Source organism: Variovorax sp. GW823-FHT02B07 (assembly GCF_058797695.1).
In genome coordinates this window covers 2,284,391-2,340,263 of the sequence record NZ_JBXAJX010000001.1, presented here as the reverse complement: position 1 = coordinate 2,340,263, position 55,873 = coordinate 2,284,391, and the positions used below count along the sequence as shown (strand labels likewise).

At 67.9% G+C, this 55,873-nt stretch carries 55 protein-coding genes (2 of these 55 cut by a window edge); 31 read left to right on the top strand and 24 right to left on the bottom strand.

Features of this window, described 5'->3' with window-relative positions:
- The 10 genes from AC1RGU_RS10960 to AC1RGU_RS10915 form a co-directional block, all read right to left on the bottom strand.
- A protein-coding gene (locus AC1RGU_RS10960; protein WP_492696413.1) for an ABC-F family ATP-binding cassette domain-containing protein crosses the window boundary here: on the bottom strand, positions 1-756 show its 5' portion. Its footprint begins 1,248 nt before the window's first position; only the first 756 of its 2,004 coding nucleotides appear in the window; its start codon is at positions 754-756; the stop codon falls past the left edge of the window.
- A 141-nt stretch (positions 757-897) separates the two neighbouring features.
- On the bottom strand, positions 898-1,779 hold the full coding sequence (gene prmB / locus AC1RGU_RS10955) for a 50S ribosomal protein L3 N(5)-glutamine methyltransferase (RefSeq protein ID WP_492696412.1): 882 nt from the start codon (positions 1,777-1,779) through the stop codon (positions 898-900).
- Entirely contained in the window at positions 1,776-2,963 is a 1,188-nt protein-coding gene (gene dapE / locus AC1RGU_RS10950) for a succinyl-diaminopimelate desuccinylase (RefSeq protein WP_492696411.1), read from the bottom strand. Before dapE ends, prmB begins: the two co-directional genes overlap by 4 nt.
- A gap of 25 nt (positions 2,964-2,988) precedes the next feature.
- Positions 2,989-4,137 carry a PilT/PilU family type 4a pilus ATPase gene (locus tag AC1RGU_RS10945; RefSeq protein ID WP_062470184.1) on the bottom strand — a complete coding sequence of 383 codons (1,149 nt, stop codon included), beginning with the start codon at positions 4,135-4,137 and terminating at the stop codon, positions 2,989-2,991.
- Between the two features lie 88 nt (positions 4,138-4,225).
- Complete coding sequence (gene dapD, locus AC1RGU_RS10940) at positions 4,226-5,059, bottom strand: 2,3,4,5-tetrahydropyridine-2,6-dicarboxylate N-succinyltransferase (protein ID WP_095745420.1); 834 nt, start codon at positions 5,057-5,059, stop codon at positions 4,226-4,228.
- A 49-nt stretch (positions 5,060-5,108) separates the two neighbouring features.
- Positions 5,109-6,320 (bottom strand): succinyldiaminopimelate transaminase, encoded by a 1,212-nt coding sequence (gene dapC, locus AC1RGU_RS10935; RefSeq protein WP_492696410.1) that lies wholly within the window; start codon positions 6,318-6,320, stop codon positions 5,109-5,111.
- A gap of 58 nt (positions 6,321-6,378) precedes the next feature.
- The gene (locus AC1RGU_RS10930) at positions 6,379-7,374 is read right to left on the bottom strand and encodes a DUF3829 domain-containing protein (protein ID WP_095948637.1); all 996 of its coding nucleotides are present in this window, start codon (positions 7,372-7,374) and stop codon (positions 6,379-6,381) included.
- Between the two features lie 120 nt (positions 7,375-7,494).
- On the bottom strand, positions 7,495-8,142 hold the full coding sequence (locus AC1RGU_RS10925; RefSeq protein ID WP_062470196.1) for a LysE family translocator: 648 nt from the start codon (positions 8,140-8,142) through the stop codon (positions 7,495-7,497).
- 31 nt (positions 8,143-8,173) lie between these two features.
- Positions 8,174-9,520 (bottom strand): amino-acid N-acetyltransferase, encoded by a 1,347-nt coding sequence (argA, locus tag AC1RGU_RS10920; protein WP_062470199.1) that lies wholly within the window; start codon positions 9,518-9,520, stop codon positions 8,174-8,176.
- A 43-nt stretch (positions 9,521-9,563) separates the two neighbouring features.
- Positions 9,564-11,585 carry an AAA family ATPase gene (locus AC1RGU_RS10915; RefSeq protein ID WP_492696409.1) on the bottom strand — a complete coding sequence of 674 codons (2,022 nt, stop codon included), beginning with the start codon at positions 11,583-11,585 and terminating at the stop codon, positions 9,564-9,566.
- Positions 11,586-11,934: 349 nt separating this feature from the next.
- Between AC1RGU_RS10915 and hrpA the strand changes: the two genes are divergently transcribed.
- Positions 11,935-15,900: an ATP-dependent RNA helicase HrpA gene (gene hrpA, locus AC1RGU_RS10910; RefSeq protein ID WP_492696408.1), complete on the top strand. Its 3,966-nt coding sequence runs from the start codon at positions 11,935-11,937 to the stop codon at positions 15,898-15,900.
- Between the two features lie 46 nt (positions 15,901-15,946).
- Here hrpA and AC1RGU_RS10905 read toward each other — a convergent pair whose 3' ends face one another.
- From AC1RGU_RS10905 to lptF, 8 genes are all read right to left on the bottom strand, one after another.
- Positions 15,947-16,105 (bottom strand): DUF3309 family protein, encoded by a 159-nt coding sequence (locus tag AC1RGU_RS10905; protein ID WP_070060790.1) that lies wholly within the window; start codon positions 16,103-16,105, stop codon positions 15,947-15,949.
- A 99-nt stretch (positions 16,106-16,204) separates the two neighbouring features.
- Positions 16,205-16,654, bottom strand: coding sequence for a DUF3592 domain-containing protein (locus AC1RGU_RS10900; RefSeq protein ID WP_390343766.1), 450 nt, complete (start codon positions 16,652-16,654; stop codon positions 16,205-16,207).
- 11 nt (positions 16,655-16,665) lie between these two features.
- On the bottom strand, positions 16,666-17,040 hold the full coding sequence (locus AC1RGU_RS10895) for a rard protein (RefSeq protein ID WP_492696407.1): 375 nt from the start codon (positions 17,038-17,040) through the stop codon (positions 16,666-16,668).
- A 28-nt stretch (positions 17,041-17,068) separates the two neighbouring features.
- A complete protein-coding gene (locus AC1RGU_RS10890; protein ID WP_369628971.1) occupies positions 17,069-18,250 on the bottom strand; it encodes a pyridoxal phosphate-dependent aminotransferase in 1,182 nt (393 codons plus the stop codon).
- Between the two features lie 31 nt (positions 18,251-18,281).
- Positions 18,282-19,223: a CysB family HTH-type transcriptional regulator gene (locus AC1RGU_RS10885; protein ID WP_062470216.1), complete on the bottom strand. Its 942-nt coding sequence runs from the start codon at positions 19,221-19,223 to the stop codon at positions 18,282-18,284.
- Between the two features lie 63 nt (positions 19,224-19,286).
- Positions 19,287-19,658: a sirohydrochlorin chelatase gene (locus AC1RGU_RS10880; RefSeq protein WP_492696406.1), complete on the bottom strand. Its 372-nt coding sequence runs from the start codon at positions 19,656-19,658 to the stop codon at positions 19,287-19,289.
- The gene (lptG, locus tag AC1RGU_RS10875; protein ID WP_062470221.1) at positions 19,655-20,761 is read right to left on the bottom strand and encodes an LPS export ABC transporter permease LptG; all 1,107 of its coding nucleotides are present in this window, start codon (positions 20,759-20,761) and stop codon (positions 19,655-19,657) included. The genes AC1RGU_RS10880 and lptG overlap by 4 nt, the downstream gene beginning before the upstream one ends.
- On the bottom strand, positions 20,758-21,903 hold the full coding sequence (gene lptF, locus AC1RGU_RS10870; RefSeq protein WP_062470224.1) for an LPS export ABC transporter permease LptF: 1,146 nt from the start codon (positions 21,901-21,903) through the stop codon (positions 20,758-20,760). Before lptF ends, lptG begins: the two co-directional genes overlap by 4 nt.
- Before the next feature lie 21 nt (positions 21,904-21,924).
- On the opposite strand from lptF, the gene AC1RGU_RS10865 reads away from it, so the two are divergent.
- The 4 genes from AC1RGU_RS10865 to AC1RGU_RS10850 all read left to right on the top strand — a co-directional run bounded on the left by AC1RGU_RS10865 (position 21,925) and on the right by AC1RGU_RS10850 (position 25,694).
- Positions 21,925-23,484, top strand: a complete 1,560-nt coding sequence (locus AC1RGU_RS10865) for a leucyl aminopeptidase (RefSeq protein ID WP_492696405.1) — start codon at positions 21,925-21,927, stop codon at positions 23,482-23,484.
- Positions 23,481-23,924 (top strand): DNA polymerase III subunit chi, encoded by a 444-nt coding sequence (locus tag AC1RGU_RS10860; protein ID WP_062470228.1) that lies wholly within the window; start codon positions 23,481-23,483, stop codon positions 23,922-23,924. Before AC1RGU_RS10865 ends, AC1RGU_RS10860 begins: the two co-directional genes overlap by 4 nt.
- Positions 23,924-24,352, top strand: a complete 429-nt coding sequence (locus AC1RGU_RS10855) for a hypothetical protein (protein WP_062470231.1) — start codon at positions 23,924-23,926, stop codon at positions 24,350-24,352. The genes AC1RGU_RS10860 and AC1RGU_RS10855 overlap by 1 nt, the downstream gene beginning before the upstream one ends.
- A 136-nt stretch (positions 24,353-24,488) precedes the next feature.
- A complete protein-coding gene (locus tag AC1RGU_RS10850; RefSeq protein WP_062470234.1) occupies positions 24,489-25,694 on the top strand; it encodes a branched-chain amino acid ABC transporter substrate-binding protein in 1,206 nt (401 codons plus the stop codon).
- Between the two features lie 104 nt (positions 25,695-25,798).
- Here AC1RGU_RS10850 and AC1RGU_RS10845 read toward each other — a convergent pair whose 3' ends face one another.
- Together AC1RGU_RS10845 and AC1RGU_RS10840 are read right to left on the bottom strand one after the other, a co-directional pair.
- Positions 25,799-26,188 (bottom strand): response regulator, encoded by a 390-nt coding sequence (locus AC1RGU_RS10845; RefSeq protein ID WP_062470237.1) that lies wholly within the window; start codon positions 26,186-26,188, stop codon positions 25,799-25,801.
- Positions 26,189-26,291: 103 nt separating this feature from the next.
- Positions 26,292-26,657: a hypothetical protein gene (locus AC1RGU_RS10840; protein WP_070060782.1), complete on the bottom strand. Its 366-nt coding sequence runs from the start codon at positions 26,655-26,657 to the stop codon at positions 26,292-26,294.
- A gap of 228 nt (positions 26,658-26,885) precedes the next feature.
- Here AC1RGU_RS10840 and AC1RGU_RS10835 point away from each other — a divergent pair, with 228 nt between their 5' ends.
- The gene (locus AC1RGU_RS10835) at positions 26,886-28,124 is read left to right on the top strand and encodes an EAL domain-containing response regulator (protein WP_492696404.1); all 1,239 of its coding nucleotides are present in this window, start codon (positions 26,886-26,888) and stop codon (positions 28,122-28,124) included.
- Between the two features lie 16 nt (positions 28,125-28,140).
- Here the strand turns inward: AC1RGU_RS10835 and AC1RGU_RS10830 are convergent, their stop codons facing one another.
- A complete protein-coding gene (locus AC1RGU_RS10830) occupies positions 28,141-31,164 on the bottom strand; it encodes an ATP-binding protein (protein ID WP_492696403.1) in 3,024 nt (1,007 codons plus the stop codon).
- Between the two features lie 28 nt (positions 31,165-31,192).
- The gene (locus tag AC1RGU_RS10825) at positions 31,193-31,513 is read right to left on the bottom strand and encodes a hypothetical protein (RefSeq protein WP_492696402.1); all 321 of its coding nucleotides are present in this window, start codon (positions 31,511-31,513) and stop codon (positions 31,193-31,195) included.
- Between the two features lie 130 nt (positions 31,514-31,643).
- On the opposite strand from AC1RGU_RS10825, the gene AC1RGU_RS10820 reads away from it, so the two are divergent.
- From AC1RGU_RS10820 to AC1RGU_RS10810, 3 genes are all read left to right on the top strand, one after another.
- The gene (locus AC1RGU_RS10820) at positions 31,644-31,796 is read left to right on the top strand and encodes a hypothetical protein (RefSeq protein ID WP_492696401.1); all 153 of its coding nucleotides are present in this window, start codon (positions 31,644-31,646) and stop codon (positions 31,794-31,796) included.
- A gap of 73 nt (positions 31,797-31,869) precedes the next feature.
- Complete coding sequence (locus AC1RGU_RS10815; protein ID WP_492696400.1) at positions 31,870-32,271, top strand: helix-turn-helix domain-containing protein; 402 nt, start codon at positions 31,870-31,872, stop codon at positions 32,269-32,271.
- 120 nt (positions 32,272-32,391) lie between these two features.
- Complete coding sequence (locus AC1RGU_RS10810; protein ID WP_070060780.1) at positions 32,392-33,069, top strand: response regulator; 678 nt, start codon at positions 32,392-32,394, stop codon at positions 33,067-33,069.
- 13 nt (positions 33,070-33,082) lie between these two features.
- Here the strand turns inward: AC1RGU_RS10810 and AC1RGU_RS10805 are convergent, their stop codons facing one another.
- Positions 33,083-33,790 (bottom strand): response regulator, encoded by a 708-nt coding sequence (locus AC1RGU_RS10805; protein WP_062470253.1) that lies wholly within the window; start codon positions 33,788-33,790, stop codon positions 33,083-33,085.
- Positions 33,791-34,101: 311 nt separating this feature from the next.
- Positions 34,102-37,131 (bottom strand): hybrid sensor histidine kinase/response regulator, encoded by a 3,030-nt coding sequence (locus AC1RGU_RS10800; RefSeq protein ID WP_492696399.1) that lies wholly within the window; start codon positions 37,129-37,131, stop codon positions 34,102-34,104.
- A gap of 252 nt (positions 37,132-37,383) precedes the next feature.
- On the opposite strand from AC1RGU_RS10800, the gene AC1RGU_RS10795 reads away from it, so the two are divergent.
- From AC1RGU_RS10795 to AC1RGU_RS10690, 22 genes are all read left to right on the top strand, one after another.
- On the top strand, positions 37,384-38,211 hold the full coding sequence (locus tag AC1RGU_RS10795; protein ID WP_159271724.1) for an IclR family transcriptional regulator: 828 nt from the start codon (positions 37,384-37,386) through the stop codon (positions 38,209-38,211).
- A 148-nt stretch (positions 38,212-38,359) separates the two neighbouring features.
- Positions 38,360-39,016 carry a TRAP transporter small permease subunit gene (locus AC1RGU_RS10790; protein WP_492696398.1) on the top strand — a complete coding sequence of 219 codons (657 nt, stop codon included), beginning with the start codon at positions 38,360-38,362 and terminating at the stop codon, positions 39,014-39,016.
- A complete protein-coding gene (locus AC1RGU_RS10785) occupies positions 39,013-40,320 on the top strand; it encodes a TRAP transporter large permease (RefSeq protein WP_307588435.1) in 1,308 nt (435 codons plus the stop codon). The genes AC1RGU_RS10790 and AC1RGU_RS10785 overlap by 4 nt, the downstream gene beginning before the upstream one ends.
- Before the next feature lie 55 nt (positions 40,321-40,375).
- The gene (locus AC1RGU_RS10780; RefSeq protein ID WP_492696397.1) at positions 40,376-41,416 is read left to right on the top strand and encodes a TRAP transporter substrate-binding protein; all 1,041 of its coding nucleotides are present in this window, start codon (positions 40,376-40,378) and stop codon (positions 41,414-41,416) included.
- Between the two features lie 6 nt (positions 41,417-41,422).
- Entirely contained in the window at positions 41,423-42,799 is a 1,377-nt protein-coding gene (locus AC1RGU_RS10775) for an amidase (RefSeq protein WP_492696396.1), read from the top strand.
- Complete coding sequence (locus AC1RGU_RS10770; protein WP_492696395.1) at positions 42,775-43,569, top strand: 2-keto-4-pentenoate hydratase; 795 nt, start codon at positions 42,775-42,777, stop codon at positions 43,567-43,569. Before AC1RGU_RS10775 ends, AC1RGU_RS10770 begins: the two co-directional genes overlap by 25 nt.
- 32 nt (positions 43,570-43,601) lie before the next feature.
- A complete protein-coding gene (locus AC1RGU_RS10765) occupies positions 43,602-44,372 on the top strand; it encodes a fumarylacetoacetate hydrolase family protein (RefSeq protein WP_492696394.1) in 771 nt (256 codons plus the stop codon).
- Between the two features lie 37 nt (positions 44,373-44,409).
- Positions 44,410-45,636, top strand: a complete 1,227-nt coding sequence (locus AC1RGU_RS10760; RefSeq protein WP_492696393.1) for a pyridoxal-phosphate-dependent aminotransferase family protein — start codon at positions 44,410-44,412, stop codon at positions 45,634-45,636.
- A 218-nt stretch (positions 45,637-45,854) separates the two neighbouring features.
- Positions 45,855-47,180, top strand: coding sequence for an MFS transporter (locus tag AC1RGU_RS10755; protein ID WP_492696392.1), 1,326 nt, complete (start codon positions 45,855-45,857; stop codon positions 47,178-47,180).
- Positions 47,181-47,205: 25 nt separating this feature from the next.
- Positions 47,206-47,934 (top strand): maleate cis-trans isomerase family protein, encoded by a 729-nt coding sequence (locus AC1RGU_RS10750; RefSeq protein ID WP_489056676.1) that lies wholly within the window; start codon positions 47,206-47,208, stop codon positions 47,932-47,934.
- A 46-nt stretch (positions 47,935-47,980) separates the two neighbouring features.
- Positions 47,981-49,408, top strand: coding sequence for a dihydropyrimidinase (gene hydA / locus AC1RGU_RS10745; RefSeq protein ID WP_492696391.1), 1,428 nt, complete (start codon positions 47,981-47,983; stop codon positions 49,406-49,408).
- Positions 49,409-49,424: 16 nt separating this feature from the next.
- The gene (locus AC1RGU_RS10740; RefSeq protein WP_159271731.1) at positions 49,425-50,186 is read left to right on the top strand and encodes an aspartate/glutamate racemase family protein; all 762 of its coding nucleotides are present in this window, start codon (positions 49,425-49,427) and stop codon (positions 50,184-50,186) included.
- A 58-nt stretch (positions 50,187-50,244) separates the two neighbouring features.
- Entirely contained in the window at positions 50,245-50,988 is a 744-nt protein-coding gene (locus AC1RGU_RS10735) for a GntR family transcriptional regulator (protein WP_307588416.1), read from the top strand.
- Positions 50,989-51,011: 23 nt separating this feature from the next.
- Positions 51,012-51,179 (top strand): hypothetical protein, encoded by a 168-nt coding sequence (locus AC1RGU_RS10730; protein ID WP_492696390.1) that lies wholly within the window; start codon positions 51,012-51,014, stop codon positions 51,177-51,179.
- 87 nt (positions 51,180-51,266) lie between these two features.
- Positions 51,267-52,520: a tyrosine-type recombinase/integrase gene (locus AC1RGU_RS10725; RefSeq protein ID WP_492696389.1), complete on the top strand. Its 1,254-nt coding sequence runs from the start codon at positions 51,267-51,269 to the stop codon at positions 52,518-52,520.
- A gap of 78 nt (positions 52,521-52,598) precedes the next feature.
- Entirely contained in the window at positions 52,599-53,258 is a 660-nt protein-coding gene (locus AC1RGU_RS10720; RefSeq protein ID WP_492696388.1) for a hypothetical protein, read from the top strand.
- A gap of 102 nt (positions 53,259-53,360) precedes the next feature.
- Positions 53,361-53,642: a hypothetical protein gene (locus AC1RGU_RS10715; RefSeq protein WP_492696387.1), complete on the top strand. Its 282-nt coding sequence runs from the start codon at positions 53,361-53,363 to the stop codon at positions 53,640-53,642.
- Between the two features lie 10 nt (positions 53,643-53,652).
- The gene (locus AC1RGU_RS10710) at positions 53,653-54,150 is read left to right on the top strand and encodes a helix-turn-helix domain-containing protein (protein WP_492696386.1); all 498 of its coding nucleotides are present in this window, start codon (positions 53,653-53,655) and stop codon (positions 54,148-54,150) included.
- Positions 54,147-54,419: a hypothetical protein gene (locus AC1RGU_RS10705; protein WP_492696385.1), complete on the top strand. Its 273-nt coding sequence runs from the start codon at positions 54,147-54,149 to the stop codon at positions 54,417-54,419. Before AC1RGU_RS10710 ends, AC1RGU_RS10705 begins: the two co-directional genes overlap by 4 nt.
- Entirely contained in the window at positions 54,416-54,628 is a 213-nt protein-coding gene (locus AC1RGU_RS10700; RefSeq protein ID WP_492696384.1) for a hypothetical protein, read from the top strand. The genes AC1RGU_RS10705 and AC1RGU_RS10700 overlap by 4 nt, the downstream gene beginning before the upstream one ends.
- Positions 54,621-55,640, top strand: coding sequence for a phage replication protein O (locus AC1RGU_RS10695; RefSeq protein ID WP_492696383.1), 1,020 nt, complete (start codon positions 54,621-54,623; stop codon positions 55,638-55,640). The genes AC1RGU_RS10700 and AC1RGU_RS10695 overlap by 8 nt, the downstream gene beginning before the upstream one ends.
- Positions 55,630-55,873, top strand: the start of a protein-coding gene (locus AC1RGU_RS10690; RefSeq protein WP_492696382.1) for a hypothetical protein. Its footprint extends 536 nt past the window's final position; the window shows 244 of its 780 coding nt (coding positions 1-244); the start codon lies at positions 55,630-55,632; its stop codon lies beyond the right edge, outside the window. The genes AC1RGU_RS10695 and AC1RGU_RS10690 overlap by 11 nt, the downstream gene beginning before the upstream one ends.

Here is a 55,873-nt window from a genome sequence, read left to right as displayed (position 1 = left end):
CTGCTCCATCTGCAGCGCGCGCATGTCCTCGAACTTGCTGTAGTTGCCGCCGTAGCGCGTGAGCTGGGCGTTGGCGATGTGCAGGGTGACGTCGGTCACGGCGTCGAGAAACTCGCGGTCGTGGCTGATGACGATCATGGTGCCGGCGTACTTCTGCAGCCAGGCTTCGAGCCAGACGAGCGCGTCCAGGTCCAGGTGGTTGGTCGGTTCGTCGAGCAGCAGCAGGTCGCTCGGGCACATCAGCGCGCGGGCCAGCTGCAGGCGCATGCGCCAGCCGCCCGAGAAGCTGTTGACGGGCTCGTCGAGCTCGTGCGACTTGAAGCCCAGCCCCAGCACCAGCGCCTGCGCGCGCGGCACGGCGTCGTGCTCGCCGGCATCGGCCAGGTCGGTGTAGGCGTGGGCCAGCTCCATGCCGATGTCGGCGTCGTCGGGGTTCTCGGCGTAGGCGGCCTCGATGGCGGCCAGCGTGGCGCGCAGCTCGGTCAGGCGGGTGTCGCCGCCGACCACGAAGTCGGTGGCCGACTCCTCGGTCTCGGGCATGTCCTGTGCCACCTGGGCCATGCGCCACTGCTTGGGAATGTAGAAGTCGCCGCCGTCTTCGTGCAGCGTGCCGTTGAACAGCGCGAACAGCGACGACTTGCCGGCGCCGTTGCGTCCCACCAGGCCGACCTTTTCGCCGGGGTTGAGATTGACGGTGGCGCCGTCCAGCAGTTTCTTGGCGCTGCGGCGAAGAATGACGTTTTTGAGAGTAATCATGAAATAGGAACCGTAGGGGGGATTATCCCGTCCGACCTTCAGCGAGCCGGCGTGAAGGGGCAAAGGCGGACATCGCCCGATGAAAGGGGGCGCAGCCCGGAGGCTGCGTGCAAGGCGGTGAAGCGGGGGCGGCGGGCGTCGCTAACGCACGCCGGCGCCGGCCAGCAGCGCCGTCCGGGTGACCAGCAGCACCTGGTCTTCGCCGGCCGAGGTTTCGAGCCAGACCACCTCGAGCTGCGGAAACGCCGCCTCGAAGTAGTCGCGCTCGTTGCCGATTTCCAGGACCAGCACGGCCTGCTCGCTCATGCGGGCGGGCGCGTCGGCGAACAGTTGCCGCACGAAGTCCATGCCGTCGGTGCCACCGGCCAGCGCCAGTTCGGGCTCGGCGCGGTATTCGGCGGGCAGCGCGGCCATGCTGGCACTGTTCACGTAGGGCGGGTTGCACAGCACGAGGTCGTACATGCCGGGCACGTTCTTCAGGCCGTCCGATTCGATCAGCGTGACGCGGGTGTCGAGCGCGTGGCGCGTGACGTTGATGGCGGCCACTTCGAGCGCTTGCATCGACAGGTCGGCCGCATCCACCGTCACATCCGGGTAGGTGAGCGCCGCGAGCACCGCGAGGCTGCCGTTGCCTGTGCACAGGTCGAGCACGCGCTGCGTGTGTTCGCCCAGCCAGTAGTCGATGCTGCCGTCGGCGATGAGCTCGGCAATGAAGCTGCGCGGCACGATGGCGCGCTCGTCCACGTAGAAGGGCACGCCTTGCAGCCACGCTTCTTTCGTGAGGTAAGCGGCGGGCTTGCGCGTGGCAATGCGCTCGTCGATGAGGGCCACGACCTTGGCTGCATCGGCCGGCGACACGGGGGTGTCGGCCACGGCATCGATGTCGTCCAGCGGCTGCTTCAGGCGCCACAGCACGAGCCAGGCGGCTTCGTCGAAGGCGTTGGCGGTGCCGTGGCCGAAGGCCACGCCGGCGTCTTCGAGCCGCTTCGCGCCGGCTTCGATCAGTTCGATGACCGTGCTCATCGGTCGCCCTGGGCGAGCGCCGCGTCGAGCCCGCGCAGCGTGCGCAGGTAGATGTTCTTCAGCGTCTCGATCTCGGCGACTTCGATGTGCTCGTCGATCTTGTGGATGCTGGCATTCACCGGGCCGCATTCGACCACCTGCTTGCAGATCTTGGCGATGAAGCGCGCGTCGCTGGTGCCGCCGCTGGTCGACAGCTCGGTGTCCAGGCCGGTTTCTTCGCGGATCGCGGCCTGCACGGCCGTGACGAGCTCGCCCGGCGTGGTCAGGAAGGGCAGGCCGCCGACGGTCCAGGTCAGCGTGCAGTCGACGCCGTGTGCGTCGAGCACGGCGTGCACGCGCTGCTGCAGCGATTCGGGCGTCGATTCGGTCGAGAAGCGGAAATTGAAGTCGATCACCGCGCTGCCCGGAATGACATTGCTCGCGCCGGTGCCCGAATGGAAATTGCTGATCTGCCAGCTGGTGGGCTGGAAGTAGGGGTTGCTCTGCGCGTCCCAGCCGCCGACGGCATTGATCGCCACCAGCTCGGCCAGCGCAGGCGCCACCGCGTGCACCGGGTTCTTCGCCAGGTGCGGGTAGGCGATGTGGCCCTGCACGCCGTTCACCGTGAGCTTGCCGCTCATGGTGCCGCGGCGGCCGTTCTTGATCATGTCGCCGCAACGCGCGACCGAGGTGGGCTCGCCGACGATGCAGTAGTCGATGGTTTCACCGCGTGCGGCCAGCGCATTGCAGACGATCACGGTGCCGTCGACGCCGGGGCCTTCCTCGTCGCTGGTCAGCAGCAGGGCCAGCGTGAGTGCCGGGTCGGGCTCGCCCTGCAGGAATTCTTCGATGGAGGTCACGAAGGCCGCGACCGAGGTCTTCATGTCGCAGGCGCCGCGGCCGTAGAGCTTGCCGTCGCGGTGCGTGGGCGTGAACGGGTGGCTGCTCCACTGGTCGAGCGGGCCGGTGGGCACCACGTCGGTGTGGCCGGCGAAGACCAGCGTCTTCGTGGCCTTGCCGTTGGTGGGGCGGCGCACGGCCCAGAGGTTGGTGACCCGGAAATCGGCCGGGCCGCTCTCGATGGTTTCCAGCGTGAAGCCCAGCGCAGCGAGGCGTTCGCCCAGGATCTGTTGGCAACCCGCGTCGTCGGGGGTGACGGAAGGGCGCGAGATCAGTTGTTCGGCGAGCTGGAGCGTACGGGACATCGAGGGAGCGGGGATTAAGGGGCGGTCAGAACTTCACGTCGAGCGTGATGTCGGTGAAAGTCGGTTCGTCGAGCTGGTCGGTCAGGTCGCGATCCTCGGCCTGCTTCTTGGGCGCGTCGCGGTTCTGCAGGCGCCACATCAGGTTGGTGGGCGAGTCGGCGTTGGCCAGGCCTTCTTCGCGGGTCACACGCTCCTCGGTGATGAGGCGGGCGATGTCTTCCTCGAAGGTCTGCGAGCCTTCGGCCATCGACTGCTCCATGGCTTCCTTGACGCCGGAGAAGTCGCCCTTTTCGATCAGGTCGGCCACCAGTGCGGTGTTCAGCATCACTTCGAGCGCGGGCACGCGCCCGCCGGCCGGCGTGCGCAGCAGGCGCTGCGACACCACGGCGCGCAGCGCCGAGCCCAGGTCGCCCAGCAGGGTGGGGCGCACCTCGACCGGGAAGAAGCTCAGGATGCGGTTCAGCGCGCGGTAGCTGTTGTTGGCGTGCAGCGTGGCCACGCACAGGTGGCCCGACTGCGCGTAGGCAATGGCGGCCGTCATGGTGTCGCGGTCGCGGATTTCGCCGATCTGGATCACGTCGGGCGCCTGGCGCAGTGCGTTCTTCAGGGCCACCTGCAGCGAGGTGGTGTCGCTGCCCACGTCGCGCTGGTTCACCAGCGATTTCTTGTTGGTGTAGGTGAACTCGATCGGCTCTTCGACCGTGAGGATGTGGCCGCTGGCGTGCTCGTTGCGGTAGTCGAGCATCGAGGCCAGCGTGGTCGTCTTGCCCGCGCCGGTGGCGCCCACCATCAGGATCAGCCCGCGCTTTTCCATGATGAGCGACTTCAGGATGTCGGGCAGGTTCAGGTCGTCGAAGCTGGGGATGACCGAGGCGATGTGCCGCACCACCACGGCGTAGCTGCCGCGCTGGCGCATGGCGCTGATGCGGTAGTTGCCGGCGCCTTCGAGGGCGACGGCCATGTTGAGCTCGCCCGTGTTTTCCAGTTCCTGGATGCGGGCTTCGGGCACCACTTCCGACAACAGCGCCAGCGGCGCGGTCGGCGGCAGCACCTGCGCATTGATCGGCAGGCAGTTGCCGTTGATGCGGATCATCACCGGGGAGTGGGCCGAGAGGTAGATGTCGGAGGCCTTGCGCTCTGCCATCAAACGAAGAATCCGTTCCATCATGTTCATCGGTCTCTCTCCTCGGTGCTGTTTTTTTCTCAGGGAAGAAGCGAACCGGCCGCGCGCGGTGAAGCTGGCGGCCGGTGGTGGGGGCGTTTTAGTCGCGCAGCAGGTCGTTCAGGCTGGTCTTGGAGCGCGTTTGCGCGTCGACCGTCTTCACGATGACCGCAGCGTAGGTGCTGTAGTCCTGGCCCGACTTGGTCTTCTTGGGCAGGCTGCCGCTGATGACCACGCTGCCGGCGGGCACGCGGCCGTACGAGATCTCGCCGGTGTCGCGGTTGAAGATCGGGGTGCTCTGGCCCAGGTACACGCCCATGCCCAGCACCGAGTTCTCTTCGACGATCACGCCTTCGACGACTTCGGAGCGTGCGCCGATGAAGCAGTTGTCTTCGATGATGGTCGGGTTGGCTTGCAGCGGCTCGAGCACGCCGCCCAGGCCCACGCCGCCCGACAGGTGCACGTTGGCACCGACCTGCGCGCACGAACCGACGGTGGCCCAGGTGTCGACCATGGAGCCTTCGCCCACGTAGGCGCCGATGTTCACGTACGAAGGCATCAGGATCGCGCCCTTGGCGATGAAGCTGCCGCGGCGGGCCACGGCCGGCGGCACGATGCGCACGCCCGATTCCTTCAGCTCGGCGGCCGACAGGTGCGAGAACTTGGTCGGCACCTTGTCGTAGAAGCCCAGCGAGCCGGCCTGGATCTGCTCGTTGTCCTTCAGGCGGAACGACAGCAGCACGGCCTTCTTGATCCACTGGTGCACGGTCCACTGGCCCACGCCCTGGCGGGTGGCGACGCGCAGCTTGCCGTTGTTCAGCTCGGTGATCACGTGCTCGACGGCGTCACGCACTTCGGCGGGGGCGGCGGTGATCGAGATGTTGGCGCGGTCTTCCCACGCGGCGTCGATGATTTGTTGCAGTTGCTGTGTCATGGAGAGAGTCTCGGGTGAAAAAGGGGGCAGGGACGCGGGGCGACGGGGGTCAGCGGCGGCCGTCTTTGACGAACCGGACGATGCGCTGGGCGGCCTCGACGCACTCGGCCGTTTCGGCCACCAGCGCCATGCGGATGCGACCGCGGCCCGGGTTGGCGCTGTGGTCGGTGTCGCGCGCCAGATAGCTCCCCGGCAGAACCGTGACATTGTATTGAGCGTAGAGCGCGCGGGCGAAGGCTTCGTCGTCGCCAGCCCACACTTCGGGCACGCCGGCCCAGAGGTAGAAGCTGGCGTCGGGCAGGCGCACGTCGAGCACGGGTTCGAGCAGCGGCGTGACGGCGGCGAACTTGGCGCGGTACTGGGCGCGGTTGTCGACCACGTGCGACTCGTCGCCCCAGGCCGCGATGCTGGCGGCGGCCACGGCGCCGCTCATGGCGCTGCCGTGGTAGGTGCGGTAGAGCAGAAAGCCCTTGATGAGCGCCGCGTCGCCGGCCACGAAGCCGCTGCGCAGGCCGGGCACGTTGCTGCGCTTCGAAAGCGAGGTCAGCGCGATCAGGTTCTTGAAGTCGGGGCGGCCGAGCTTCATCGAGGCTTCCAGGCCGCTCAGCGGGGGCTCGTCGCGGAAGTAGATCTCGCTGTAGCACTCGTCGGCGGCAATCACGAAGCCGTGGCGGTCGGACAGCGCGAAGAGCTTCTTCCACTCGTCCAGAGACATCACCGCGCCCGTGGGATTGCCCGGTGAGCAGACGAACACGAGCTGGGTGCGGGCCCAGACGTCGTCGGGCACGCTGTCCCAGTCGACCGCGAAGTTGCGCGCGGGCACGCTGGGCACGTAGTACGGCTCGGCGCCCGAGAGCAGCGCCGCGCCCTCGTAGATTTGATAGAACGGGTTGGGCGACATCACCACCGGCTTCGGGTGGGCGCTGGCGTCGACCACGGTCTGGGCGAGCGAGAACAGCGCCTCGCGCGAGCCGTTGACCGGCAGCACCTGGGTGGTCGGGTCGAGCGTCAGGCTGTAGCGGCGATGCAGCCAATGGGTGAAGGCGGTGCGCAGTTTCAGCTCGCCGGCGGTGGCCGGGTAGGCGGCGAGGGCGCCGAGGCCGGCGCTCAAGGCGTCCTTGATGAAGGCCGGCGTGGCGTGCTTGGGCTCGCCGATGCCCAGGCTGATGGGGGCGAATTCGGGGGCGGGCGTGACGCCCGCGAACAGCTGCTTCAGCCGCTCGAACGGGTACGGCTGCAATTTGGCAAGCAAGGGATTCATGCCCCGGATTATCGGCGACGGGCCGGGCGGCCCGCACGCCCCGCGCCCCTTGGCCCGCTCAGCAAAGCGGGCGGTTGAACTGGCCGATCATGTTGGCGAAGTTCTGGTTGTAGCGGTTGGCCGCGTCGACGATGGCCGAGCGGCCCATGCGGGCCATCGCACCGGTTTCCTTGCGCTTGAACACGCCGTCCTTGGTGTCCTTGATCACCGAGCGCGACTGGCCGATGAACTCGTTGATCTGCAGCATGCCGCCGCTGCAGCTCTTGCCGTTCTGGGTCGACTGCTCGCTGGTTTTCTTGCTCCAGCCTGCGGCCGAGTCGGCCACCAGCGCCAGCGAGGCCTCGAAGGCGGCCAGCGCCTGCGGGTCGTTGGGCGCGGCGAACAGCGCCATGGCGTCGGCGTGGTTGAGCTTGCCGTGGTAGATCAGGCCGGCGCGATAGTAGGCGGCGGTGTCCTTGGGCGCCTTCTCGAAGGCTTCCCTGGTGAGCGCCCGGTCGCGGGCGCTCAGGCCCTTGTCGAAGGCCGCTTCGGCCTGGGCGACGGTGGTGAGCGCGGCCAGGTAGTCGGCGCTCATCTGGCGGGCCTTGTCGCCGTTGTCGGCGAGGTAGCCCTTGGAATTGGCGTAGTCATTGAGCTCGCGGCTCAGGGGCGACAGCACCTTGAGCGCGGCCGAGAAGGCCTTGGCCGATTCGTCGATCTCGGGCAGCGGCGCGGCGATGGCGGCGGCGGCATCGAGCTTCTTCGCCGAACGGTCGACCAGGATGTCGTTCTGGATGCGCAGGCTGGTGAGCGGCGCCTTGGCCTGCAGCAGTGGCACCTGGCCGGTCACGTAGCTTTCGCGGGCTTCCTGGAACGAGGTGCGCAGGTTGTTCGAGACGTCGACGTAGAGGTTGTACTTCTCGACGAGTTGCTGCTGGTCGTTGCCGGCCTGGGCGGCGGGCTTGGCTTCGGCGGAAGCGGGCGGGGCGGTCTTGTCCGCCTTGTCGCCGCAGCCCGCGACGAGCGCCGACACGGCGACGAGGGTGGCGCCCAGCAGGGCTTGGTAGTTCTTCATTCTTTCATTTCCTCCGTTGAAAAAAACAGCACGGGCAGGCCGCGGTATGGCGGCTTGCCGGAAAAACATCGTGGGGAGGAGCGCCGCTGCCTGAGGACAGCGGTCGAGGGGGCGGGATGGTCAGACGGCGGTGGCCGCGCTGCGCCGGTAGAAGGCGAGCGAGCCTGCCAGTGCCAGCAGCATGCCGCCGCAGGCGCGGTCGATCCAGCGCGTGGCCGACACCGTGAGCAGCCGGATCGCGCGGGCGCCGACGAAGGCGTAGGCCAGCATCACCGCCATGTCCAGCCCCGCGAAGATCAGCGCAATGATCAGGTACTGTGGCGCCTGCGCGGCGGTCGGGTCGATGAACTGCGGCAGCAGCGCCGAGCAGAAGATGTAGCCCTTGGGGTTGGTCACCGCCACCAGGAACGACTTGAAGAAGATGCGCCGGCTTTCGACCGCCGTGACGGTGGCCGCGGCGTCCGCGCTCGGCAGCTGGAAGCCGCCCTGGGAGCGCAGCATGCGCAGTCCGAGCCAGGCCAGGTAGACCGCGCCGACCCACTTGAGCATCGAGAACCAGAACTCCGAAGCCGCGAGCAGCGCGCCCAGGCCGAGCGCGACGGCGCCGACCAGCACGAAGTCGGACAGCACCGCGCCGAGCATGCCCGGCAGCGCCCGTCGCACGCCGTGGCGCGAGCCGTTGCTCAGGGCCAGCAGCACCGTGGGGCCGGGCGTGGCGATGGCCGCGAAGGCCACGATGGCGAACAGCAGGGCGGTGGCGAGCGTCATCGGGGCGTCTTTCTTCGGATGGGTTTCTTCTTCAGATCTTCTTGACCAGCACCTGGCTCTTGCGGTCCCAGTTGTACTTGCGCTTGCGCGCCTCGGGCAGCCAGTCGGGGTTGACCTGCTGGAAGCCGCGCTTGAGGAACCAGTGCATCGTGACCGTGGTGAGCACGAAGATGCTTTCCAGGCCCATGGCCTTGGCGCGGTGCTCGATGCGCTTGAGGATGCGTTCGCCGTCGCCCTGCGACTGCGACTGCGGCGACACCGTGAGCGCGGCCATTTCGGCGGTCTTCGCCTCGGGGTACGGGTACAGCGCCGCGCAGCCGAAGATCACGCCGTCGTGCTCGATGACCGTGTAGTGGCCCACGTCGCGCTCGATCTCGGTGCGGTCGCGCTTGACCAGCGTGCCGTCGCGCTCGAAGGGCTCGATGAGCTGCAGGATGCCGCCGATGTCGTCCACCGTGGCTTCGCGCAGGCTTTCGAGCTTTTCGTCGATGACCATGGTGCCGACGCCGTCGTGCACGTAGATCTCGAGCAGCAGCGAGCCGTCGAGCGCGAACGGCAGGATGTGGTTGCGTTCCACGCCGCCCTTGCAGGCCTTCACGCAGTGCTGCAGGTAGAAGGCGGTGTCGGTCGGCTTCTGCGCGGGCGGCAGCGAGGCCAGCAGCTTCTCGGCGGCGGCCAGCGGCAGTTCGGTGTCGATCGGGTTGTCCTCGCTCTCGGGCAGCTCGCTGTCCACGCGGATGCCCGGCACTTCGGTCAGGAAGATCAGCTTGTCGGCCTGGATCGAGATGGCCACGCTGGTCGCCACTTCTTCCATCGTCAGGTTGAAGGCCTCGCCGGTGGGCGAGAAGCCGAAGGGCGACATGAGCACCATCGCGCCGAAGTCGAGCGTGCGGCGGATGCCGGCCGCGTCCACCTTGCGCACCAGGCCCGAATGCTTGAAGTCCACCCCGTCGACCACGCCCACCGGGCGCGCGGTGATGAAGTTGCCCGAGATCACGCGCACCGTCGAGCCGGCCATGGGCGTGTTCGGCAGGCCCTGGCTGAAGGCGGCCTCGATCTCGTAGCGCAGCTGGCCCGCGGCCTCCTGCGCCGAGTCGAGCGCCACGGCGTCGGTGATGCGGATGCCGTGCGAGTACTTCGCCTCGTGGCCCTTGGCCGCCAGCTGCTCGTTGACCTGCGGGCGGAAGCCGTGCACCAGCACGATCTTGACGCCCATGCTCTGGATCAGGGCCAGGTCCTGCGCGATGTTCTGCAGCTTGCCCGCCGCGATGGCCTCACCCGCGAGCGCGACCACGAAGGTCTTGCCGCGGTGCGTGTGGATGTAGGGCGCGACCGAGCGGAACCAGGGCACGAAGGTGAAATTGAAGACGGTGGACATGGGGCGTGATTGTGCATTCTTGGCAAGGTTTTGGTGCAGCGCGTCATGCCAGGGCGCGCAGCAGCCGGCCGGCCCCGGCCGCGGCGGGCGTGCCGCGGGCCTTGAAGGCCTCGAGCTGGTCGGCGTAGGCGTCCAGCGGCTCCACCGCCGCCTCGGGCGCCCCCGCCGGCGCGGCCGGTGCCAGCGGCAGGCCGAGCAGTCCGGCGAGCTCGTCCGGCGCGATCGAACCGTGCGCCATCAGCGCATCGACCACCGCCATGAAGGCGGTGGCGTGCGCTTCGAGCAGGCCCAGCGCGCGGGTGTGTTCGCGCGCCAGGATGGCCTCGATCTCGCGGTTGGTGGCGGCCACGTCGGTGTTGAGGTTGTCGTTCGAATCGGTCGTCACGTCGGTGCGGCTCCAGCGGGTGCCGAAGCCCAGGTGGCGCACATGGCGCGCCGCCGTGGCGGTGGCCTGCATCAGGTCGCGCTCGGCGCCGGTGGTGCAGCCCGATTCGCCGAACACCAGCCGCTCGGCCGCGCGGCCGGCCAGGCTCACGCACACGCTGTCGAGCAGGTTGCGCTTGGACCACGCCTTGCGCTTCACGTAGCTGTTGTAGCCACCCTCGAACGAGGCCACGTTGATGCGGATCTCCTGCGGCGCGCGGCCGAAGAGCAGGGCGTACACCAGGCCGTGGCCGGCCTCGTGCACCGCGAGCAGCGCACGGAAGTCGGCGTTGGCGCGCTGCTTGAGCCGGTTCAGCTCCAGCGCCACCGGGAACTCGCGCCGCGCCAGCCGGAAGCGCGCGACCAGGCGCGGGCCGCCGGGCGTGACCTCGCCGGGGTCGAGCATCAGCCACACGGGCTCGCTGCCGTGCGCGCCCTGTTCGAGCGCCCACAGCGCGGCGTTGACCAGCGTCGCGCTCAGGATCGCGTGGATCGACGAGAACAGCGGGCGCGTGCCCTGCGCCGGGAACACGGCGTTGGCGTAGATCTGCTCGTACACGCTCGCGTCGAGCACGAAGCGCACGCCCGAGCTTTCCTGGATCTCGCTCACGTAGCGGTCGCAGATCGACAGGATCAGGCGCACGTAGGTGGCGCGGCTGAACGAGGGGTAGATCACGTGGTTGTTGCCCAGCCGCGCGACCTGCTCCGGCTTGAAGCGCTCGGCCAGCGCCTTCTTCACGTCGATGAGCGAGAGCTTCTTCGTCAGCGCGTGGAAGATGTCGGCGTCGGTGTCGCAGTCTTCCACCCGCTTGGCGGTCTCGGCGTACATCTCGTCGAGGTTGCCCGAGACGAAGACCAGCAGCTTGGAGTAGTCGGTTTCCCAGTTGTCCTGCGAAGCGCGGAAGGCGCGCAGCCGCGCCTGGATCTCGTCGGGCTTCCAGGTCATGATTTCGAGCAGCGACTCGCGCAGCTTCAGGCAGCGCTTGAACTCCTGCGCTTCCCAGGGCGAGAGCTGCAGGCGGCGCTTGCGCTTGGTCTTGCCAGCCTTGGCGCCGTCTTCTTCGTCTTCTTCGTCGTCGTCATCGGTGCGGCGGTCCTGGTCGTACTCGGCCCAGGCCAGCGACGACTCGATCTCGCTGAGCACCGACAGCGACGGCGGCAGGCGGCCGTCCGAGAGCAGCGCCCACACGTCCTGGTAGCGCTCCACGCGCGCCTCCTTGCCGCTGGCGTCCACGGTGCGAAAGCGCTGGAACTCGTCGAGCACGAGGATGCCGGGCGCGCCCTCGGCAATGCCCGACTCGGCCAGCATGGCCGAGATGGAGCCGGCAGTGCGATGGCCCGAGCCGTGGCTGAAGCCGTCCATCTGCACTTCGATGAAGCGGTCGTAGAAGCCCAGGTGCTGCGCCAGGCGCCGCACGAGCTGCGTCTTGCCGGTGCCGGTCAGGCCCCACAGGCAGATGACGACCGGGCGGCTGATGAGCTGCGGCAGCACGTACCAGGCGCGCAGCGAATCGATCACGCGATCGATGATCTCGTCGATGCCGAACAGCTCGGCCTTCAGCGAATGGGCAATGGCCTGCAGGTGGCGCGTGCGCTCGGCCAGCGTGGTGTGCAGGTCGCGGGAAATGTCTGGATGCGACATGAGGTTCTTTTTTCTTCGAATGATTCGGGACACGGAAACAGGAATGCGGCCGCTGCTCCACGCGAGATGCGGGGAGGGCGGTGGTGCAGGCGCTGTGCGGGTCAGGCTGGCGCGCTTCAGTCCGTGAAGCGCGAGCGATGGGCGTTCAGTTCCGCGAAGGAAGCTGAAGCCGGCGCGCGGGCTTCGTCAGGCCGGGCGGGTCGCCTTGACCCCGCCGCGTGCAAGGACGCGGCTTGCGCAGCGGATGCGCATCGAAAGGGGTGCAAGGAAGGAGGTCATGGCCGCGATCGTACCGGTGGCATGCGGTAGAGTAAAGAGTCTTTACGAAATTTTCTGCGCCACCTGCTGCATGCGGCCTCACTGTGGATGCCATGCAACAGCGCCGGGGCCCCGCGATAATTGGCGGTTTGCCCGCCTGCCGCCGCGCGCAACGACCGACGACTGCCTTGCCTTGACGACCCTCACACCTCCCGCCCCCCTGCGCATCGAGTTTCCCGAATCGCTCCCGGTCTCCGGCCGGCGCGAGGAGATCATGGCCGCCATTGCGGCGCACCAGGTCGTGATCGTCTGCGGCGAAACGGGCTCGGGCAAGACCACGCAGCTGCCGAAGATCGCGCTGGCGCTCGGGCGCGGCAAGCTCAACGCGGAGCCCGGCAAGGGCCGCCTCATCGGCCACACGCAGCCGCGCCGCATTGCCGCCAGCTCGGTCGCCAAGCGCATCGCCGAAGAGCTGAAGACGCCGCTGGGCGACGTGGTCGGCTTCAAGGTGCGCTTTCAGGACCGCCTGAGCCGCGATGCCTCGGTCAAGCTGATGACCGACGGCATCCTGCTGGCCGAGACGCAGACCGATCCGCTGCTCAAGGCCTACGACACGCTCATCATCGACGAGGCCCACGAGCGCTCGCTGAACATCGACTTCCTCTTGGGCTACCTGCGCGAGATCCTTCCGCGCCGGCCCGACCTGAAGATCATCGTCACCTCGGCCACCATCGATGCCGACCGCTTCGCGCAGCACTTCGCTTCGGCCAAGGGCCCCGCGCCGACGATCATGGTGTCGGGCCGCACCTTTCCGGTCGAGCAGCGCTACCGCCCGTTCGAGGAGTCGCGCGAGCACGACCTGAACGACGCCATTGCCGATGCGGTGGACGAGCTTTGGCGCGACCCGCACAACGCGGGCGACATCCTGATCTTCCTGCCCGGCGAACGCGAAATCCGCGAGGCGGCCGACCACCTGCGCCGCCACGTCAGCCACCAGCCGCTGTTCCGCAATGCCGAGGTGCTGCCGCTGTTCGCCCGGTTGTCGGGCCCCGAGCAGGACCGCATCTTTGAAAGCCACCACGGCCGGCGCATCGTGCTGGCCACCAACGTGGCCGAGACCTCGCTCACCGTGCCGGGCATCCGCTACGTGATCGACACCGGCACGGCGCGCGTCAAGCGCTACAGCTTCCGCAGCAAGGTCGAGCAGCTGCTGGTCGAGCCGATCAGCCAGGCCGCGGCCAACCAGCGCGCGGGCCGATGCGGGCGCGTGGCGAACGGCATCTGCATCCGCCTGTACGACGAGAAAGACTTTGCGGGCCGCCCGCGCTTCACCGACCCGGAAATCTTGCGTTCGTCGCTCGCGGGCGTGATCCTGCGCATGAAGTCGCTGCGACTGGGCGACGTGGCGCGTTTCCCGTTCCTCGAAGCGCCATCGCCGCGCGCCATTGCCGACGGCTACCAGTTGCTGAACGAGCTGGGCGCGGTCGACGACGCCAACGAGCTCACGGCCACCGGCGCCGAGCTGGCCAAGCTGCCGCTCGATCCGCGCGTGGGCCGCATGATTCTCGAAGCGCGCACGCGCGGTGCGCTCGAAGAAGTGCTCATCATCGCCTCGGCCCTCAGCGTGCAGGACGTGCGCGACCGCCCGATGGACGCGCAGCAGCAGGCCGACCAGGCGCACTCGAAGTTCGACGACGAGAAGAGCGAGTTCAGCGGCTACCTGCGCCTGTGGAAATGGATCGCCGACGCGCGCGGTGGTCACGGTGACACGCACAAGCTCAGCAACCGCCAGTACGAGCAGCTGCTGCGCCAGAACTTCATCAACATCCGCCGCGTGCGCGAATGGCGCGACATCCATTCGCAGCTGCTCACGGTGGTCACCGAGCACAAGTGGCGCATCAACGCCACGCCGGCCGGCTACGAGCCGCTGCACCTGTCGATGCTCGCGGGCCTGCTGGGCAACGTGGGCTGGAAGCTCGAGGACGACGAGGCCTACCTCGGCGCACGCGGCATCAAGTTCTACAAGCACCCCGGCGCGCACCTGAAGAAGAAGCCCGGGCGCTGGATCGTCGCGGCCGAACTGGTCGAGACCACGCGTCTGTTCGGGCGCGGCATCGCCAACATCGAGCCGCAGTGGCTCGAGCAGGTGGCGGGGCACCTGCTGAAGAAGCAGCTGCTCGACCCGCACTGGGAGAAGAAGGGCGCGCAGGTCTCGGCGCTGGAGCGCGCGACGCTGTACGGCCTCGTGGTCTACAGCGGGCGGCGCGTCGATTTCACCAAGGTCGATCCGGTGTCGGCGCGCGAGATCTTCATCCGCGAAGCGCTGGTCGGTGGGCAATGGGAGAGCAAGTTTCCCTTCCTCACCGCCAACCGCAAGCTGGTGCGCGAGGTCGAAGGCCTGGAACACAAGGCGCGCCGGCAGGACGTGCTGGTCGACGACGAACTGATCTTCGCCTTCTACGACGCGCAGCTGCCGGCGGACGTGGCCAGCGGCATCACCTTCGAGAACTGGTACCGCCATGCCTCGAAAGACCAGCCGCGCCTGCTGTACCTCACGCGCGACGAGCTCATGCGCCATCAGGCGGCTGGCATCACGACGCAGTCCTTCCCGCCCACGCTGCGCCTGGGCGGTGTCGATTGCGCCGCGAGCTACCTGCATGAACCGGGCGACGCGAAGGATGGCCTCACGGTCAGCGTGCCGCTGTTCGTGCTCAACCAGGTGAACGAAGAGCGCTGCGAGTGGCTGGTGACCGGCATGCTCAAGGACAAGATCCAGGCGCTGCTCAAGAGCCTGCCGCAGCGCCCGCGCTCGCGGCTGGTGCCGCTGCCCGAGTCGGCCACCAAGCTGGCGGAGGAGCTGTCGGCGCCCGAGCTGTTCGGCACCGGCTCGCTCACCGACGTGCTGCTCAAGCGCGTGCGCGACCTGACCAGCATCGACGTGAAGCGGGCCGACTTCAAGCTCGACATGCTCGCGCCGCACCTGTTCATGAACCTGCGCATCGTCGACGAGCACGGCCGCCAGCTGGGCATGGGCCGCAACCTCGGCGCGCTGAAGGCCGAGCTGGGCGCGCAGGCGCGTGGCGCGTTCCAGGCGCTCGCAGGGCTCAACGTGAAGGCGTCGCCAGCGCCCAAGGCTGCGCCTGCGAACGGGGGCCAGGCCCCGGCGAAGAGCGCCGCGCCCGAGAAGGCCGCACCCACGCTGCCCGCCGGCCAACGCTACACGAGCTGGACCTTCGGCGAGCTGCCCGAGCTGATGGAAGTGCGGCGCGGTTCGCAGTCGCTCATCGGCTTCCCGGCGCTGCGCGACGAGGGCGATGCCGTGACCATCGAGGTGTTCGACGAGCCCGCCGTGGCCGCCGCCAAACACCGCGCCGGCCTGCGCCGCCTGTTTGCGCTGCAGCTGAAGGACGCGCTCAAGTACCTCGAGAAGAACATCCCCGACCTGCAGAAGATGTCGGTCGCCTACATGCCGCTGGGCACGTCGGAAGAACTGCGCACGCAGATCATCGACGTGGCGATCGACCGCGCCTTCCTGCAGGAGCCGCTGCCCACCGACGAGTTCGCCTTCAAGAAGCGGCTCGAAGAGGGGCGCGGGCGGCTCACGCTGATCGCCAACGAGGTGGCGCGGCTCGCGGGCGTCATCCTCGTGGAGTACGCGGCGGCGGCGCGCAAGATCAAGGACACGAAGATCCAGCCCGAGGCGGTGCAGGATGCGGCGCAGCAGCTGCAGAAGCTCGTGGGCAAGCGCTTCATCGCCGACGCGCCGTGGACGCAGCTGCAGCACTTCGCGCGCTACCTCAAGGCCATCGTGCTGCGCCTGGACAAGCTGCGCGCCGACCCCGCGCGCGACACGGCCAAGCTGGCCGAGCTGAAGCCGCAGGAACAGCGCTACTGGCGCCTCGTGGCCGAGCGCAAGGGCGTGGTGGACGAGCGCATGCTCGAATTCCGCTGGCTGCTCGAGGAGCTGCGCGTGAGCTTCTTCGCGCAGGAACTGCGCACGCCGCAACCGGTGAGCGTGAAGCGGCTCGACAAGGCCTGGGCGCAGCTTCAGGCGTAAAAAAAAGCCCGCGGCGACGCGGGCTTTTTTCATGATGGCGCGGGCGCTATATGCGGCCCATGAGCACGAGGATCACCAGGATCAGCACCACGAGCCCGAGGCCGCCGCTGGGCCCGTAGCCCCAGGACCGGCTGTAACCCCAGCTCGGCAGCGCGCCGATCAGCAGCAGGATCAGGACGATCAGCAGAATGAACGAGAGGGACATGTTTTTTCTCCTGGGACGTTGTTGTCACGAGCCTCCATGCTCATCGTCCCGGGGCGCCGCGAGCGCCGGAGAGCCGCCTCTGACGCGGTCAGGACTGTCCTACCGTGGGCGTCGGCGCTTTACCGGTGCGCCTGCCAGCAGGAAGTGCATGGCCACGCCCACCGCCAGGAAGATGGCGCCCAGCCCGCCGACGATGGCGGCGCCGCCCCACAGGTCGAAGAAGCCGTCGAGCCGGGCGTCCTGCGGGTTCGCGGGGTTGAAGAACACGCCCACGACTTCGCCCTTGTCGTACGCAGGCGGGTTGCTGCTGCTCGACGGCGAGAACTCGACGATCGCGCCCGACGGCAGGGTGAAGCGCACCAGCGGGCGCCACGTCGGCGCATTGCTGCGGCTCGAACTTCCCGCGGACTGCAGCGCGATCACCTCGCCCTGCGCCTTGCCGGCCGATGCGATGAACTTCGTGGTGTTCTGGTAGAGCAGCCAGCCGCCGAGGAGCATGAGCGCGCCGACCAGCGTGAAGATGCGCGTGATGAGGCGGGTGGGGTTCATTCGGGCGGCTTTCAGTTGCGCATCCACTCGGCCGACAAGGTGCCCACCGCGGCCAGCACGAGGCTCGACACCAGGAAGGCCGCCGCCCCCAGCGTGGCCAGCAGCGCCCGTCGCCAGGGGCGCGTGCGGAAGAAATAGACCGGGATGCCCAGCAGCGGAAAGATGCCCGCGAGCAGCGCCGAGCGGCCGGGCGCCGGAACGCCGCGGGCGAGGCCGTCGGCCCGGCACCACGTGTAGCACAGCGCCGAGATGAGGAACACATGCGCCACGTCCAGCGCGGTGTAGTCCTTGCCGCGCAGCGGCGGCAGGAACGCGTCGGCGATGCCCGCCACGAGGAACGACAGGGCCAGGGCCAGCAGGATCCAGCGCGGCCGGTTCATCGTCATCGCGGTGCCTGGATAGCGGCCGCCGGCGTCAGAGCTTCGCGAGGCGGTCGAGCGCGGCGAGCAGCGTCTCGTCCTTCTTGGCGAAGCAGAAGCGCACCACGCGCTGGTCGAAGCCGTCGCCGTAGAAGGCCGACAGCGGGATCGCCGCCACGCCGATCTCGCGCGTGAGCCAGAGGCAGAACTCGGCCTCCGACAGGTCGCTCACGGCCGAGATGTCCACGCACTGGAAGTAGCTGCCTTCGCTGCGCAGCAGCTTGAAGCGGGTCTTCTCGGCCAGGCCGGCCGCGAACAGGTCGCGCTTGCGCTGGTAGAAGGCCGGCAGCTCCAGGTAGGGCTCGGGCCGCGCCATGTACTGCGCCAGCGCGTGCTGCATCGGCGTGTTCACCGTGAACACGTTGAACTGGTGCACCTTGCGGAACTCGGCCATCAGCGGCGCGGGCGCGGCCACGAAGCCGACCTTCCAGCCGGTGACGTGGTAGGTCTTGCCGAAGCTGCTGACGATGAAGCTGCGCGCCGCCAGGCCGGGGAAGCGCGCCACGCTTTCATGGCGCGCGTCGTCGAACACCATGTGCTCGTAGACCTCGTCGCTGATCACGAACACGTCGGTGGGCGCGAGCAGGTCTTCGAGCTGGCGCATCTCGGCCTCGGTCCAGACCGTGGCGCTCGGGTTGTGCGGCGTGTTGATGATGATCGCGCGCGTCTTCGGCGTGAGCGCGGCGGCGATCTTGTCGAAGTCGGGGCGGAAGGTGCCCGGCACGAGCGGCACGCGCACGACCTTGCCACCGGCCAGGTCGATGTTGGGCACGTAGCTGTCGTAGCAGGGCTCCAGCACGATCACTTCGTCGCCGGGGCGCACGATAGCCAGAATGGCGGTGATGATCGCCTGCGTGGCGCCGGCCGTGACCGTGATCTCGGTCGCGGCGCTGTAGCTGCGGCCGTAGAGCGCTTCGATCTTGGCGGCGATGGCGTCGCGCAGCGACGGGATGCCCGGCATCGGCGGGTACTGGTTGTGGCCGGCCGCCATGGCGGCGGTCACGTCTTCGAGCAGCTTCGGATCGCAGTGGAAATCGGGGAAGCCCTGGCCGAGGTTCACGGCGTTCTTCTCGGCCGCGAGCGTGGACATCACGGTGAAGATGGTGGTGCCGACAGCCGGCAGCTTGGTGGTGATCTCGGGCGTGCGAGGAGAAGACGAAGGGGTGGCGGTGCTCATGGTCGGTCGTCGCGGGGGAAAAAGCGAAAGGTCAGAGTTCGTAGTCTTGTTGGTGGCCGCTCAGGGCCTTCGCGATCAGGTTGCGGTCGAGGCGGTCGGAGAGCAGCTCGGCGAACTTGAAGACGAAGTTGCGCAGGTAGGCGCTGCGCTTGAAGGCGACGCGCGCGATGTTCTGGCCGAACACATGGCCCATCGGGCGCACCACGAGGTCGGCGTTCGACTCGTCGCGCACCGCCATCTCGGCCACGATGCCCACGCCCAGGCCCAGGCGCACGTAGGTCTTGATCACGTCGGAATCGATGGCTTCGAGCGCGATGCGCGGCGTGAGCTTCTTCTGCGCGAAGGCGTGGTCGATGCGCGTGCGGCCGGTGAACGACGGGTGGTACGTGATGATCGGCTCGCTCGCGAGGTCTTCGAGCGACACGCGCTCCTTGGCCGCCAGCGGGTGGTCCTTGGGCAGCACCAGCACATGCTGCCACTCGTAGCAGGGCAGCGTGACCAGCTCGGCATAGCCGTCGAGCGATTCGGTGGCGATGCCGATCTCGGCGATCTCGTCGATCACCATGCGCGCCACCTGGTCGGGCGAGCCCTGGTGCAGGCTCACGTTGACCTTCGGGTAGGCCTCGCGCAGGTTGGCCACGGGCACCGGCAGCACATAGCGCGCCTGGGTGTGGGTGGTGGCGATGGAGAGGGTGCCGCTGTCCTGCGCACTGAACTGTTCGCCGATGCGCTTGAGGTTGCCCACCTCGCGCATGATGAGTTCGATGCTGGCGATGACGTGCTGGCCGGGTTCGGTGATGCGCTTCAGGCGCTTGCCGTGGCGGGCGAAGATCTCGACGCCGAGCTCTTCCTCGAGTTCGATGATCGCCTTGGAGACGCCGGGCTGCGAGGTGTGGAGCGCCTTGGCCGCCTCGGTGAGGTTCAGGTTGCGCCGCACGGCTTCCTGAACAAACTTGAATTGGTGCAGATTCATATCAAATTCCGTCTTATTGCGGAATTCATTATGCCTTTGAAGTCTATAAAAATGACCGGGACTTCAGGATTTGATGGCAATCCGGGCCAGCAAAGCGACCAGTTCGGGCGATTCGCCCACGATCGGGGCCAGCGAGAAGGCCACGTCGGGCCAGCGCTGGCGCAGGGCGTCCAACTGCAGCGGCAGGTCTTCGCGGGCGTGCTTGCCCATGCCCAGGAACAGCGGCACCACATGCACCGCGGTGGCGCCGTCGGCGATCAGGGCTGCGGCGGCCGTGGGCAGGTCGGGGGCGGCCAGTTCCATGTAGGCGCAGCTGACGCGCACCGTGGGGTCGTCTTCGCGCATGCGGGCGGCGACCGCCTCGATGGGCTCGCGCCAGCGCGCGTCGCGCGAGCCGTGCGCGAGCAGCACCGTGCCCGGCGCCTGCGTGGTCATCGCCTCAGGACCAGCCAGCTGAAGGCTGTGAGAGACAGCACCGAATAGATCAACCCCGGCGCCGCCGCCGTGAGCCAGGGCGACCAGTTGCTCAGGTTGCCCAGGTAGCCGAACACGTTGTTCAGCAGGAAGAAGCTGATGCCGATCATCACGCCGCCGAACACGTAGGTCGTGATGCCGGCCTGGCGGAAGTGCAGGTAGGCGAAGGGCAGGGCGAGCACCACCATCACCAGGCACGACAGCGGGTAGAACACCTTGCGCCAGAACTCGATCTCGTAGCGCTGCGCGGTCTGGCCGTTGGCGTTCAGGTGCCGGATGTAGTCGAACAGGTCGATGGTGCTCATGCGATCGGGCCGCAGCAGGGCGACCGAGACCATTTCGGCGGTGAGCGAGGTGGGCCAGTCCATCTTCTCGACGTGGGTGGTCGTGATGCGGGCCTTGTCGGCGGTGCGGGTTTCGTAGTCCTGCTGCTCGACCTCGGAGAGCACCCACTTCTCGTCGAGGATGCGGGCCGACTTGGCCATGAGCTGCTTGCTCACGTAGCCGTTGCCGTCGAACTCGAAGATGCGCGTGTTCTGCAGCGAGCCGTCGCGCGAAATCGACAGCACGTTGACCGCGTACGACGTGTCGCCGCGCTTTTCCTTCAGCCAGGCGCCGGTGTTGCCCACCAGCGAGTAGGTGCCCTGGTAGCGCGACTTGAGCAGCTGGCCGGTGCGTCCCGACAGCGGCGCGATGTAGTCGCCGATGGCAAAGGTGAGCACCACGAAGCCCAGCCCCAGCAGCAGCAGCGTGCGCAGCGCGCGCCACGGGCCCAGGCCGCTGGTACGCAGGATGGTGTACTCGGAGCTTTGCGCTAGGCGCGCCATCACGAAGATGCAGCCGATCAGCACCGTGATCGGCAGCAGCTCGTACAGGTGGCTGGGCACCAGCAGCAGCACGTAGATCAGCGCCTGCACCGGGCCGTAGGCCAGGCTTTCGGGCTTGCCCACGGACTGCAACTCGTCGACGAAGTCGAAGAAGAAGAACAGGCTCAGAAAGCCGAGCGTCACGAAGGCCACGGCCTTCAGTGCCTCGACGTAGATCAGTCGGCGGATGGTTTTCACGAGGTCGGGTCGATCCGGGAAGGCGGTACGGCCGGCAGGGCGCCGGCCGTGGCGGCGCTGGCGCGGGCCTGGCGGCGCGCCGACCAGTTGTTGTTGCGCAGCGTGAGCCAGGCCGTGGCGAAGAGGAAGACGCCGCCGTGCAGCAGCAGCATGAAGGACCCCATGCCGTAGCGGCCCGAGCTGATCCAGCTCTGGCCGAGGTTCAGCAGGTTGTAGTAGACGACGAAGGCGAACAGCGCGAACACCAGGTTGCCGCTGCGTCCCACGCGCGGGTTGACGCTGGACACCGTCAACGCCAGCAGCACGAAGTTAATGGCGGCCAGCAGCATGCCGAAGCGCCAGCCCAGCTCGCCCAGGCTGGCATCGCTGCGGTCGCGCAGCAGCGAGAGCGTGGAACGGGCGCGCGTGGGCGTGCTGTCGCCGGTGGCGTTCGAGCTGCCGCCGGCGCGCGTGCCGTAGGTCTTGAACTCGCTGATCTTCAGGCCCGATTCTGTGAACAGCGGGCGCTCCAGGCGCTGGCCGTTGCTCAGCAGCAGGAAGCGGTGGTTGTCGATGTCCTCGATGCGGCCGCTGCGCGCCGAGGTGGTGATCTGCAGGCCGCGCTCGACGGCCCAGATGAACACGTTGGTGGCGGTGGCGCCGTCGGGCGTGTCCTTGTCGATGAAGAACACGCGCAGCCGGCCCGAGGACTCGCGGAACTCACCGGGCGTGACGCGCTCGATGTCGCTGCGCTGCTCGTACTGCTGGCGCATGCCGATGGTCTGCGAGTTGGCCCAGGGCCAGCCCACCAGCGCCATGGCCGCGATGAGCAGCAGCACCGGCCAGGCGAATCGGAACAGCGGCTGGACGAAATCGGCCAGGCCGCGCCCGCTGGAGAACCAGATCACCATTTCGCTGTCGCGGTACATGCGCGAGAGCGTGCCGACGATGGCGATGAACAGGCTCAGGCTCAGGATGGTCGGCATGTAGCCGAGCACCGTGTACGCCATCACGAGGAAAACCTCCTGCGGGTTCACGCTGCCCTTGGACGCCAGCCCGAGCGTACGGATGAGCATCATGGTCATCACGATGGTGACCAGGACGACGAGGGTCGCTCCGAAGCTGCGCGACAGCTCCTTGCGTAGGGAAGAATGGAATAACATCGTTCGAGGAAAAAAAGGATTATGGACTTTCAACTCAAGACCCTCACCGTCGCCCAGGCCGCCGCCGAGAAATCCGACCTCCTCATCGTGCTCGTCGGCAGCGCTCTCCCCACCGCCAAAGACCCCGTTTCCGTGCTCGCCGCCAGCGCCCGCAAGGCCGGCGACCTGCCCGACAAGGCCGGCAAGCTGCTCGCGCTGTACCGCCCCGAGACCGTGGTGCCCTCGCGCGTGCTGCTGGCCGCCATCGGCGACGGCAAGGCCGCTTCGGTGCGCAGCGCCGTGAGTGCGGCGGTTGCCGCCGCCAAGGCCAATGGCCCCAAGCGCGTCGTGATCGTCTTCGCGCAGCCGGCCGACGCCGCCGCGGTGGCTGCCGCCGTCACGGCCGCGGCCGATGCCAGCTATGTCTACACCACGACCAAGTCGAAGGCCGAGCCGCGCAGCATCCGCCACCTGACGCTGGCCGTGCCCGAGGCCGTCGCCGGTGCCGTCACGAAGGCCTTCGACGACGCCCGCGCCACGGTCGCCGGCATCGAACTGGCCAAGGAGTGGGGCAACCGTCCCGCCAACCATGCCACGCCCACGCTGCTGGCCGAAGCCGCCAAGGGGCTGGCGAAGCTGCCGCGCATCAAGTGCGAAGTGCTGGGCCCGAAGGAAGTCGACAAGCTCGGCATGGGCGCGTTCGCCGCCGTGGCCCAGGGCTCGGCCGAACCGCTGCGCTTCATCGTGCTGCGCTACCAGGGCGGCGCGAAAGACGAAGCACCCGTGGTGCTCGTCGGCAAGGGCATCACCTTCGACACCGGCGGCGTCTCGCTCAAGCCCGCGGCCGAGATGGACGAGATGAAGTTCGACATGTGCGGCGCGGCCAGCGTGCTCGGCACCTTCCGCGCGCTGGGCGCGATCCAGCCGGCGATCAACGTGGTCGGCCTGATTCCTTCGTGCGAGAACATGAACGACGGCAAGGCCGTCAAGCCCGGCGACGTGGTCACCAGCATGAGCGGGCAGACCATCGAGATCCTGAACACCGACGCCGAAGGCCGTCTCATCCTGTGCGACGCGCTCACATACGCCAAGCGCTTCGACCCCGCCGCCGTGATCGACATCGCGACGCTCACAGGCGCCTGCGTGGTGGCTTTGGGCGGCGTGCGCAGCGGCCTGTTCGCGAGCGACGAGTCGCTGGCCTCCGCGCTCGAATCGGCCGGCGAGGCCTCGCAAGACCGCTGCTGGCGCCTGCCGCTGGACGACGACTACGCCGAAGGCCTCAAGAGCAACTTCGCCGACGTGGCCAACATCGCCGGGCGTGCCGGCGGCGCGATCACCGCGGCCAAGTTCCTGCAGCGCTTCACGGCCGACTACGCCTGGGCACACCTGGACATCGCAGGCACGGCCTGGAAGAGCGGGGCGGCCAAGGGCTCGACCGGCCGGCCCGTCGGCCTGCTGGTGTCGTACCTGACGAACCGCGCGGGCAGCAGCAACGCCGCGGCCGTCGCGCCGAAGGCCGGCAAGGCTGCCAAGCCTGTTAAGAAGGCCGCGTCGCCCAAGGCCCCGGCCAAGCCGGCCCGAAAGGCCCGGTCCGCGCAGTGACCGACATCGGCTTTCACTACAACGCGCCCGACAAGCTCACCTACGCTTGCCGGCTGGTTCGCAAGGCCGTGAACACACGCGGCCTGCGCGTGGTGGTGGTGGGCGATGCGCGCGCGCTCGACACGGTCGATGCCGCGCTCTGGCAGCTCTCGCCGGTCGACTTCGTCGCGCACTGCCGCGCCGATGCGCCGGCCCATGTGGTGGCGCGCTCACCCGTCATCCTGTGCGCCGAAGGCGGGGACGCGGCCTCGCTGCCGCACCGCGAGATGCTGGTCAACCTCGGCCTCGAAGTGCCGGCCGGCTTCGAGCGCTTCGAACGCATGATCGACATCGTGAGCGACGAGGCCAACGATCGGCAGGTCGGCCGCACCCGCTGGCGCCACTATGCCGACCGGGGCTACACGATCCAGCCGCACGATTTCGCAAGGAGCGCTTCCTGATGGCCAGCACGCTGCGCACGCCGCCCCGGTTCGTCCCCACGCTGACGACCGTGCTCGAGATTCCGGCCGAGCCCGTGCCGGTCGCCGAGGCGGTGCGCCCTACGGGTGCACCGGTGTCGCAGCCCCCGCCGCCGGACCCTGCGAGCGCCGTGGCGTTGCCGCCGTCGGTGTCGCTCACGCCGGCCGAAATCGTCAGCCTCGAAGAGCAATTGCTGCACCGCGTGCTGCAGCGGGTCGACCTGTCGCTGGAGGAGCGATTGAGCGACGCCGTGTCAGCTGCCGTTCAGCATCAGCTCGACGAAATGGTGCCGCGTCTGCGCGGCGAAATCGAGGCCGTGCTGCGCGCGCTCGTCATCGAATCCATGGCCGCTGAACTCTGTGAAAACACAGGGGAAAACACAGGGTCTACGCCAACTTCCGGCGCATAAATCCTCGGCTAAACTGCGCCGCAGGTCGGAATGGCGTGAGGGTGCCGCTGGTCTGCGGCGCGAAACTTGCGAGGTCTGAACGCCCGGATCGAACGACCGGTTTTTATATCTTTTCATCCAAGTTCTGGAGGTTCTCATGCAATTGAAATGGACTGCGGTCGCACTGGCTGCACTCACGCTCGTGGCTTGCGGCAAGAAGGAAGAAGCTGCTGCTCCGGCGGCACCGGCACCCACGGCTGCGGCTCCGGCCCCTGCTGCGCCTCCTGCTGATGCCCTGGTCGTCAAGATCGGCCACGTCGGCCCGACCAGCGGTCCCATTGCCCACCTCGGCAAGGACAACGAGCTCGGTGCCAAGATGGCCATCGAAGACCTGAATGCAAAGGGCTTCAAGATCGGCGACAAGGTTGCCAAGTTCGTGCTGGTTCCCGAAGACGACGCTGGCGATCCGAAGCAAGGCACCGCCGTCGCCCAGAAGCTGGTCGATGAAAAGGTCAACGGCATCGTCGGTCACCTGAACTCGGGCACCACGATCCCCGCTTCCAAGCTGTACAGCGACGCCGGCATTCCGCAGGTCTCGCCGTCGGCCACCAACCCCAAGTACACCCGCCAGGGCTTCAAGACCACGTTCCGCGTGGTGGCTGACGACACGCAGCTGGGCGGCACGCTCGGCAAGTACGCCGTCGAAACGCTCAAGGGCAAGAACATTGCCGTGATCGACGACCGCACGGCCTACGGCCAGGGCGTTGCCGAAGAGTTCGAGAAGGCTGCCAAGGCCGCCGGCGCGACCATCGTGGGCCACGAGTTCACGACCGACAAGTCGACCGACTTCAACGCCATCCTGACCAAGCTGAAGGCTGCCAAGCCCGACGTGCTGTTCTTCGGCGGCATGGACGCCGTGGGCGGCCCGATGCTCAAGCAGGTCAAGCAGCTCGGCCTGAACGTCAAGTTCATGGGCGGCGACGGCCTGTGCACCGGCGAACTGCCGAAGCTGGCAGGCGACGCCATCGGTGAAGACATGGTGGTCTGCGCCGAAGCCGGCGGTGTCGACGGCGACTTCAAGCAGCCGCTGGAAGACTTCAAGGCCAAGTTCAAGACCAAGAACGGCGTCGAAGTGCAGATCTACGCACCGTACGTGTACGACGCGGTCAACGTGCTGGCCGAAGCCATGGCCAAGGCCGGCTCGTCCGACCCGGAAAAGTACCTGGCTGAAGTCGGCAAGGTGCAATACAAGGGCGTGACCGGCCCGATCGCCTTCGACGAAAAGGGCGACATCAAGAACGGCGCCCTGACGCTCTTCACCTACAAGGGTGGTGTGCGCACGCAGATCGCCGTGGTGCGCTGATCGCATTGCAGCCAACGACCCTTCACCGGGTCGTTCCATGACAAAAGGGCCCTCGGGCCCTTTTTTCATTCAGGGGTGCGCGCAGCCGTTGCGCGGGTCTGCCTTCAGAGCGCGGCCAGGCCCGAGGGACGGTCCGCGTTGCAGTACTCGATGAAGGCGTCCAGGTCGCGCGACTTGTCGAACACCGCGTCGGCGCCCAGTGCCTGGCAGCGCGTGCGGATGTCGGGGGTGACGTAGTTGCTCAGCACCACGACGCGCTGGTGCGGGCCGCGTTCGCGGCAGCCCGACAGCACACCGAGGCCGGAGCCTTCCTTGAGGAACAGGTCGACGATGAGCAGCTGCCAGGCATCGGGGTGGGCAGCGAGCCAGGCGAGGGCGCCCGATTCGGTTTCGGCATAGCCGACGACATGGCCGTTGACGAGGTCCTCGAGGGCCGGGACCAGGTTGTCCCTGATGGTCTTGTTGTCCTCGACGAGGAACGTGATGAGGGCCATGCCGCGGTTTTGATGTGTGAACCAATAGCGTAGCGTGGCGCAAGCGGTCTCCGCGTAGGAGAAGGGAGAACGACGCACGCAAACCGTGCGGAAACAACGGCGATCAGCGCTTGTCCGACGTCGCCTGGGTGCGGATGCGCGCCTTGAGCTGCTCGGCCAGCGCCTGGCTCTCGTCGCGCTCGGCGGTCACTTCGAGGCGCTTCTCGATTTCCTCGCTCAGCGCCGCATTCACTTCGGCCAGTTTCTCGGCCGACTGGGCGAGTTTTTCCTCGAGCTGGCTGGTGTGCTCGATGGCCTGCGCCACCTCGCCGACCTGGACCTCGTCCGGCAGTTCCTGTTCCAGCACGGTGCTCACGACGGCGAGGTTGTCCGAGGCGCGCTGCACATCGGCGGCCACCTGTTCGCTCTTTTTCAGGGTCTTGTCCAGCGAGGTGGTGCCGCGCGTCAAGGTGGGGGAAGGTCCGGCCATCGAGGCTCCTTTGCGGCAGGCGAAGTGGGGTGGAATGTCGATCGATTCGATTCCGCGCATCGTACCGCCAGACGCGGCCTTGCTCAGGATAGGCAACAGTTGCTGCGTGGCAACAGGGTCCAGCCGAAGTCCTACGGAATCGGCCGCGAGTTTCGGACTGGGCCGATGGGGGATTTTTGCCGCCCCCGGGAAGATGCAGAACATCCTCTTCCCCCTCCAAGGCTCGCCATGATCAGACACGCACTCGTGATCGACCAGGTCGAACGCACCGGCCTCGCGCTGGCCACCTTCATGCGCCACGCCGGCATTCCCCGCGTGGACGTCACGCGCAGCGGCCATGGCTTTGTCGAAGCGGTGCAGCGTCGCCGCCACGACCTGCTGGTGGTGGACATCGACACGCCCGAAGTCACGGGCCTGCAGATGATCGATGCCGTGGTCGAGGCCGGCAGCCCCGCCGCGCTGGTGCTCATGAGCGCCCAGCCGCCGCGCATCCTGCAGGCTGCAGAAGACTATGCCCGGGCCCGCGGCGCGCGCGTGCTCTCGGCCATCGCCAAGCCGCGCACCATGGTCACGATGGCGTCGGCGGCGCAGGCCATGGCGCGCGAACGGCGCCACCGGGCCGGGCTGCGGCGAGGGAGCGCCCCACCTGCGAACGGCACACCGGCCTTCACCGAAGCGTTCCTGCGCGAGGCGCTGGCCACGCGCCAGATCACCGCCCACTTCCAGCCCCGGCATTGCGCGCGCACAGGCGTGTTGCGCGGCGCCGAACTGCAGCCGGGCTGGTACCGGCTCGACGACACCTGGCTGTCCGCGGCCGACTTCCTGCCCGCCATTGCGCAGGCCGGCCTGCACGACGCGCTGGTGCAACGCATGCTCGAGTGCGCTTTCGAACTGCTCGGCTATATGCACAAGGACCACGGCCTGCGCCTGGGCGTGCGCGTGCCCGCGTCGGTGGCCGCCTCGGTGTCCTGGGCGCAGGGCGTGGCCGAGCAGGCCGAACGCGCCGGCATCGCCGCCGACCAGCTCGTGCTGGAGATCGCGGAAGACGGCGGCGCGCGCTGCAACGAGGTGCTGGCCGGCGCGGTCGCGCACCTGCGGCTGCGCGGGTTCCACTGCGCCATCGACCGTTTCGGCCAGGGCGACTCGACCCTGAGCCGCTGGTTCAAGGTGCCGTTCAGCGAGCTCCAGATCGACGCGCGCCAGCTGGCACAGGCGCGCGAGAACCCGCATGCCCGCCACATCCTGGCGAGCGTGATCGCCATGGCGCGCGAACAGCAGGCGACGCTGCTCGTGAAGGGCGTCGACGGCGAGCGCGACCTCGCGCTGGCCCGCAGCCTCGGGTGCCACTTCACGCAGGGCGCGCAGCACGCCGCGCCGATGGCCGAGCCGGCCTTCGTGCAGTACGCAGCGCTGCTGCGGTATGCGGCGGGGCGCCCGCAGGCGCAGCGGCAACCCGACGCCTGCTGAGTCCCGGCCAGCGCGCTCAGGCGGCGCGCCGTGCCAGCACCGCTTCGGCGGCTGCCTGCAGTTCCGTCCAATCGGGGGCGATCACCGCCATCGTCTCCTGCTTCACCAGGACGCCGAGCCGGCCGCACATCGCGGCGATGGCCGGCTCGCCGATCATGGCGAAGGCACCGCGCACCGCATGCAACTCGTCGCCGATGACGCGCCGGTCACCGGTCGCCAGGGCTTTGTGGACCTGCTGCGCGGAGGAGGCCAGCGACGAAACCATCGCGTCGTGCAGGCGCGCGTCCAGGGGCGCTTGCGCAGGCGCGACCGGGGCGCTGGCCACCAATGGCGGCGCGGCCGCGCCCAGCGTCTTGAGGATCGCCTGCTCCAGCGCCGGCAACAGCACCGGCTTGAGCAGCACCCCCGCGAAGCCCGCCAGCGAGCATTGCTGGTAGCCCTCCTGCTCCAGATGCGCCGTGATGGCGACGAGCGGAATCGACGGCATGCGCTCGCGCAGCCGGCGGGCCAGCGTGTAGCCGTCCATGCCGGGCATGTTCAGGTCGGTCAGCACGAGGTCGTAGCGCTGCGCGGCGAACAGGGCCAGCGCGGCGTTGCCGTCGGGTGCCACGTCGGCGGCGACGCCGAGCGCATCGAGCTGGTCGCTGATGAGGGCGCGGTTGGCCGGATGGTCGTCCACGACCAGCAGGCGCACGGGACGCAAGGGCAGGGCCGCGCTGCCAGCACCGGTGTCCGATGGCGCGACAACTTCGGGCGCCAGCGCCACCAGCGGCAAGCTCACCGCGAAGCACGAGCCCGCGCCCGGCTGGCTGCTCACCGCAATCGTGCCGCCCATCTTGCGCGCCAGCCGCTGGCAGATCGACAGCCCCAGCCCCGAGCCGCCGAACTCGCGCGCGGTCGAGGGCGAGGCCTGCATGTAGATGTCGAACAGGTGCGGAATCTGCTCGGGCGGCACGCCCATGCCGGTGTCGGTCACGCGGATCGCCACCGGCGAGGCCTGCCCCGGCGACAGCGGCCCGACCTCCAGCGTCACCGCGCCCGAGGCCGTGAACTTGATCGCGTTGCTCAGCAGGTTGACGACGATCTGGCGGATGCGTGTCGGATCGCCCTCGTAGCCGGCGGCCAGGCCGGGGTGCACCACGCAATCGAGCCGCAGCCCCTTGGCGTGTGCCGAAGGCTCGAACATCTGCGCGCAAGCCTGCACGATCTCGGGCAGCCCCACGCGCGTGGTTTCGAGCTTGAGGTGGCCCGATTCCATCTTCGACAGGTCGAGGATGTTGTTGACGATCTCGAGCAGGGTGCGCGAGGCCTGGCGCACCGACTGCAGGCGCCGGGCCTGCACCTCAGGCGGCGCGCCTTGGCCGAGCAGTTCGAGGTTGCCCAGCACCGCGTTCAGCGGCGTGCGGATCTCGTGGCTCATCGTGGCGATGAACACTGACTTGGCGCGGTTGGCCGCTTCGGCCGCCTCGCGGGCTTCTTCGCGCTTCTTGTCGAGTTCGTTGCGCTCGGTGGTGTCGGCAAAGCTGCACAGCAGGGCGTCCGTGCCTTGGTAGCGCGTGCGCGTGCATTGCAGCAGCAGCTCGCAGGCCTGGCCGTTCTTCAGCGCCAGCGGCATGCCGGCGTCGTGCAGCGTGCCGCCTTGAGCGCGTTCGCGGTAGAGCGCGGCCATCTGGCGGTGCAGCGGCTCGGGCGGCGCGGTGGCCGCGGCGTAGTGTTCCATCAGGGTGTTCTGCAGCAGCACGCGCTCGTCGTCGAGCGCGATCAGGCAGACGCCGAACGACGAGGTCGCGATGATCGCGCGGTTGAGCTGCTCGCTCTCGAACACCCGCTGCGAGCGGCGATAGGCGGGCTCCAGCAGCTTGCGCCTGAAGAGCAGCAGCAGGCCCCAGAGCGTGCCCAGCACCACCAGCGTGGCGCCGCCGTAGCGCAGCAGCTGCGGCTTCAGCGTGGCGAAGACCGTGCGCCACGAGTAGGCGTACACCAGCGACCAGCCGGTGCCGGCCAGCGGCGTCGAGAGGCTGAACACGCCCGCGCTGTAGGTTTCGCGCGGCAGGGCGGGGCTGGCCTCGCGCAGGCTGTGGTCCCGCGCAGTGGCCATCAGCGCGGCGCCGTCGATGGCGTCGCTCGTGCGGTCGGCCCAGAGCAGCACCCGGCCCTGCGCGTCGACCAGCAGGGCGGCCGTGTCTTGCGGCGTGTGGCGCAGGCGATCCTGCAGCACGCCCGAGGGCAGGTTGCTCACGAACACCATGAAAGGACGACCCTGGGCGTCGAACCCGGGCTGCACCAGCTTGAAGGGCGATGCCCCCGGTGCCAGCAGGTCGGGCGCCGGCGGCTGCCAGGCGACGCGCCGCTGCGTGCGCCACTGCGCGGCGAGGGCGGGGTCGCCGGTGAGGTCGCCGATGTCGTAGCTCAGGCGCGCGATGAGCGCGGCGGTGTCCGGCAGGCCGGTGCGAGCCAGCGCGCCCTGCAGGCCGCCTTCGGGCGCGGGCATCAGCGTGAGCAGGCGGTGGTCGGGGGTGTAGGCGTAGGCGCCCAGCGGCGAATTGCGCAGCTGCGCGACGGCGGTGACGCTGTAGGCCTGCATTTCGAGCATGCCCAGGTAGGGCGCGAACTCGTACAGGTCATGGGTGCTGGTGGGGTCGACGGCGGCGATGGCGGGTGTCAGCTGCGCTCCGGTCTGCAGGACCACGTGGCCCCCGTCGCGCACGAAAGCTTCCAGCGTGCCGGCGCCCGGCGGCGCCTGGCTGTTCCAGAGCAGCTCGGCGTTCACCACGCCGCGGCGCATCGCCGCCTGTTTTTCCTCGATGTCGAGCTGCATTTGCGCGCTGTGCGTGGCCAGCGTGGCGCGCAGGTTCGCGAGCGCATTGGCGGTGGCGTTGTACAGCACGAGGCTCGCGGCCAGCACGATCAGCAGCGACAGCAGCGCGCCGCCGCCATAAAGCAGGGCGTGCTGGTAGCGGCGCAGCAGGTCCAGCTCCTGGGCCTGCCGGGCAGGCGTCGGGGCCGCAGGGGCGCTGGCGGGGAAGGCGGGCGGAGACATGGCGAAAAAATGGCGAAAAAGACGCGAATTAAAAACAATCGACTGGAATGGTAGGGCGAATTGCGCGTGAATTTCCGTAAATTCCAGGAGTGCTTCTGTTTATAGGACTGGTCCTATGCAGGCCTTTATTTTTCAGGATTCGGCTGAGCCGATGAGCGAGGGTTTCTGAAATTTCCATCTGTATTTTGCAGTCATAGGTGTCGATGAGAAATAAATCATCTATTCGGGTGGAGTAGATCTCCTGCGAACAGATCGCTGGGTCGGCAAGGCTGCCCTGCAATTCGACAGTGAAGAGCGGCAGGGCCAATGGCCGCGCAATCTTCACGATGAACTGCCAATAGGCAAGCACCGTGTGAGCGATTTTCAGACGGGTCCGATTGGATTTTTGAGGCTGAAAACATAGGATTGAAAAATTACCTTTGTCGCCTCTTTTGCACCTGTGCAAGGGCGCTGGATTGAATATTTTTTAGAGGTCGTCGATGACGAATATCTTGTGGATCAAGAAATTGTGGGAATTCATGCGTGGCAAGGGAGTGCTGGCAACCGGCTGCACGCGGCGAAGCGCGTTGTTCGGCACTTTGGTGCTGGCAAAAAAGCCATCGGTCACAGCCCGGAACGACAATTTCCTTTGAGCAGGCGGTCGCATTTGGCCTTGATCAAGATCGCAGGCGGATGGGGCCTCGACCCTTCATGGGGAGCGCGCTCATGCGGATGATCGGACACCGCCTGTCCATGGAGCGCTGCAGGCTCGGCCTGAGCGCCTCCGCCTTCGCGGTGCTCGGCGGCGTCGATGCCTCCGTGCAGGAGGCTTTCGAAAAAGGCGCGCGCCATCCCGACGCGGCCTACCTGGCCACCATGGCCGTCATCGGCATCGACGTGCTCTACGTCGTGACCGGCATGCCCACCTGCACCGAAGACCTGTCGGTGAGCCGCGAGGAGGTGTCGCTGCTGCGCGCCTACCGGACCTCGGACGATGCCGGCAAGAAAGCCGCGCACGCGGCGCTCCAGGCCATCGCGCAGGCCTTCCCGGGCGACATGCTGTCGGCTTCGGGCGCACGCGCTTCGCAGCCCGCTGCCGCGGCGCCACCACCCACTGAAACCGCCTGAGCCTTTCACCTGCGCGACGCGGCCCGCCCGCGCAGGAGCGGCGGGTAAGATGCCCCGGCGCTGCGCCCGGACCCTCGTCCGCCGGCCACGCCGGCAAGCGAAAGGGAAAAAACAATGGCAATGGACCGCTTCGAAATCCGCGTCGTTCTGGCCGACGACCATCCCGGCATGCTGGCCGGGGTCCGGCACGAGCTGGCGTCGGTCGAAACCCTCACGCTGGTGGGCGAGGCGGCCAACTCGACCGGGCTCATGGCGCTGCTGGAGACCACGCCGTGCGACGTGCTGGTGTCCGACTACGCGATGCCGGCCGGCGAGTTCGGCGACGGCGTGCCGCTGTTCAAGTTGGTGAAGCGGCGCTTTCCCGACACGCAGATCGTGGTGATGACCATGCTCGACAACCCGGCGGTGCTGCACTCGCTGGTGTCCAGCGGCATCCGCTGCATCGTGAGCAAATCGGATGCAGTGGCGCACCTCATCCCCGCCATCCACGCCGCCCGCACTGGCGGCACGTACTACTCGCCGACCATGGACGCCGTGGTGCGCTCCATCGACTGGGAGGTGCGCAGCCGCAACGCCGCGGGCGTGCTGAGCCAGCGCGAGTCGGAGGTGGTGCGGCTGTATGCGTCGGGGCTCACGATCAACGAGATCGCCGAGCAGCTGCACCGCAGCAAGAAGACCATCAGCACGCAAAAGACCAAGGCGATGGAAAAGCTGGGCATCGAGCGCGATGTCGACCTGTTGCGCTACGCGCTCGAAAACGGCCTGACGGCCACGGTGACGGGCGCGCCGCAAGGCTGACCCGCGTGTGGCCTCAGGGCCAGGGCAACGCCGGCAGGCCCGGCGGTGGCGGCGGGGGAGCCGCCGACGTGCTCATGAGCCCCGTCTCCATGCCGTAGCGCACGAGGTCCATGTCGCGCAGGATGCCGAGCTTGGCCATGGCCGAGCCCTTCTGCGTGCTGATGGTCTTCTTGCTGCGATGCAGCCGCTCGGCAATTTCCGTCACTGTGAGGCCCGACACGAACATGCGCACCACCTCGAGCTCGCGCTTGGAGAGCATGGCGTGCGGCTGGGTGTCGGTGCGGTGCGGCGCGGTGCGCGCGGCGATCTCCGCCATGCTGGGCGACAGGTAGCGTCCGCTCGCGTAGGCCGCATGCACGGCCGGCAGCAGGTGGCTCACCGAGTCGGCCTTGTTCAGGATGCAGGGCACGCCGATGTCCAGCAGCGAATGGATGATGCCGGGGTTGTCCAGCATGGTCATCACCACGATCTTCAGCCGCGGGTAGCGCTGGCGCACCAGCGCGAACAGCGCGATGCCGTCGCCGTGCAGGCCGCCGGGCATGGCGTAGTCGGACACTAGGATCTGGCAGTCGTGCTGCTTGAGCATCTCCATCATCTCGGTGGAGTCGCGCGCGGCGCCCACGACGGTGACCGCCTGGCTTTCGCGCAGCGTGCTCTCGATGCCGATGCGAACGGCGGGATGGTCGTCCGCGATCAGGACGCGGAGATTGAATGGCTTCATGGCGGACCTGTGGAACACAGAGGGATCGGACCTGCGCGCGCCGCGTGCAGGAAGGGCTGCTGTCGAACGCCCGGCCCCCGGCGTCGGGGACGTCTGAAAAAGGGGCCGGTGGCGGGTGCCTCGGGCGGGGCCAGCAGGGGATGACTGGACTTTAGGAGGGCATCGGTCCTGCGTTAAGCGGCCTGATCCGATAGCGGGCCGCCAATGCATAGGACCCGTCCTAATTTGTAAGACGCGGGGTGCCCGGGGCTAGGACCGGGGGCGCCGGCGGATCGGATCGGGTCCGAAAACGGGTTCGGACCCGGGCGGCTTCAGGCCGCGGCCGCGCCCTCGGGCGCCCGGCGTGCGAGCGCGGCGCGCGCCGCCGGCTCGAAGCGTTCGAAGGCCTGCGCCAGCGCGGGCAGGTCGGCGTCGCGCAGCTGCGTTTCCATGGCGACGCAGTCGGCGGCGAGCCCGGCTTCGTGGATCAGCGCGAAGGCGCCGCGCAGCGAATGCAGCCCGGCACCGAGCGCGGCGCTGTCGCCGGCGTCCAGCGCCGCGCGGATGGCCGCCGCGGTGTCGGCCAGTGACTGCGCGAGCGGCTGGTGCACCGACGCGGGCAGGGTGCCTTGCGCGATGTCCTGCCGCCGGGCGCCGGCCAATGGTGCGGCCTCGGGGTCGCGCAGGGTCAACTGCCGCACGGTCTGGTCGAGCGTGTCCAGCAGGATGGGCTTGATCAGCGCGGTGTCGATGCCCGCCGATTCGCAGCGCTCGCGTTCGCGCACCGCGACGTCGGCCGTGAGCGCCACGATGGGCACGCGCGAGCCCTGTGCGCGCAGCGCGCGTGCCAGCGTGTAGCCGTCCATGCCCGGCATGTTGATGTCGGTGATGATGAGGTCGTGCCGCCGCCGGGCGAACAGGTCCAGCGCCTGCAGGCCGCCCGAGGCCTGGTCGGAGGTGTAGCCCAGCGCCTCGAGCTGCACCTTCACCAGCTCGCGGTTGGCCGGATGGTCGTCCACCACGAGGATGTGCGCCGCCGGCGCGGCCGTGTCGGCGCCGGTGGCCGGCGGTGCGGGCGCGCGGGGGGGCAGGGCGGGCGCGGCCGGCAGCGGCAGCGTGACCAGGAAGGTGCTGCCCTTGCCCGGCGAGCTCACCACCTGGATGTCGCCACCCATGAGCCCGGCCAGCCGGCGGCACAGCGCCAGCCCCAGGCCGGTGCCGCCGAAGCGGCGCGCAATGCTGCTGTCGGCCTGCGTGAAGGGCTCGAACAGCGCCTTCTGCTGCGCCGCCGTCATGCCGATGCCGGTGTCGCTCACGCCGATCACCACCGGCGAGGCCGGGTCGGCGTCGTCCTTCAGGTAGACCTCGAGCAGCACGTCGCCGGTGTCGGTGAACTTGATGGCGTTGCTCAGCAGGTTCATCAGCAGCTGGCGGATGCGCGTCGGGTCGCCGAGGTGGTGCGGGGCGAGGGCGTCGTCGATCACGCAATCGAGCGCCAGGCGCTTGGCCTGCGCCAGCGGCGTGAAGACCGCGATCACCTGCCGCGCCGTGTCCGCGAGGTCGAAGCGGATCGACTCCAGGCGCATCTGGTCCGACTCGATCTTCGAGAAGTCGAGGATGTCGTTGATGATGCCCAGCAGCGCGGTCGACGACGACGTCACGGCGCCGAGCCGCTCGTTCTGCGCGGCCGACAGCGGCGAGCGCTGCAGCAGCTCGAGGTTGCCCATGATCGCGTTCAGCGGCGTGCGGATCTCGTGGCTCATCATGGCCAGGAAGGCCGACTTCGCATGGTTGGCCTGGTGCGCGGCCTCGCGCGCGCTTTCGAGTGCACGCTCGGCGTTCTTGCGCGTCGTGATGTCGGAGAAGTTGCACAGCAGCACGTCGCTGCCCTGGTACTTGGTGCGCACCACGCTCACGAGCAGCTCGGTGACCTCGCCGCCGGCCAGCGTCACGGGCAGTTCCAGGTCGGGCAGCCATTCGGGAGCGCCGGGCGCGTCGTCGTACAGGCGCAGCAGGCGCTGCGGCAGGGGCGGGTCTTCAGGCCGCGCGGTGTCGGTGCAGGCCTGCATCACCTGGTTCTGCAGCAGCACCTCGCCCGAGGGGTAGCGCAGCAGCGCCAGGCCCGAGGGCGTGGTCGCGACCATGGTGCGGTTGAGGTTCTCGCTTTCCACGATGCGCTGGGAGCGCGCATAGCCGGGCCGGAACACCTTGCGGTCGAGCAGGAGCAGCGCGGCCCAGACGAAGGCGATGAGCAACAGCATGGCGCCCGCATAGAGCGCGAACCGCAGGCCCAGCTCGGACGCGATGGTGCGCCACGAAAAGGCGTAGAGGTAGGTCCAGTCGGCGTCGGCGATCGGGGCGCGCAGGGTGAAGAGGCCGTCGCGGTACTGCAGCGTGGCGCCGTTCGCGGCCAGCGACGGCTGCGAGAGCTGCAGCGCGCGCGCCTGCAGGCCCTCGGTGCCGCTGGGGCCGTGCGTCTCGGCGATCACCCGGCCCGACGGGTCCACGAACATCGAGGCCTCGTCGTGGCGCTCGTTCGACAGGTGCGCGGTGATGATGTCCAGCGGGTAGTCGTTCACCAGCACGACGAAGGGCTTGCCGTCGTGGAAGCCGGGCTGCGCCAGCCGCAGCACCGTCTCGCCGGTGAAGGGGCTGACGGCCGGCGGCAGCCACACGGCCGTGCCGCTGTCGCGCAGGCGGGCGACGACGGCCGGGTCGTTCAGGTCGCCGAGCTCGGGCGGCGCGATGCGCTGGAGCAGGTCTTCGGTGGTGCGCGCGCCGTGACGTTCGAACAGGTCGGCCGCGGCGGGCGCCGGCACCACGGCCAGGAAGCGCAGGTCGGGCGCATAGAAATAGCTGGAGTGCAGCGTCAGCGTCTTCGTGTAGGCCGCCGAGCGGTAGCCGACCTCTTCGGCCAGCCCGAGGTACTGCGCGAAGCTGTCGGCCGGGCGCTGCGCCGAGAGGTCGCCCAGCAGCAGCATCGGCGGGAAGTCCTTGTTGCTGGGCAGCACCAGCCGGCCCTCGTGCGCGGCAAAGGCGTCGACCAGCGACTGCGGCGCGCGCGCGCGCCGCTCCCAGGCGCCTTCCTCGTGAAAGATGTTGATCCGCGCCGAGCCCTGGCGCACGAAAAGTTCGAGGTGAAGCAGCGCCTTGCGCGCATTGAACTCGGCCTGCCGCTCGGCCACGTAGTCGCGCACCTGCGACGAGAGCATCACGCCGGTGGCGGCCAGCAGCACGAGCGAGGTGACGGCGCCGCCCACGTACAGCAGCGCGCGCTGGTAGCGGTTCAGCAGGCTGATCACACCGCGTGGGGTGGCGCGCGACGCGCCGAAGCCGAAGAAACGCGGGAGATCGCTGGGCATCATGGCATCCGGGTGATCGGAGCGGGCAGGAAGAAGATGCCCGCGATGGTAGGGCACCGCCGTGCGTGCGGGCGCACCGCAGGGACGGGCGCGATGCACGCCTGCGGGGCGCATCGAGTGATCGCTGTATCAAGAAATGTCGACATTGGTGCAAACACCGTGGTTGACAGATCGTTTGTCGCAGACCATCGGCGGCCAGATCGCGTGCCGGACGGGCAGGCCGGATGGCACGCAATTTGCACAAGGCACGCCATGACAGCCAGCTCGCCGCGCACTTCCGCCAAGGCCCCCAAGGTCACCCGCATCGACCGCGACAACGACAGCACCGTGCAGTCGCTCACGCGCGCCATGCAGCTGCTCGAACTCCTGGCCGAAGACGACGAAGGCTTCCGGCTGGTCGACATCGCGGCGCACACGGGCCTGTCGTCGTCCACCGCGCACCGGCTGCTCACCACGCTCGAGCAGCGGCGCTTCGTGCAGTTCGATCGCGAGACCAACCTCTGGTACGTGGGCGTGCGCTGCTTCTCGGTGGGCGCGGCCTTCGGGCGCCGCCGCCGCATCGCGCACCTGGCGCTGCCGGTGATGCGCCGGCTGCGCGACAGCACGGGCGAGAGCATCAACCTGGGTATCGCCGACCTGGGCGACATCGTGTTCGTCACGCAGGTCGAGAGCCGCGAACTCATGCGCGCCATCGGCAAGCCGGGCTTCCGTGCGCCGCTGCATGGCACCGCGATGGGGCAGGCGATCCTGGCGGCGATGTCGGAAGACGACGTGCTGCAGTACCTGCGCACCTACGGCCTGCCCAAGCTCACCAACAACACGATCGCGCGCGCCTCGCGGCTGCATGAAACGCTGGGCGAAGTGCGCCGCGCGGGCCATGCAATCGACGACGAGCAGAACGCGGTCGGCCTGCGCTGCATTGCCGCGGCCATCCGCGACGAGCATGGCCAGCCCTTCGGGGCGATCTCGCTGGTCGGCCCGACGCAGCGCATCAAGAGCACCGACTTCCCGCACCTGGGCGCCACCGTGCGCGCCGCCGCCGACGAGATCACCGCCGCCTACGGCGGACGCGCCCGCTGAGGCGCGCGCATTCCACTGGCGCAGCGCGCCAAGTGCTTGATTCCTAAGCCGTTTTTCCGACCGTCCCGCGCAGCGGGATAGTCCGCTGCGCGCGTGCGGCGCGCGCTCCAATGGCTTGCCCTTCAACCGCACCTCCTTGCACAAAACCATGAAAACATTGCTTCCACAGCACGGCATCAGCCGAACGCTGACGCGGGTTTGCGACTGGACCGTGATCGCCTGCGGCTGGTGGCTGATCGCGCTGTCCGTCATGACCTGCGTCGAAATGCTCGGCCGCAAGGTGTTCTCGTTCAGCCTGCAGGGCATCGACGAGATCGGCTCCTACACCTACGGCATCGTCGGCGCCTTCGGCTTCGCCTACACGCTGATCACGCGCAGCCACACGCGGGTCGACTTCCTGCTGTCGCGCTTCTCGGTCGGCACGCGCGCGCTGCTCAACATGCTCGCGATGGTGAGCCTCGCACTGCTGGCGATGCTGTGCCTCTGGCGCGGCTACAACGTCGTGGTCGAGAGCATCGAGCTGCAAAGCACGGCCGCCACGCCGCTCGCCACGCCGATGTGGATTCCGCAATCGATCTGGCTCGGCGGCTACCTGATGTTCGCGCTGGTCGCGGCCTGGGCGGCCTTCGATGCGCTGCGCCTGTTCGTGCGGCGCCGCACGGGCGAGCTCAACGAGCGCTTCGGGCCGCAGACGCTCGAGGAAGAGATCGAGGCCGAGACCGAGGTCCAGATCAAGAGCCCGGCGCAGCCACCGGCCGAACACGCCGCCACCAACGTGGCCAGCGCCACCGGAGTCGCCTCGTGATCGGGCCGCTCGAAATTCTGGCCGGCCTGGCGATCATGCTGGGCCTGATGTTCCTGGGCTTTCACGTCGCGACCACGATGCTGGTCGTCGGCCTGCTCGGGTCGCTGATCCACTTCGGCATGCCCGCCATCAACGCCGTCGGCGAGCAGCTCTGGGCCGCCGGCGAAGACTACCTGCTGCTGTCGATCCCGCTGTACATCCTGCTGGGCGAGATCCTGATGCGCGGCGGCGCCACCGACAAGATGTACCAGTCGCTGGGCCAGTGGCTCAACCGCATGCCGGGCGGGCTGCTGCACACCAACATCGGTGCATCGGCGCTGTTCTCCGCGGTGTCGGGCTCGTCGGTGGCGACCGCGGCCACCATCTCGACCGTCGCGCTGCCCGCCTTCAAGAACCGCAACTACGACCAGCGCATGGTGCTGGGCACCATCGCCGCCGGCGCCAGCCTGGGCAACCTGATTCCGCCCGGGGTGGCTTTCATCATCTACGGCTCGATGACCAACACCTCGGCGGCGCGGCTGTACATGGCCGGCATCCTGCCCGGCGCGATCATGACGGTGCTGTTCCTGCTCACGATCCTGGCGATCTGCGTGTGGCGGCCGTCGGTGGCGGGCGTTCGCGAAGGCCGCACCGCGCTGGCGGAGAAGCTGCGTCACTCGGTGCACCTGCTGGGCCCGCTGGCCGTGTTCGCGGTGGTGATGGGCGGCATCTACACGGGCTGGGCCACCGTCACCGAAAGCGCGGCGCTGGGCGTGATCGTCTGCCTGCCCATCGCGGCGGGCTACCGCAAGCTGAACATCGCGATGCTGCACGAGTGCTTCCGCTCGACCATGCGGCTCACGGCGATGACGGCGCTGATCCTGGTGGCGGCGCTGTACCTGAACTTCGTGCTCTCGATGCTGGGCGTGCCGCAGGCGCTGGCCAGCCTCATCAAGTCGGCCGACGTGTCGCCCATCATGCTGCTGTGGATGCTGGCAGCGCTGTACCTGGTGCTCGGCATCGCGCTGGAGACCATGCCGATGCTCGTGGGCACGCTGCCGGTGGTGTTCCCCATCGTGCAGGCCGCGGGCATCGACCCCGTGTTCTTCGGCGTCTTCATGGTGCTGATGTGCGAGATCTCGCTGATCAGCCCGCCGATCGGCATGACGCTCTACGTGATCCAGGGCGTGCGTGGTGAAGGCTCGATCAACGACGTGTTCCAGGGCACCTTGCCCTTCTTCGTCGCCATGGTTGTGATGACCGCGATCCTGATCCACAACCCCTGGATCGCGACCTACCTGCCGAACCTGCTGTTCGGCAAGTGACGGTACTTTTTTCTCCCGCTCTCGAATCACCTTTCAACCTTTCAAGGAGTCAGGCATGCAACTGAAATTCGTTCTCCCGCTGATCGCGGCCACCCTGGCGCTGGCACTGCCGGCGCAGGCGGACAACGCCCGCCTGCGCGTGGCCGGCAACCTGGTGGCCACCGGGCTGATCCAGCAGACCAAGGAGCAGCCCTTCTTCGAGAACTTCGCGAAGAACACGGGGCTGCCCATCGACGCCGACTACAAGCCGATGGACGTGCTGGGCGTGAAGGACGCCGACGGCCTGCGCGTGCTGAAGTCGGGTCTGTTCGACATCGTCACCCTGCGCCTGGCGCAGGTGTCGCGCGACGAGCCTTTCTTCCTGGGCCCCGACATCGTGGGCCTGTCGACCGACTACGAGGTGGCGCGCAAGGTGGTCGATGCCTACCGCGACGCTTTCGACAAGCGGCTGCAGGAGCGCCACGGCGGCAAGCTGCTGGGCATCTATCCCTTCGGCCCGCAGGTGGTGTTCTGCAAGGTCGCGATCGGCGGCCTGGCCGACCTGAAGGGCAAGAAGGTGCGCGTGTACGACCAGTCGCTCGCCAAGTTCATCGAGAAGCTCGGCGGCATTCCCGTGACCATTCCCTTCGGCGAGACGCAGCAGGCGCTGGAGCGCGGCGTGACCGACTGCGCCATCACCGGCCCGAGCTCGGCCAACTCGGCGGGCTGGCCCGAGGTCACCACGCACTTCATGCCGATCGGCTTCCAGATCGCGCTCAACGCGTATGCGATCAACCTGCAGAAGTGGAACGCGCTGAGCGCCGAGCAGAAGACGAAGCTCACCGACGCCTTCCGCAAGTTCGAGACCGAGGTGTGGGGCTATTCGAAGGAGCTGTTCGACGATGCGTCGCGCTGCAATGTCGGCAAGGAGCCGTGCAAGACCGTCAAGAAGTTCGCGATGAAGGACGTGCCGGTGAAGCCGGGCGACCAGCAGATGATCCGCGACGCGCTGACCACGGTGTCGCTGCCGATCTGGAGCGAACTCTGCGACAAGTCCTACGACAAGTGCTCGGCCACCTGGAAGCAGGTCGTCGGCCCGGTGGTCGGTCTCAAGTAGCCCGGTATGCCATCGCTCTGGCAACTCACCGCGACCGAGCTCGCCGCAGGCTTTCGCGATGCGGCGTTCACCCCGACCGATGCGCTGCATGCCTGCCTGCAGCGCAGCGCCGAGGTCAACCCGCGGCTGAACGCGCTCATCACGCTCGACAGCGAAGGCGCCACGCACGCGGCGGAGCAAAGCACCGCGCGCTGGCGCAGTGGCCGGGCGCTGGGCGCGCTCGACGGCGTGCCCGTCACCATCAAGGACAACCTGCAGGTGCGCGGCCTGCCGACGCACTGGGGCAGCCGCGCGCTGGCCGGTGTGCTGGCCGAGCGCGACGAGCTGCCGGTGGCCAGGCTGCGCGAGGCCGGTGCCGTGATCTTCGGCAAGACCAACGTGCCCGAGTTCACGATGCAGGGTTACACCGACAACCCGGTGTTCGGCCCCACCGGCAACCCGTGGGACCCGGCGCTCACGCCCGGCGGCTCGTCGGGCGGCGCGGTGGCGCTGGTGGCCGCGGGCGGCTGCCCCATTGCGCTGGGCACCGACGGCGGCGGCTCCATCCGCCGGCCGGCCTCGCACACCAACCTCGTGGGCTTCAAGCCCTCGCGCGCTCGCGTGCCGCGCGGCGACGGGCTGCCGCCGATCTTCCTGGGCTTCGAGGTCGCGGGCCCGATCGCGCGCAGCGTGGCCGACGTGGCGGCCGTGATGCAGGTGATCGGCGACTGGCCGGTGGAGGAGGGCGCGGGCCCGCGACGCGCGCGCATTCTCTTCATTCCGCGCTTCGGCGATCACCCGGTCGATCCGCAGATCGCGGCGCTCACCGAGGCCGCCGCGCGCCACATGGCCGAACTCGGCCACGAGGTGACGACGGCGCAGGACTTCGGCATCGCCGAAGCGGTCAACCAGCGCTGGCCGCTGCTGGCGCAGGTCGGGCTGGCCTGGCTGGTGGCGCATCCACAGGAGCTGTCGAGCCGGCCCTTCGACGCGTCGCTGTTCGGCCCCGCGATGCAGGCGAACGCCGAGAACGGCCGCAAGGCCAGCGCGAGCGAGCTGTTCGAGCTGCTGTACGAAGCCGAGCGGCTGCGCAACACGCTGGCGCAACTGTTCGACCGCTACGACTTCCTGCTCACGCCCGCCGCCGCGGCCTTGCCTTGGCCCGCCGGCGAGACGCATCCGACGCGCATCGACGGGCGCGAGGTCGGCCCGCGCGGCCATGCGGTGTTCGCCGGCTTCGCGAACGCCGTGGGCCTGCCCGCCATCGCGCTGCCCTGCGGCTTTGCGGGGCCGCTGCCGGTCGGCGTGCAGCTCGTGGCGCGCGAAGGCGCGGACGACGCCTTGCTCGCGCTCGCGCGCTCGTTCGAACAGGCCCATCCGTGGCGGCGCTTCCCCGCGTTGTGACGCTGGCCGAGGCCGTGGCGGCGCAGCTCGCGCCGGCCGAGGCCGCGCAGGCGCTGTGCCGCGCGCGGCGCGACGGGCGGCGCGTGATGTCGTCGCTGCTGCCGTCGCACGACCGGCGCGCCGCCTACGCGATTCAGGACGCGACGCTGGCGGCGCTCGGTGCGGTCGGCGGCTGGAAGGTCGGCGCGAGCGCGCCGGGGCGCGAGCCCGTGTGCGCGCCGCTGCCGGCCGAAGGGCTGGTGCCCGGCGGCGCGTCGCTGGTCGGCGGTGCATGGCATCTGCGCGGCGTCGAGGCCGAGCTCGCGTTCCGCCTCGGCACCGACCTGCCGCCGCGCGCGTTGCCCTATACGCGCGACGAGGTCGCCGGTGCCATCGACGCGGTGCTGCCCGTGATCGAGGTGGCGGAGACCCGGCTCATCGACTGGCTCGACGCCAGCCCCTCGGCGCTGCTCGCCGACCTGCTGTGCCACGGCGGCCTGGTGCTCGGCGAGCCCGCGCCTTTCGAACGGTCGTGGCTCGACCTCGCACAGACCGAGGTCGTGATGCATTTCGACGCGCAGGTCGTCGCCCACACGGTCGGGGAGCACACGCACCCCGACGTCGGTGCGCTGCTCGTGTGGCTGGCCAACGAAGGCGCGGCGCGGGGCCAGGGCCTGCGGGCCGGCCAGGTCGTGACGACCGGTTCGTGCACCGGCATGTTGTTCGCCTCGCAGGGCACGGCCGTGCGGGCGGAAGTGAAGGGGCTCGCGCCGTTGCACGCGCGCTTCTGATTTCTTTCCTGGGATCACTGGAGGAACCCGATATGTCCCATTCAACGATCGACGCGGTGGCGCAGGCGCTGGTGCGTGCGCGCGGCGCGCACGTCGCGAGCCCGGCGGCCGACGTGGCCGGAGGGCTCGCGCAGGCCGACGAGGCCTACGCCGTGCAGCAGCAGGTGGCGCAGGCGCTCGGCTGGTTCGGTGCGGCGCCGCCCCGGTACTGGAAGGCCGGCGGCCCGTCACGCGATGCCGTGCTGACGCATGCGCCGCTGCCGCCGCGCGGCGTATGGACCAGCCCGGCCACGGCCGGCGACTGGCCGTTCCATCTGCGGGGCATCGAGGCCGAGATCGCGTTGCGCATTGGGCGCGACGTCGATGCGGCGTTGGCGGCGACGCTCGACGTCGACAGCGCACGCGCCCTGGTCGACGCCATGACGGTCTCGATCGAGATCGTCGATTCCCGCTGGCAGGAGGCCCTCGACGCGCCCGCGCTGTGCAAGCTGGCCGACCTGCAATCGCACGGCGCGCTGGTGCTGGGCGAGTGGGTGCCTTTCGTCGCCCGCGACTGGGCCGCGCAGGCCTGCGAGGTGCGCATCGGCGCGCGCGCGACCGTGATGCGTCGCGGCACGCATTCGCTCGGCGATCCCGCCTGGCTGCTGCCCGTGTGGCTGCGCCACGCCACGCGCCATGGCCAGACCGTCGCGGCCGGCACCGTCGTCACGACCGGCACCTGGGTCGGCATTCTCGAAGCGGGCGAGGGCGACCTCGTCACCGCCGAATTCCCGGGCATCGGCCACGCGTCGGTGCAGCTCTAGCAATTTCCACAACCCATCCAGAACGGAGACAACCCCCATGATCGCGCTCGACAACCACCCCAGCGGCCGCCACTTCCTGCAGATTCCGGGCCCCAGCCCCGTGCCCGACCGCATCCTGCGGGCCATCAGCCTGCCGACCATCGACCACCGCGGGCCCGAGTTCGCCACGCTGGGCAAGAAGGTCATCGGCGGGCTGCAGCAGGTGTTCCAGACCCGGCACCCGGTTGTCGTCTATCCCGCGTCGGGCACCGGCGCGTGGGAAGCGGCGCTGGTCAACGTGATGAGCCCGGGCGACCACGTGCTGATGTTCGAGACCGGCCACTTCGCGACGCTGTGGCAGAAGATGGCGCGCCGGCTCGGCCTGGAGCCCGAGTTCCTCGCGCTCGAAGGCAGCGACGAGACGGGCCTGCCGCGCAGCTGGCGCCACGGCGTGCAGGCCGACCTCATCGAGCAGCGCCTGCGCCAGGACACCACGCACCACATCAAGGCCGTGTGCGTGGTGCACAACGAGACCTCGACCGGCGTCACCTCCGACATCGCCGCAGTGCGTCGCGCGATCGATGCGGCGGGCCATCCGGCGCTGCTGATGGTCGACACCATCTCGGGCCTGGCGAGTGCCGACTACCGGCACGACGAATGGGGCGTGGACGTCACCGTCAGCGGCTCGCAGAAGGGCCTCATGCTGCCGCCGGGCATCAGCTTCAACGCGGTGTCGCCCAAGGCGCTCGAGGTGGCGAAGACGGCGCGCCTGCCCAAGGCCTTCTGGGCCTGGGACGAGATCATCGAGATGAACCAGGGCGGCTACTGGCCCTACACGCCGAGCACGAACCTGCTGTACGGCCTCAGCGAGGCGCTGGACATGGTGCTCGAGCAGGGCCTGCCGGTGATCTTCGCGCGCCACCAGCGCTGGGGCCAGGGAGTGCGCGCCGCCGTGCAGGCCTGGGGCCTGCCGACGCAGTGTGCCGACGCGCGCGTGCACTCGCCCGTGCTGACCGGCGTCATCACGCCGCAGGGCGTCGATGCCGATGCGCTGCGCCGCCTCATCCACCAGCGCTTCGACCTCTCGCTGGGCGCGGGCCTGGGCAAGCTGCGGGGCCGCATGTTCCGCATCGGACACCTGGGCGACTGCAACGACCTCACGCTGATGGCCGCATTGACCGGCATCGAGATGGGTTTCAAGCTGGCGGGCGTGCCGGTGGCCGGCAGCGGGGTGCTGGCGGCCATGGCGTACTTTGCGGAAACACCGGCCGCCAACGCCGCGTGATCCCCCGGGAAGGGGCTGCGGTCTAGGTGTTTGCCATTATCGTCAACAAGATTGTCAACATTGATGTTGACGTTAATTTCGACAAAGCCTAAATTCCGCTCCACAGCCTCGGTGGTGCACTGGACCGGACCAGCCCGACCCGCGACTGCAAAGTTCGCCAGCGTGCCGGGTCGTTTCCTTGCAAGCTGGCATCCGTGCCACTGCAAGGAGACAAACCGATGCAAAACACCATGACGGACGGCGCCAAGGCGACCGCCGCAGCGCCCGACGACACGCTCCAGCCCACCAAGGTGCGCTGGAAGATCTTCCTGATGATGTTGTTCCTGATCTCGATCAACTACATCGACCGGGCCTCGCTCTCGGTGGCCATGCCGCTGATCGCCAAGGAATTCGACATCGGCCCGGCCGTGCAGGGCCTGCTGCTCAGTTCCTTCTTCTGGACCTACGCGCTGATGCAGATTCCGGGCGGCATGCTGGCCGACCGCTTCGGCCCACGCGTCGTCATTGCCGGCGCCACCGTGGGCTGGGGCTTCTTCCAGGCCATCGCTGCGGCTTGCACCGGCTGGGTGCCCCTGCTGCTCACGCGGCTGGGCCTGGGCGCGGCCGAAGCGCCGATCTACCCCGCGGGCGGCAAGCTCAACGGCATCTGGATGACGCAGACCGAACGCGGGCGCGGCGCCACTCTGCTCGACGGCGGCGCGCCCCTGGGCGCGGCGCTGGGCGCGATCCTGATCTCGGCGCTGATCGCCGTGCTCGGCTCGTGGCGCCTGGCCTTCGTGATCGCCGGTGTCGGCACCGTCATCGCCGGCTACTTCGCCTGGCGCTACATCCGCAACCATCCGCGCCAGCATCCCGACGTGAACGAGGCCGAGGCGCGCTACATCGAGGCCAGCCACGCCGCCGACGCCGCCAAGGAATCGGCCAATGCCAGCGGCCGCGTGCTCGACTTCTTCCGCTACCGCTCGGTGTGGGGCATGTTCTTCGGCTGGATGTGCTTCAACGCGCTGTTCTACGGCCTGCTCACCTGGATGCCCAACTACCTGTCGAAGGTGCACGGCTTCGACATCAAGCAGATGGGCGGTGCGGTGTTCATCATGTTCTTCTCGGGCTTCGTCGGCGAAATGTTCGGCGGCTGGCTGGCCGACAAATGGATGGCGGCCGGCGCGTCGCAGAGCAAGGTGCTGCGTACGCTGTTCGGTATCTCGTCGATCATCGCGACCATCGCCATCTTCATGGTGACGCGGATCACGGACCCGGTCGCCGTGGTGGTGCTGCTGTCGGTCACGCTGTTCTTCCTGCGCTGGTGCGGCCTGTTCTGGTGCGTGCCGTCGATCCTCGGCACGCGTGCCCGGGTCGGCTTCCTGGGCGGCACGATGAACCTGGGCGGCAACGTGGCGGGCATCGGCGTGCCGATCGTGGTCGGCCTCATCGTGCAGGCCACGGGCTCGTACTTCATGGCGCTGATGCTGTTCACCGCAGCCGGCGCGGGCCTGTTCGTCTGCTCGACGATGCTGATCGACTACAGCAAGAAGCTGCCGGTCTGATGCCAACCACCCGGACTTCCATCCCATGACCCCTCGCAAACTCATCGGCGTGCTCACGCCGTCCTCGAACACCGCGCTCGAGCCGCTGACCAGCGCGATGGTCGCGGCCGTGCCCGGCGTGTCGGCGCACTTCTCGCGCTTCACCGTCACCGAGATCTCGATGCGCGATGCATCGCTGAACCAGTTCGACGACAGCAAGATTCTCGAGGCCGCGCGGCTGCTGGCTGACGCGCGCGTCGACACCATCTGCTGGAGCGGCACCTCGGCCAGCTGGCTCGGCTTCGAGAAAGACCAGGCGCTGTGCGCGCGCATCACCGAAGCCACCGGCATCCCGGCGACCACCTCGGTGCTGGCGCTCAACGAACTGCTGGCCGCGCAGGGCGCGCGCACGCTGGGGCTGGTGTCGCCGTACGTCGAGGACGTGCAGCGGCGCATCGTCGCCAACTACGCGGGCATCGGCATCGACTGCGTGGCCGAGCGCCACCTGGACCTCACGGTGAACTTCTCGTTCAGCGAGGTCGAGCCCGACACGCTGCGCCGCATGCTGCGCGAAGTGGCGCAGCAGCGCCCCGACGCCATCACCATCATGTGCACGAACCTGAGCGGCGCGCAGCTGGTCGAGGAAATGGAGCGCGAGCTCGGCATCCCGATCTACGACTCGGTGGCCACCGTGGTCTGGCGCGCGCTGAAGACCGTCGGCGTCGCGCCGGGCGCCGTGAAGGGCTGGGGCCGGCTGTTCGACGCGACAGCCTGAGCGTTCGCCACCGCCCCCGAAACAGACAGAAAAGCAAAGAAAGACCATGACCTTCCGCGACCTCGATCTCGTGGTGCGCAACGCCCGCGTTGCCACCGCCAGCGACACCTTCGATTCGGACATCGGCATCGCCGGCGGCCGCATCGTGCAGCTTGGCCTCGGCCTGCCGCCCGGCCGGCAGGAGATCGACGCCGCCGGCCGCTACGTGACGCCGGGCGGCGTCGACGCCCACTGCCACCTCGACCAGCCGATGGAGCCGCCCGTGCGCATGGCCGACGACTTCGGCTCCGGCACCCGCGCCGCCGCCTGCGGCGGCACCACCACCGTGATTCCGTTCGCCGCGCAGCAGAAGGGCCAGTCGCTGCGCGCCGCCGTGCAGGACTACCACCAGCGCGCCGAGGGCCGCGCCCACGTCGACCACGCCTTCCACCTGATCGTGAGCGACCCGACCGAGGAAGTGCTCAAGTACGAGCTGCCGCAGCTCATCGCCGAGGGCTACACCTCGTTCAAGATCTACATGACCTACGACGATCTGAAGCTGGACGACGGCCAGATCCTCGACGTGCTGTCGGTGGCGAGAGAGCAGGGCGCGATGGCCATGATCCACGCCGAGAACGCCGACTGCATCGAGTGGCTGACCAAGCGGCTCGAAGCCAGCGGGCGCACCGCGCCGCGCTTTCATGCGCATTCGCGGCCGATGTTGGTCGAGCGCGAGGCGACGCACCGTGCCATCGCGCTGTCGGAGCTGGTCGACGTGCCGATCATGATCGTGCACGTGTCGGGGCGCGAAGCCGTCGAGCAGATCCGCTGGGCGCGCGCGCACGGCCTGAGCGTGTTCGCCGAAACCTGCCCGCAGTATTTGTTCCTGACCGCCGAAGACCTGGGCATCGACGACAGCTACCAGGGCGCGCGCTGCGTGTGCAGCCCGCCGCCGCGCAACTGCGAGAACCAGCAGGTGATCTGGAACGGGCTGTCCGACGGGCTGTTCACGATCTTCTCGTCGGACCATGCGCCGTTCCGCTACGACGCGCCCGAGGGCAAGAAGCCCGGCGGCGAAGAGGTGGCCTTCCGCCACATCCCGAACGGCATTCCCGGCATCGAGACGCGGCTGCCGCTGTTGTTCTCGCACGGCGTGCTCGACGGGCGCATCACCATCAACAAGTTCGTCGAGCTGACGTCCACCAACCCCGCCAAGGCCTACGGGCTGCACCCGCGCAAGGGCACGATCGCCGTCGGTGCCGATGCCGACCTCGTGGTCTGGGGCACCACGCCGCGCGCGATTCGCAATGCCGACCTGCACCACGACGTCGACTACACGCCCTACGAGGGCATCGAGGTGAAAGCCTGGCCGGCGCTGACGCTGGCACGCGGCGAAGTCGTGTGGGACGGCGAACGCTTCCATCCACGCGCCGGACGCGGAGAATTCCTGCGCCGGGGCGAGCCCACCTTGCTGCCGAGCCGCCGACCCGCCTGAACCTGGAGCCACCGCCATGAACCTGCTGCTCATCAACCCCAACACCTCGCAAAGCGTCTCCGACCTGATCGCGGCCGAGGCCCGGCGCGCGGCCGCGAGCGACACGCACATCGAGGTGCTCACGGCGCCTTTCGGCGTGGCCTACATCGAGACCCGCTTCGAATCGCTGATCGGCGCCTACGCCGCCGCCACGCTCGCGGCCGAGCACCACACGCGGCACGACGCCATCGTGGTCGCGGCCTTCGGCGACCCCGGCATCGACGGCCTGCGCGAGGCGCTCGACATCCCTGTGGTCGGCCTCACCGAAGCCGCGCTCATGAGCGCGTGCCTGCTCGGCAAGCGCTTCTCGATCGTCGCGATCTCGCGGCGCATCACAGCCTGGTACCGCGAGTGCGTGCAGGCCAACGGCCTCATCGACCGGCTGGCGAGCATCCGCAGCCTGGACGGTCCGCTCAAGGACATCGGCCACGTGCAGGACGACCACGGCCAGCGGCTGGAGGCCCTGTGCATGTCGGCCATCGAGGACGACGGCGCGGACGTGATCATCATTGCCGGCGCGCCGCTGGCGGGCCTGGCGCGCTCCATCAAGGACCGCATTCCGGTGCCCGTGGTCGATGGCGTGTCGAGCGCCGTGTGCCATGCGCAGACGCTCGTCTCGCTGGCACCTGCACCGGCGCGCCTGGGCAGTTTTGCGCCGCCGCCGATCAAGCCGAACCACGGGCTGCCCGAGGCGCTGGCGCGGCTTCTGGCACGCGACGGCGCCCGCGCGCCAGGCTGAGGTCGCGGGCCCCGTGACGCTCTGCAGCCTCGAGGGGGCGTCGATAGAATCGGCGCCGATGCCCACCAAAGCCCCAGCCCGCAAGACCAGCGCGAACGGCGCGACTGGCGCCACCGGCACGACCGGTGCCCCCAACGCCCGCGAACACAGCGTCGACGAGATCGCCGAGAAGATCTCGGCCGCCATCCTGGAACACCGTCTCGCGCCGGGCACGAAGCTGGGCGAAGACCGGCTGGCCACGATCTTCGCGACCAGCCGCGCCAAGGTGCGCGAGGTGCTGGCCCGGCTGGCGCACGAGCAGATCGTCGAACTCGTGCCGCAGCGCGGCGCCTTCGTCGCCAAGCCCACCATCGAGCAGGCGCAAGATGTGTTCGAGGCGCGCCGCCTCATCGAGCCCGGCGTGCTGCGCCGCCTCATCCGTACGCTCGACGACGCCAAGCGGGAGCGCCTGCAACGCCATATCGAGCTCGAGGCCGATGCACGGCGCCGCGACGACAAGCGCGCCATCGTGCGGCTGTCGGGCGAGTTCCATGTGCTGCTGGCCGAGCTGGCCGGCAACTCGGCGCTGGCGCGCTCGATGCGCGAGCTGTCGGTGCTGACCTGCCTGATCATCTCGCTGTACGACGCCCCCACGGCCACCAGCTGCCGCGCCGACGAGCACGAGGAAATCGTCGCTGCCGTGAACCGCGGCGACGCCGCGCGCGCCGAGAAGCTGATGCTGCATCACCTCGACCACATCGAGCAGAGCCTGAAGCTGGACGACAGCGCGGAAGAGGTCGATCTCGAAAGCGTGTTCAGCTGAACCGGAGGAGGTCGGGCAACGGCATGCCCGATGTCCGCAAGGCACAGGCAGACCCATTGCGGGTGCCCAACAAACAAAAAGCCCCAGCAGCTTGGCAGCTACTGGGGCATCGTTTTGGCGGAGCAGGCGTCCGCTTTCTGGATGTTCAAACATGCCTGAAGTTGCTCATTTTCATGACGCTCTCTCAATGAGAGTGGACTCTTGCATGTCTATTTCTGTTCAATTTCGTCTGTTCTAACAAAATCTGGTATGTTGGGTAAGAAGTTGGAAGGAAATAGATGCCCAAGAAATCCCGTGAACTCTCTGCCATTGAGGTCAGCCGCCTACGAAAACCAGGGCTGCATGCGGTTGGCGGCGTCGCTGGTCTCCAACTGCAAGTTGCCCCGGCTGGTGCCCGAACATGGGTGTTGCGTGTAGTAATCGCCGGCAAGCGCCGCGACATGGGGCTCGGTGGCTACCCGGATGTGCCGTTGGGAGACGCAAGGCGCAAGGCGCGCGATGCGCGAGAGCTTGTTGAGCAAGGCGTTGACCCCATCGAGCGGCGACGCGAGGCTGCGAATCTGCTCTTGGCGAGTCGCGCTAGCCACAAGACGTTCGAGCAATGCGTTACTTCGTACATCGAAAGCCGGGAAGCGGAGTGGCGCAATCCGAAGCATCGGCAACAGTGGCAAAACACGCTTGATACGTACGCCGGACCGGTCGTAGGCAAATTGCTGGTGTCCAACGTTACGCTGGCGCACGTACTTGAGATTTTGGAGCCGCTCTGGCGCGAAAAAACAGAGACGGCGACGCGCCTGCGTGGACGCATCGAATCGGTGCTCGACTGGGCGACCGTTAGGGGTTACCGCACTGGTGACAATCCGGCTCGATGGAAAGGCCACCTCGACCAATTGCTCGCGAAGCCCGGAAAGATCGCGCAGGTCGAGCACCATGCAGCCGTGCCTGTTGGCGAGATGGCCGCATTTATGACCGCGTTGCGCAAAATCAACGGCATGGGTGCCCGAGCGTTGGAGTTCGCAATCCTTACGGCCGCTCGATCTGGAGAGGTTCGTGGTGCGCTGTGGTCTGAGATCAGCATAGAGGCGCGCATGTGGGTCATCCCGGCGGAGCGCATGAAGGGAAAACGTGAGCATCGGGTGCCGCTTGCCAAGCAAGCAATTGCGCTGCTTGAGGGGATGCCCAAGATGGAAGGCAGCGACTTTGTTTTCCCTGGGGCGCGCGGTACCTCTTTAAGCGACATGACCCTCTCGGCTGTGATGAGGCGAATGAAGGTTGATGCCGTACCGCACGGTTTCCGCTCAACGTTCCGTGACTGGGCGGCGGAACGTACGAATTTCCCTAGGGAGCTTGCTGAAATGGCTCTGGCACACACTATCGAGAACAAGGTCGAGGCAGCCTACAGGCGCGGCGACATGTTCGCCAAGCGGGCCACCTTGATGGCAAGCTGGGCGGTGTTTTGCGACACCGAAGTGCGAACCTCGAAGGTCGCGAGCATCGGCGAAAGGCGTGCTGTAACCGGCATCGCAAGCTGAATCAGCACTGCGTCGCGTGCGTGGCAGCACAAACTCTGATCAACACGTAGCGAAAAATAGACGAGCTGGAGCGAAAAATTGGAAGACCTGAGTCATTGGGACAACACGGCCGAGTTCACCGCGCTGGAGGTTGCTGCACTGGTCGTGGGGATGGACCCGGCAGCGCCGGACGCCGCCCCTCATAGAGCTGCTCCGATGCACAAGCTGTTGAAGGAAGGGCATCGGATCGCGATTGCCATGATTACTCAGCCAGAGTTGACTGCAGAAGGGTTCAAGCTTCAGCGCGGGATGGCCGCATGGGCCGCCGCACTGGTAAGTACGCTATTTGATTTTTACGGGGGTTATCAACCCCCGCAATGGTTTCGCGGCACGGATGGTGAATTTGAAAAGCAGCTTTTTGCGCGTGCCGAGATTGCGCGCTGGCTGGGCGCGATGGGATTGAAGTCCGAGTACGCCTTTGAGCGTGAAGACGCCGCCGCGAAGACACCTAGGTCCACGGTGGAATTGATGATGCCTACGTCGGTGGTCGCGTCTCGCCCGGAGCAGCGGAAGGCGGCCATCCTCGGTGTACTGAAGGAACTCGGTTATCCCGACATGGGGGCGCTCCCGAAGAACGGTTCCGGCAAATCGGGAGTCAAGGCACAGGTCCGCCAAATGGTTGGGAACAAGACGATCTGGGCAGGAAGCAAGGTGTTTGACAAGGCTTGGGAGGCTCTTCGCGGAGAGTCCGCAGAGTAGGGGCGGGGCCCCCCAACTTCGGGTACGGGGGAGGGTTGCGCAGGGGGAGGGTAGCCGGAAAAAGATTCGGCCATGTTCAAAAGCGTCTGAAACGGCAAGATCATGGCTATCAAGAAAATCATCAAGACGAAAGACGTGCTCGCGACGCAAGACATGTGTCGCGCTACTCTTTTCCTTCGCCGCAAGGAGGGCCTGTGGCCTGAGCCTATCGCGGGCGGTGGCTACCTCGAAGTGGAGGTCAATGCGCTTGCCAGCGCGCGGGCCGCCGGTTGGGGCGACGACCAGACTCGTCAACTCGTCCGCGCGCTGATGGCAGAACGTCAGGAGCAGGCCGCTGAGCTGCTCCGCTACCTCCAGCCTGCTGGCGCCGCTGCTTTGGCTTAAAGGACTCCCCATGAAGTCCTTCAACATTGTGCTCGCAGGTGCACTTGGAAGCCTGCCGCTCACGTTCCGTCCTAGAAAAAGAAAGGGCTGCTCCGCCGCTAAGAAGGCGGCCCCGAAGCCGACCAAGAAAACCGGCAGTGTGCCGAGCAAGCGTCGGGCCAATGGTCGCCCGAGGGCTGCGGCGAATGATTCGGCATTCCTCGGCGCCACGACAAGGGCCATGTCTTGTGCGGAGCAGCGCGCGTTTGTGCTCTCGGTGCTGGCGACCAGCGGGCAGTCGAGCTATTTCTTTCGCAACAACGGCTGTTACCAAGTGCCGACTCGTGTTTTCGAGTTGCGCAAGCTTGGGCACGACATCCGCACCACTTGGGTCACGATCGTTGATGCCGATGGTTGGTCTCACCCCCGCTGCGCCTTCTACGAACTCGGCGATCAAGGTCAGATCGGCTTCGACTTCGGGGGCGCTGCGAACGATCCGGCCACGCTGATGAACAGCTCGAAGAAATGAGCCCGACCACCTACGCTCATCTGATTGGCAAGGTCGAGTTGCGGCTCACTGTTGAAGAACAAGGCGAGTTCGTGACGCTGCGTGAGCGCCTTCGCAAGCACGCGCATTGCCTCGAACTCGAAGCGACTGGCGACGGCCGTTTACGCTTCCTGATCTCCCATGTCGGCTGGTTCCGGCACATCTACAGCCTTGACGAAGTAGTCGCATTCGTTGATCGCGCCCAGGCGTGCGCCGAGGTTGCAAAGGCGCGGAAGCGAGTTCGCCTGTGAAGCACCTCCTTGAATCTGCACTGGAGCGCAAGTGCTTCGACACCATGGCTGCGCGCTACGCGTTGGCTGGAGTTGAACTGACCGCCGAGACCGGCATCGACGGCGCGACGCACCTGTACACGCTCCACCACGGCCGGATTGTCCCGCTGGACGATCTCGATCACGCACGCGCCTTACTCCTGGCGCAGATTGGCGGTGCCAATGCGTGAGTACGCGATCGTGCCGTCCAAGTTCTGGATCACGCCGCTTGCCAAGTCGCTGCGCGGCAATCCGTTCGCACAGGTCGTTGCGCTGTACCTGAAGACTGGTCCGCACGCCAACCTGATCGGCCTCTACCACTGCCCGATTGCTTACGTGGCGCAAGACACCGGTATCCCCTTCGAAGGGGCTTCGAAGGCCCTTGCAAGCCTCTCCGAAGCGGGGTACTGCACTTTCGATCCGGAGGCTGATGTTGTGTTCGTTCATGACATGGCGCCGGAACAGATCGGCTCCACTTTGGCGCCGGCCGACAAGCGCACCAAGGCCGTGCTGCGCGAGTGGTCGACCGTTCCGTCGGAAAGCCTCCGCCGCGCATTTCACCGCCTGTATGCCGTTGCCTTTCACCTGCCGGCGATGGCAGAAATCGACGATCTCGAACAAGGGGCTTTGAAGGTCAACGCATACCCCATCGAAGCCCCTTCGGAGGCCCTTCGAAGCCAAGAGCATGAACAAGATCATGCACAGGATCACGTACACGACCACGGGCAAGAGTCTCCCTCGTCCGAGCAAAGTCCGGACGGTGCTGACTTGTCCGGGAAGGGCGCAAAGCCGAGGAGGCGCCACGGGACCGACGACGACCATGAGGCGGTTAGGTGGATGTGGGCGCGCATCAAGGTCATCGACCCGACCATGAAAGAGCCGAACTGGGACGCGTGGGCGAACGACATGCGGCTGATGCGTGGGCAGGATGGCCGCACCCATCGCGAGGCCTGCGAGCTTTTCGGATGGGCGAACAAGGACGGCTTTTGGCAGACCAACATCCTGTCGCCGGGCAAGCTGCGCGAGAAGTGGCAGCAGCTCGTGCTCCAACGCCAGCGCGGTGCGACGCATGCCGCCGGCCGGGCACCGGTACTGACCGACGAGCAGCGCGCCGTTGCTGACGCGCAATCAGGTGCCGACGCAGAGCGGCTGCTGTTCGGCGACAAGGCGGCCAACGACGGGGAGGTCATTGATGCAGCGTGAAGACTTCCGCGAGTTCGATGAACTGCTCAACGACGTGTGGGGCCTGAAAGGCTCTGCGCTGCTCACGGCGGGCCAGAAGGCGATGTTTTTCCGGGCGCTGGCGGCCTACCCCTTGGCCGAGGTTCGGGCCGGCTTGGACGCGCATATCCGCGACCCGAAGCGCGGCCAGTTCCTGCCCATGCCGGCTGATGTGATCGCGCAGATCATCGGCATCGTGGCCGACGACGGCCGTC

Bases quoted from the DNA above. Each gene is read 5' to 3' on its own strand.
- AC1RGU_RS10820 (WP_492696401.1), top strand. From the start codon at position 31,644: ATGACGAATATCTTGTGGATCAAGAAATTGTGGGAATTCATGCGTGGC.
- AC1RGU_RS10945 (WP_062470184.1), bottom strand. From the start codon at position 4,137: ATGAACATGATGGAACGGATTCTTCGTTTGATGGCAGAGCGCAAGGCC.
- AC1RGU_RS10755 (WP_492696392.1), top strand. From the start codon at position 45,855: ATGCAAAACACCATGACGGACGGCGCCAAGGCGACCGCCGCAGCGCCC.
- AC1RGU_RS10805 (WP_062470253.1), bottom strand. From the start codon at position 33,790: ATGAAGCCATTCAATCTCCGCGTCCTGATCGCGGACGACCATCCCGCC.
- dapD (WP_095745420.1), bottom strand. From the start codon at position 5,059: ATGACACAGCAACTGCAACAAATCATCGACGCCGCGTGGGAAGACCGC.
- AC1RGU_RS10750 (WP_489056676.1), top strand. From the start codon at position 47,206: ATGACCCCTCGCAAACTCATCGGCGTGCTCACGCCGTCCTCGAACACC.
- AC1RGU_RS10915 (WP_492696409.1), bottom strand. From the start codon at position 11,585: ATGTCGCATCCAGACATTTCCCGCGACCTGCACACCACGCTGGCCGAG.
- AC1RGU_RS10725 (WP_492696389.1), top strand. From the start codon at position 51,267: ATGCCCAAGAAATCCCGTGAACTCTCTGCCATTGAGGTCAGCCGCCTA.
- AC1RGU_RS10855 (WP_062470231.1), top strand. From the start codon at position 23,924: ATGGCCAGCACGCTGCGCACGCCGCCCCGGTTCGTCCCCACGCTGACG.
- AC1RGU_RS10790 (WP_492696398.1), top strand. From the start codon at position 38,360: ATGAAAACATTGCTTCCACAGCACGGCATCAGCCGAACGCTGACGCGG.
- AC1RGU_RS10835 (WP_492696404.1), top strand. From the start codon at position 26,886: ATGATCAGACACGCACTCGTGATCGACCAGGTCGAACGCACCGGCCTC.
- argA (WP_062470199.1), bottom strand. From the start codon at position 9,520: ATGTCCACCGTCTTCAATTTCACCTTCGTGCCCTGGTTCCGCTCGGTC.
- AC1RGU_RS10890 (WP_369628971.1), bottom strand. From the start codon at position 18,250: ATGAGCACCGCCACCCCTTCGTCTTCTCCTCGCACGCCCGAGATCACC.
- AC1RGU_RS10800 (WP_492696399.1), bottom strand. From the start codon at position 37,131: ATGCCCAGCGATCTCCCGCGTTTCTTCGGCTTCGGCGCGTCGCGCGCC.
- hrpA (WP_492696408.1), top strand. From the start codon at position 11,935: ATGCGGCCTCACTGTGGATGCCATGCAACAGCGCCGGGGCCCCGCGAT.
- AC1RGU_RS10760 (WP_492696393.1), top strand. From the start codon at position 44,410: ATGATCGCGCTCGACAACCACCCCAGCGGCCGCCACTTCCTGCAGATT.
- AC1RGU_RS10905 (WP_070060790.1), bottom strand. From the start codon at position 16,105: ATGTCCCTCTCGTTCATTCTGCTGATCGTCCTGATCCTGCTGCTGATC.
- AC1RGU_RS10780 (WP_492696397.1), top strand. From the start codon at position 40,376: ATGCAACTGAAATTCGTTCTCCCGCTGATCGCGGCCACCCTGGCGCTG.
- dapC (WP_492696410.1), bottom strand. From the start codon at position 6,320: ATGAATCCCTTGCTTGCCAAATTGCAGCCGTACCCGTTCGAGCGGCTG.
- AC1RGU_RS10880 (WP_492696406.1), bottom strand. From the start codon at position 19,658: ATGACCACGCAGGCGCCGGGCACGGTGCTGCTCGCGCACGGCTCGCGC.
- AC1RGU_RS10850 (WP_062470234.1), top strand. From the start codon at position 24,489: ATGCAATTGAAATGGACTGCGGTCGCACTGGCTGCACTCACGCTCGTG.
- AC1RGU_RS10895 (WP_492696407.1), bottom strand. From the start codon at position 17,040: ATGACGATGAACCGGCCGCGCTGGATCCTGCTGGCCCTGGCCCTGTCG.
- AC1RGU_RS10845 (WP_062470237.1), bottom strand. From the start codon at position 26,188: ATGGCCCTCATCACGTTCCTCGTCGAGGACAACAAGACCATCAGGGAC.
- AC1RGU_RS10815 (WP_492696400.1), top strand. From the start codon at position 31,870: ATGCGGATGATCGGACACCGCCTGTCCATGGAGCGCTGCAGGCTCGGC.
- AC1RGU_RS10925 (WP_062470196.1), bottom strand. From the start codon at position 8,142: ATGACGCTCGCCACCGCCCTGCTGTTCGCCATCGTGGCCTTCGCGGCC.
- dapE (WP_492696411.1), bottom strand. From the start codon at position 2,963: ATGTCCCGTACGCTCCAGCTCGCCGAACAACTGATCTCGCGCCCTTCC.
- AC1RGU_RS10710 (WP_492696386.1), top strand. From the start codon at position 53,653: ATGAAGTCCTTCAACATTGTGCTCGCAGGTGCACTTGGAAGCCTGCCG.
- hydA (WP_492696391.1), top strand. From the start codon at position 47,981: ATGACCTTCCGCGACCTCGATCTCGTGGTGCGCAACGCCCGCGTTGCC.
- AC1RGU_RS10795 (WP_159271724.1), top strand. From the start codon at position 37,384: ATGACAGCCAGCTCGCCGCGCACTTCCGCCAAGGCCCCCAAGGTCACC.
- AC1RGU_RS10840 (WP_070060782.1), bottom strand. From the start codon at position 26,657: ATGGCCGGACCTTCCCCCACCTTGACGCGCGGCACCACCTCGCTGGAC.
- AC1RGU_RS10705 (WP_492696385.1), top strand. From the start codon at position 54,147: ATGAGCCCGACCACCTACGCTCATCTGATTGGCAAGGTCGAGTTGCGG.
- AC1RGU_RS10765 (WP_492696394.1), top strand. From the start codon at position 43,602: ATGTCCCATTCAACGATCGACGCGGTGGCGCAGGCGCTGGTGCGTGCG.
- prmB (WP_492696412.1), bottom strand. From the start codon at position 1,779: ATGAGCACGGTCATCGAACTGATCGAAGCCGGCGCGAAGCGGCTCGAA.
- AC1RGU_RS10730 (WP_492696390.1), top strand. From the start codon at position 51,012: ATGCCCGATGTCCGCAAGGCACAGGCAGACCCATTGCGGGTGCCCAAC.
- lptF (WP_062470224.1), bottom strand. From the start codon at position 21,903: ATGTTATTCCATTCTTCCCTACGCAAGGAGCTGTCGCGCAGCTTCGGA.
- AC1RGU_RS10830 (WP_492696403.1), bottom strand. From the start codon at position 31,164: ATGTCTCCGCCCGCCTTCCCCGCCAGCGCCCCTGCGGCCCCGACGCCT.
- AC1RGU_RS10715 (WP_492696387.1), top strand. From the start codon at position 53,361: ATGGCTATCAAGAAAATCATCAAGACGAAAGACGTGCTCGCGACGCAA.
- AC1RGU_RS10900 (WP_390343766.1), bottom strand. From the start codon at position 16,654: ATGAACCCCACCCGCCTCATCACGCGCATCTTCACGCTGGTCGGCGCG.
- AC1RGU_RS10885 (WP_062470216.1), bottom strand. From the start codon at position 19,223: ATGAATCTGCACCAATTCAAGTTTGTTCAGGAAGCCGTGCGGCGCAAC.
- AC1RGU_RS10775 (WP_492696396.1), top strand. From the start codon at position 41,423: ATGCCATCGCTCTGGCAACTCACCGCGACCGAGCTCGCCGCAGGCTTT.
- AC1RGU_RS10735 (WP_307588416.1), top strand. From the start codon at position 50,245: ATGCCCACCAAAGCCCCAGCCCGCAAGACCAGCGCGAACGGCGCGACT.
- AC1RGU_RS10695 (WP_492696383.1), top strand. From the start codon at position 54,621: ATGCGTGAGTACGCGATCGTGCCGTCCAAGTTCTGGATCACGCCGCTT.
- AC1RGU_RS10810 (WP_070060780.1), top strand. From the start codon at position 32,392: ATGGACCGCTTCGAAATCCGCGTCGTTCTGGCCGACGACCATCCCGGC.
- AC1RGU_RS10865 (WP_492696405.1), top strand. From the start codon at position 21,925: ATGGACTTTCAACTCAAGACCCTCACCGTCGCCCAGGCCGCCGCCGAG.
- AC1RGU_RS10930 (WP_095948637.1), bottom strand. From the start codon at position 7,374: ATGAAGAACTACCAAGCCCTGCTGGGCGCCACCCTCGTCGCCGTGTCG.
- AC1RGU_RS10740 (WP_159271731.1), top strand. From the start codon at position 49,425: ATGAACCTGCTGCTCATCAACCCCAACACCTCGCAAAGCGTCTCCGAC.